Here is a 42,818-nt window from a genome sequence, read left to right as displayed (position 1 = left end):
GGCGGGCTTGGCGGGCTTGGCGGGCTTGGCGGGCTTGGCGGGCTTGGCGGGCTTGGCGGGCTTGGCGGGCTTGGCGGGCTTGGCGGGCCTTGGCGGGCTTGGCGGGCTTGGCGGGCTTGGCGGGCTTGGCGGGCTTGGCGGGCTTGGCGGGCTTGATTTTCTTACTGTGCAGTTTCTGCACAGTAAGAAAATCAAGCCTAGGATTATGTATCAAATAAAATTAGACCAAGGTCGATGTTCAGCAATGGATATAACAAATAATTGTGAGATTCAGCTTAATACATGTTATAAATGCTTGAATAGAGCTTAAATAGCAGGTAAAATTACTCGTGTGCAGTTCCTGCACAGTCCTCAAATCATATCGTACATATGTTCGTGTTGTATGTTAGACAGGAGCGCAAATGGCCAGTAGGGCAAAAGTGCGCGGCGGGGAAAAGCAGCAGCAATCCTTGTCGTTGGGAAGGGAAACCGTAGAAGAATTAGAGAAGGAAGCGGAGCGCCGCGGACTGAACAAGTCGCAACTCGCTGACCTTTTGCTTAATGGCCAGCTAACTCAATCCGCCGACAAGCCTACTATCATCTCCATCATGAGCTATAAAGGCGGCGTCGCGAAGACAACCACGAGCACATGCCTTGCGGTTTGCCTCTCGGAGCTCGGCTACAAGGTTCTGGTCATCGACATGGACGGCCAGGGCAATGTCAGCCAGAGCCTAGGCGTATACGACCCCCGCTCCGAAGAAGCCTGCATCGCTGACGTCCTGTATCAGGCAACACCAAGCTCTCCGCGTATGTCGCTAAGTGAGGTTATGCGCACCACCGACTACGAAAACGTATTTTGCGTGCCTTCGAACTTTCGATTCGCAGATGCGGATACGCGCCTAAAAGCTGAGATCGCCGGTGGCGTGGACACGCGCCTGTTATACGCTATTGAGGACCTCATCGACGAAACCGCCAGGAGCGGGGAGCGTAAATTCGATTACATCATCATCGACTGCGGCCCGCGCTTGGATATGACGACCACAAACGCCATCGTCGCTCTTGAAGCCGGAAACAACGCATCGCACATCATCATCCCGATTAAGGTTGATGGCTATGCAATCGCAGGCCTTTCGCAGACGATCGACACGATCAACCGTACGGCAAGGGAGCGTCGTCGCCTACCGCAGCACTGGAAGATTCTGCAGACGATGATCGAGCGGAATACCTCTGCATACAAATATGGCTGCCAGATGATGAAGGAAGCCATTCCGAACGCAGAGTATTTCAACACGAAGATCGAGAAAAGCACCGTGGTTCCGGAAGCAAGCTTGGCAATGGAACCCCTGATCAAATACGACCCCAACAGCAAGCCTGCGATCTCGTATCGACTGTTGGCCCAGGAAATCGAGGAAATGAATGCCTAGGAATAAGCTTCAGGCCGCACTCAAGAACAACGGAGGAGCAATCGCCAACGTGACGCCGCGTTACGAGAAGCTCACCGATGAGCAAATGCGCCTCGCGGCGTTCGAGGCCAGGGACAACCAGGAAGGCGCCATCACCGACAAGATGGCAAACAGCAATCGTCGAAATACGCTGCTGGCTGAAATGGGTTTTGACTGGTTCGACATCGACAACCTCAAGCCGAACCCCAACAACAGCTACACCATCACGGACGAGGATGTGAACAACCTTGCTGGCCTCATCTGGAACAGCAAGGAAGTCGAGCCGCTGATCCTGCGCGAGACCGAAGACGGCATCCAGATTATCGACGGCGAGCGTCGTTGGCGCGCATGCAAGCTGCTCGCAGAGAAATACGGCGATGCATGGCGCATGGTTCCTGGCAGGTGCCATAAGCTTGGCGCTGTTTCCGACGAACAGGCCAATTTCATCATGCACTCGAGCAATATCGGTCAGCGAAACATCAAACCATCGGAACGCGCACAGGGCTTCAGGGTGCTAGCGGACAAGCTGGTGGAATGGCGCAAAGACGATCCATCGCTGAAGGGCGTGAACACGAAAACGTACCTCGCGGAGCACTTTGGAGTGTCTGAACGAACTGCACAGGTGTTGCTGAACATAGCAAGAAACCTGTCAAAAGAGGGCAATGATCTTCTTGATGCAGGAAGCATCACGCAATCCCAAGCAGAGGCTTTGTCGAAACTTTCAAGTGCGCAGCAAGAAAGCGTCATCAATGCGGTGCACAAGGAGGAATTGACTGCTGATGAGATTTCAACACTCATTGAAGCAGCGAAAGCTTCCAAGCACGAACAAGCAATCGAAGCTCTGGTTGAAGCAACGCAAACCAAAGCACATGAGAAGGTCGTACGAGATCCTAAAGCACCAAAAGACGTGAACGGCTATCTGAAAACTGCAAGGAATGCGCTCAGGCATGCTGAGAACGCAGAAGGTGAAGCAGATTTCAAGCTGCTAGGAGAAATCAAAGCCCTGGTACGCTCGATTGAGAAATCACTGGACTAGCCGCTGAGTATAGATAAATCGCCGCATAGCGAGAATAAAACCCTCACCTGCCAAAGTGACAAAAACACTCGCAGGGAGGGTTTTCGTCAAAGAGGAGCAGCAGCTAGAAGTAACAAAGAACCTAGGAGATTGGGATAACAAACACTCCTTAAACTCGTATGACAAAAATTTGCATGCATCGAGTACTTTCTTGTTATAACGAGTTAGGTTCACCAGAACTCGTTGGCGCTGGTTTCGTTTATAGGAGCTGATAACCGTAGCTACAGTTCTAACCGAGCACATGGCTTGTTTCGCTATTGAGGCATACGTGTGTGAACCTTGGCGATACAAGGTGATGATACGGGCGTTCCTTTGCTCCCTTTTCTCCTTGGTGATGCGTTTAGCTTCTTTACGCATCACCAAGCGTTTCGATTCGAAGAAGTTGATTGCCACCTCTTCCTTTAATGTCATGGCGAGAAGCTCTCGAAGGCGGTTAGCGCCGATGAGGTAATAGCCTTGTTCCCCACGCATGTTGGTCACGGTGTCGACTGACTTGGTGATTCCGTTGAGCTCGCTTACGTTAAGTGGATTGATGAAGTTGTTGTTAAAGGAGCTCAGTTTTTGCTGTGCTATCTCGTGCGGATACACCTGAACAGCCGTGTTGTAGAACACGAACGACATGAGCTCGCGATTTCCTTCGCAATTGAAGTTGCGAAGCTTTTGGAGCTCGATGATCTTGGCAAGCCGGCTTTTCAGAAGAGGCTGATAGTTGATGACGGAAGAGGTCTTCTTGAAAGCGCGTTTGAGATTGGTTTTGTAGCTGGGTTGTTCGGTGCGTGCCGGAATGAGCTCGGAAAGTTTCGACAGGCTATATAGCGCATCAAAGGAATAATCGCAAAGCGAGGCGTAACGTCCTGCTTTGGCGTTAAAAGTTCCAGGGATGCGTGATACACGCGAAACATCGAACGTTGCACGATCGACCGAAATGCCCTTAATGGAGGAGACAACGGAATCGAGCAACGAAGCCATGCTCTTCTGCACGTTTTCGAAGAGCTTCACCGATTTGATATTGACCTGGCCGTTTGCACTTACTCGATACGGAATGGATCGGGTAAGAACATAGAAGAGCTGCACGCCTCGACCGGTGTCGATGGTCATAGTGGGTTGGGGAAGTGTTCCGCCCCCAACGGCTTGCTTGAGCGTGTCGAGCGTTTGGCTCACGATAGCGCGGGTTTCCTGAAGGTCCCGATCGTGACAATCGAGGTCGAAGAACAGCGTGTTCAGTTGCCTGACCTGCTCTGATTTTCGGCATGCCGAAGTGAACCCGTTGTGGGTCATGTAGTAGGCCGACTTCGTGTTGAAGCCGATTGCCGACAGAGATTCGCTTTTCACCGCGGTGTCCTCCCAGGAACCGCTGGCGTCCGATGAGACCACGTAGTAGCTGTTGCGGTCGTCGTGCGTGATAAGCGTGCGGAAGATTTCCCACTCGCTTTCCTGCACATGGGAGACCGTCGCATCTACTGGTGGTTGAGGCATACTGCACCCTTCGCGACCTGCGGAAACGCGGTCGCTTTCTAGTCGAATGTATTCCGTTTTCGACAATGAAAAAAAGAGTGCAAAAACAAGAACGCCTTGTGAGCGCATGTTCTAAGTGGTAAAATATCACCTGTGAGTGAGTGGTCGATACTTGATCACTTAGGCAACCCCCTAGTTGGCGCTAGGGGGTTCTTTTTTCTGTTGTCGATGCAAGCGGGAACTATGTTGGCGCATAGGTATCCACGCTTGTTACTTGCACAGTCTATAACAAGAAACACTTGGCTGTCCACATTGTTTTGTTATGAAAACGGGCAAAAGGACTTGATTCGGTTACGCGTTGGTGGTTGTTACGTAATCGAAGTTGACGCAAAGCTTCGATAAAACTAGCTTCTCGCCTGGTATTTTCTGATTGATAGATATAGCTAACCGCGAAATTGTTGCAACTTGTTTCCGAATGGGAAAAATTTGTTATAGTTTGATGGCCGAACGCCGGTTGACGGTGCTCGGGGGTCGGGCTTTGGCGTATGATATGCAGTCAAAGATCGCTGGAGTTCGAGAGGAGCCTTGGGATGGAAGAGATGCGATTAGCCGATGAGCGCCTGAATGTGCTCGAACATCCCCTTATCGCGCATAAGATATCGATCATGCGCGATGCGTCAACGGCTCCCTCCCAGTTTCGCCAGCTGGTGCACGAAGTGGCCATGCTGGAAGTGTACGAGGCCTCGCGTGATTTGCCGACGGAGCCCGTTGAGGTGGATACTCCATTGCAGCGCACGGTGGGAAAGCGGATTGCGGGCGAGAAGCTTGCCGTGGTGCCCATCCTTCGCGCGGGCATGGGAATGCTTGACGGGGTTCTTTCCGCCATACCTTCCGCTGCGGTGGGGGTGCTTGGCATGGAGCGCGATGAGCAGACGCATCAACCGCGCGAGTATTACGCGAAGATGCCGAAGGGCATCGCCGACAGGACGGTGTTTTTGATCGACCCCATGTTGGCCACTGGCGGCAGCGCGCTTTCGGCTATCCATTATTTGCGAGAGCAGGGCGTTCGCGACATCCGGTTCCTGGTGCTGGTGGCTGCCCCCGAAGGGGTTCGCGCCGTTTTGCGGGAAGACCCCGATGTTCGCATTTGGACGTGCGCGCTGGATGACGGGCTGAACGAGCAGGCGTACATCCTTCCCGGCTTGGGCGATGCGGGAGACCGCATTTTCGGCACTTTGTAGGGGGCTCCATGGAAAGCATGCAGCGTCCCGTCAGCATCGAGGAAATTGCCACGAAGGCGATGGGTGCATCGCGGCCGGTCATCGGCATCGTGCCGACGTACGACCCGAACGAGGGCATCCTTCGTATGAACAACCATTATGCGCAGGCCGTCGTCGCTGCGGGAGGGGCACCGCTGATCGTCCCGTTTACGAGTGATGTCAGCGTGTACGAGTCGCTGCTGCCGCACATCGATGGGTTCGTGCTGTCGGGTGGCCAGGATATCAGTCCTGTGCGCTACGGCGGCGATATCACCTATGGCAAGCTATCCGAGCTGACGCCCGAGCGCGAGGAAGTGGAGTATCTGCTGCTCAGCTACGCGTATCAATTCGACTATCCGCTGCTTGGCATCTGCCGCGGCATGCAGATGATCAACGTGTTCTTCGGGGGCACGTTGTATCTGGACCTGGAAGAGCAGTTTGACGGCATGTGCGCCGCCGACGATATCCCTGTGTCGGCAGAGGGCGTGCAAACGCAATCGGGTGCACGTGTGAACCATTGGCAAACCAAGGAATACGGGCATCCTACCCATACGGTCTCGATCATGCGCTCAAGCAAGCTCGGCGAGATTCTGGGCTGCGATTCCGCTGCGGTGAACTCCATGCATCATCAGGGCGTTCGTGCGCTGCCCCCCAATTTGGCGGCGGCTGCCTACGGGCCCGACGGTCTAGTGGAAGGCGTGGAGGCGAAGGATTGCCGCTTCCTTATGGGTGTGCAGTGGCATCCCGAGTACTTTGCGGAGGATGGCGGTCATATGGCGCCGCTGTTTCGTGCCTTGATCGACGAGGCGCGGCAGATGCGCTGTCGCGAAGGGCGTTGCCACGATTGCCTGCGCATCGATCGCGAAGAGTGCGACCCGAATGCCGTGTGGCCCGCGGTTAGGTTCGCTGACTATATCTAGCTTGATGGTCGGAGCTGGGGCGTTCGAGGTGTTCCGGATCGTGGGCATGCCGGCGGTTTTCGCGGAAGGATTTCGATAAGCTTGCGAGTTGGGTTTTGTTCAGGTGCCCGCATGCGGCGTAGGAGTGCGCGATAGCGCTTTTTATCGGGACTTAGTGGGTCCAGGGCTGCCTTTTGACAGTGAAGTGGAATTTGCGAAGCGTAAGAGCGCGCTTGTCGGCTAGGTGCTTGGACGAGCGCAGTTCGAGGCCTTATTGGGTGGAAGCTGGGTGTGCTTGTGAACAGCATCGCTGATGAGAGCGATGAATGCTTCGATCATGGTGCGGCACGGGGCTTCGCGATGGTAGGTTGTTTGAAGGAGTAATCCCAGGTGGATGGCGAAAAGCAAGAGCGTGTGCTGGTTGCGATGAGCGGCGGGGTGGACAGCTCGGTGGCGGCGCTGCTGCTTCGTGATGCTGGCTATGATGCCACGGGCGTCACCATGAAGCTGTTCGACAACGAGGTTGCCGGCGCCGGCGGCGCGTGCATGGTGGGCGAGAGCACTTGCTGCAGCCAAAGCGATGTGGAGGATGCCCGACAGGTGGCGTTCGGGCTGGGGCTTGAGCACTTCACGTTCAACTTCACGGGGACGTTCGGCAGCGAGGTGATCGATCGATTCTGCGATGCGTACCTGCACGGTCGTACGCCGAACCCGTGCATCGACTGCAACAGGTACCTGAAGTTCGCCGCCTTGCAGCGCCGCCGTGCGCAGCTGGGCTTCGATTATGTGGCGACCGGCCATTATGCGCGTCGGGCGTTCAACGAGAGCACGGGCAGGTTCGAGCTTCGCCGTGGATTGGATGAGGCGAAAGATCAAAGCTATGTGCTGTATCACCTTACGCAAGATGACCTGGCGCATATGCTGTTCCCGCTGGGAGAGCTGACAAAACCGCAGGTGAGGGAGCTGGCGGAGAAGCATTCGTTCGGAAACGCCCATAAGGCGGAAAGTCAGGACATCTGCTTTGTGCCCGATGGCGATTATGCGTCGTTCATTGCGCGGTACATGGGGTTTGGGGAAGATGCCGCGCCCGATGGCGGGGATGGTCCGGCGATCCCCGCGGCATTCGAGCCTGGGGATATCGTCGATATCGACGGCAAGGTGCTCGGGCGGCACAACGGGCTGGTTCATTACACGATCGGGCAGCGCAAGGGCATCGGCATCGCCGCGTCCGAGCCGTTGTACGTGGTGGGCAAAGATGCCGCCGAGAACGTGCTGGTGGTGGGCCCGCGAAGCGAGCTGGGCGTGCGCGAGGTGCGCGCAGGGGATGTTAACCTGATCTCGGTGGCCGAGCTTGACAAGCCAATGCGCGTTACGGCGAAAACCCATTACCGCCAACGAGAGCAGGCCGCCGAGGCGGTTATGGAGGGAGACCAGCTGGTGGTTCGCTTCGATGAGGCGGTTGCTCGTCCGGCGGCGGGGCAGTCGCTGGTGATTTACGATGGCGACGCCGTTGTGGGCGGCGGCACGATAGAGGTCAGCGAATAAGCTGCCTAGACGGTGGCTGACCCGGGACTTTAGATAGAAAGGCTGCCGCGAGGGCCTATGGGTAACGCAGCCTGCCGCGAAAAAAGGGATCGACTCCGCATCGTGCGGGTCGGTCCCTTTTGCGAGATGCTGGGGTGTTGCGTTCGCTACTTCACGATGCGGACGCGGTGAACGCCTTCGATGGCCGTGAGCTTGGCGACAAGCTCGTCGGTTGCGGGGGCGTTGAGGTCGAGCATGGTGTAGGCGGCGTTGCCGCGGGCCTTGTTCGTGAGGTTGTCGATGTTTGCGCCCACTTCGCCGAACACGCCGGTGATCTGGCTGAGCATGTCGGGCACGTTGGCATGCAGCACGGCGACGCGACCGCCCTGCGCGGGGGCGGGACCCATGTCGCAGGCGGGGTAGTTCACCGAGTTCTTGATGTTGCCGTTCTCCAGGTAATCCTTCATCTGCAGCGTTGCCATGATGGCGCAGTTGTCCTCGGCCTCGGCGGTGCTGGCACCGAGGTGCGGCAGCACGATGGTGTTTTGCATGGCCATGACCTCGGGCGTTGCGAAGTCGGTGACATAGGTGGTCACGCGGCCGGCCTCGAGGGCCTCTGCCATGGCGGCGTTGTCGACCAGGGTGTCGCGGCTGAAGTTCATGACGGCGCAGCCGGGTTTGGCGACTTCGAGCTCATGCGCGCCGATCATGCCACGCGTGGAATCCATGGCAGGCACGTGGATGGTGACGTAGTCGCTGCGATGCAGGACATCGTCGAGGTTGGTGACGTGCTCGACGGAGGGGGACAGGCGCCAGGCGGCCTCGGCGGAAACGTAAGGGTCGTAGCCAAGCACGTTCATGCCCAGGTTGATGGCGGCGTTGGCCACCAGTGCGCCGATGGCGCCCAGGCCGATGACGCCGAGCGTCTTGCCGAAGATCTCCTGGCCGGCGAAGGCCTTCTTCGCCTTCTCGGCGTCCTTGCCGATGGTGGGGGAGTCGGCGTGCTCGCGGCACCAGGCGGCGCCGGGCAGGATGCCGCGGCTTGCCAGCAACATGCCGCACAGAACGAGCTCCTTCACGGCGTTCGCGTTGGCGCCGGGGGTGTTGAACACGACGACGCCGGCTTCGGCGCACTTGTCAAGCGGGATGTTGTTCACACCCGCGCCGGCGCGGGCGACGGCCAGCAGGCTTTCGGGAAGGTCCATGTCGTGCATGGCGGCGCTGCGCACGAGCACGCCGGAAGCTTGCGCGATGTCGTCGGTGAGCTGATAGTCGGATCCGAGCAGGTCGGTTCCTTTGGCGGAGATGTTGTTCAGGCAGTTGATGTAGCGCATGAAGCCCCCTTCGGCGTGTGCGGTTGCGGTTTGCGAACTAAATCTAGCTATATAGTGGGTTTGCATTTGGGCGAAGTCAACGATGAGGCGGCAGCCGGGCGTTTTAGGGCGGGTTTGGCGGCAGATTGCAGGACCGCTTGCGGCTCGGTGAGCGGCGGCTCTTTCGAAGATGACGGGTTGTTTACCGGTGGTTTGCACCTTGGGCGGGCCTGCCGAGGTGTGCCATAATGACCAGTTGGGGAAAAGAAAGGGGAAGAGGGTGACATGCTTCGCCATGATTCATCGCGGTCGGCCGATCGCAATCGCGTGCTGATGCGGGGGACGGCCGCTGCGGTCAACGCTCCCGATGGCGCCGGCGCTTCGTTTAGAGCGGCCGACAATGCGGCTTTACGCGACGCCGCGAAATCCGAGGCGATCAAGCTGGACCTGTATCATCTGGTGTGGATTTTCGCGGTGTGCAGTGTGCTGGGACTGGTCGGTGAGACGGTGGTCAGCTATTTCGTTGATGGCCGATGGGAGAACCGTGCCGGGTTTTTATGGGGGCCGTTCAGCCCGATTTACGGCGTAGGCGGCGTTGTGATGACGTTGGCGCTCGCTCGCTTGTCGGATGCGCGCGGCGGCGTGCTGTTCGGCGTGGCGGCTGTTGTCGGGGCTGCGTTCGAGTGGTTCGCCGGATGGTTCTGGGAGAACGCGTTCGGCATTGTGGCCTGGGATTATTCTTCGCAACCGCTCAATCTGGGCGGGCATACGTGTTTGGGCATCGCGCTTGTGTGGGGAGCTGCCGGTGTGGCGTGGGTGAAGCTGGCGTTGCCGGTGATGCAGCGCGCAGCCGATACGGTCCCCAATGCATGGCGTGCGCCGCTAGCCTGGGGATTGCTGGCGTTTTTCCTGGTGGATACGGTTGTGACGTTCGCGGCATTCGATTGCTGGATGAACCGTTTGGCCGGCGCCGAGCCCGTCGGCGCCGTGCAGCACCTCTTCGCTGCGCATTACGGCGATGAAGTGATGGCGAACCGTTTTCAGACGATGTCGATGTACCCGTGTCTGGCGGGTTTCCGCGGGTGACGATGTGCCCGTGACCGGGTGCGAAGCGCTCGGGGAAATCTCCTTGCCCTCGTCGCATAGGATCGCCTTCCAAGCGCCGAACATGAGGCGCTTGACCTTAATGGAGAATGGGTCCATGCCGCCTTGTTTGATGAGCAGGGCGATCCTTTCCATGTCGTGCTTGATGAACGCCTCGAAGCCGTTGGCTGTCGACGATCCCGCAACGAGGCTGAGCATGTTCTGCAAAACGGACCCATTGCCGAGGACCTTGTCCTCGATGGCGCGGTCGATGAGGTCGTCCATGCTTTTGAAATGGCAGTAGAACCTGCCGCGGTTGAGCTCGGCCTGCTCGGTGACCATGCCGACGGTGATGTTGGCGAGCCGATGATGCTCGAGCAGGGCCCAGAATGCGTTTGCTAAGCGTATATCGGCGGTGCCGTGCTCGCTTTTCCTCGGTCATGCCATGGCTACTCCTGGTCTTTGGTGCCGGTGCTTTCGGCGTTTTGCGTGGGCTGGTGTTGCGCCTTCGCGTTCATGATGAGCATTTGCAAGCGGTTCTCGATATTGGCGAAGCTGACATCGGGGTCGTAGTCGAGCGGCAGGATGTTCGCGTCGGGGTAGCGCGTCTTGAGCTGCTTGACGATGCCCCGCCCGACCACGTGGTTCGGCAGGCAGCCGAACGGCTGCAGGATGACGAACGCGCGGCAGCCGCGTGCGGCGTGGTGCAGGATCTCGGCGGGGATGAGCACGCCTTCGCCGGCGTCGAACGTGTGGTGGATGATAGGGTCGGATGCGCGAACAAGCTCGGGCATGCGGCATGCGGGCTCGTAGAGCGGGTGAGCCTTCGCGATGCCGTCGCAGGTGTCGTGCGCGATTTCGAACAGTCGGTTTGCCACGCGGTTGAACGCTTTGGTGGCGAGGGGCTGCGAGACGCGGAATTCGCGCGCCTGGGCATCTTGGTAGAAGTAGGTTTTGCGGATGACGTCGGTCATACGCGCCTCGATGATCTCCAGGCCGTTCGACTCGAGATAGTCCTCGATGTCGTGGTTGGCCCCGGGATGGAAGTTCAACAGGTATTCTCCCACGATGAGCACCTGCGGGCGCGGGTTCGAGCGGTCGTAGCGAACGGTTCCCATGATGGCCACGGCCTGCTTGAAGCCGTTGATGGCGCCGCGCACGCCGTGTTCCCGAATGCCTGCCACGACGCACTCGATGGCCTGGTCGAACGCCTTGTTGGCGCTGCCGGGCTCAAGCTCGTAAGGGCGCATTTTGCGCAGCAGGTCTTCGAGCGCGTCGATCATGGGCAGGCCGAACGCGACGCGGATGGCGCTGCCGAGCGACATCTTGAAGCCCGGATGCATGTTGTGGGCGTCTGTGCCGTCATTGGTGATGATGGGGACGTAGCCGTAGCCGGCGTCGTCGAGCGCCTTGCGCAAAAGCGCCGCGTAATGCGTCAGACGGCAGTCGCCGATGTACTTTCCGGTGCCGATGGCAACGGTGCGCGGGTCCCATTCGCCGCTGTCGAGCGCGGCGAGGGCTTCGCCGATGGTCATTTGCGCGGGGAAGCAGATATCGTTATGGACATAGCGTTTCCCCAGCTCGATGGCTCGTTCTCGGCCGATGTCAAGAGAGACGGCCTGTGCGCCCTGGCGGGCGAACGACGCCGACATGAGCAGGGAGAACGCGTGCGAGGTGTTGGGCACGAGGATGGTCTTGATGCGCCGATCGGCTTTGACGTACTTGACGGGGTAGGGGTCGGGCAGCGGGTGGGCGTCGGTGGGCGCCGAGGGGCGGACGAATGCGCTTCCCTTGGGGGCGCCGATCGCGCTTTCGCTGGCGGCGCACTCGATGGCGGCTTGGCGCGCGCGGCGCTCGTCGACGGTCTCGATGAACGAGCGCACGCGGATGCGCAGCGGTCCGGCGACGTCGGATTCGTCGAGCTTGAGGATAAGCGGCTGCTTGCCCGAGCGTTCCTTCATGAGGCGGCAGATCTCATCGGAAAGGTAGGCGTCGTGGCCGCAGCCGAAGCTGACGAGCTGCACGTACTCGAGCGCGGAGGAGTCGGCAGCGATGACGGCGCTGGCGAGCATGCGCTGGTGGAAGTTGTTCACGATGTCGATGCGACTTGCCGACAGGTCGACGTCGGCGATGCCGGGAACGGCGTCGGGAGGGAGCACGGAATGCCCCATGTCGGAGAGCATTTTGGGCAGGTCGTGGTTGACGAGCGGGTCGTTGTGATAGGGGCGGCTGGCAAGTACGATGGCGTAGGTTCCAGCGCTGCGAGCGGATTCGATGGCGTGCGCGCCGGCCTTGGTCAGCAGCGCTTTGAACGCGCGTTGGGCTTTGTCCGCCTGCCTGATGGCACGTAGGGCCTGATCGGCGGGGATGCCGAACGTGCCCTCCAGGTAATCAATGAGCTGGCGATCGCGGTCCTCGGTGGAGTACCAGTGGAACAACGGGCTGTCGAAGGGGATGCCCCAGTGCTTTGCGGGATCGTCGGAGCTTTTCACCACCATGGGATAGCCCTTCACCACGGCGCACATGGATATGCTGGTTGATGCGGTGTTCTCGCTGGGCACGGTGGTGATGATGGGCATGAAGATGCGGTCGACGCCGGCGCGTGCGAGTTCGTGGATGTGGCCGTGCACCAGCTTCGCGGGGAAGCAGATAGTGTCGGATGCGACCTGGGGCAGCCCTTCTTCGAACATGGCGCGCGTGGACGGACGGGAGAGGCGGATGGCGAACCCGAGCGAGCGCAGCAGCGCGTTCCAGAACGGCATGGTGTCCCAGAACGCCAGAACGCGCGGGATGCCGATGGTGACGCCGCGGTCGGGCGCGACTTGCTCGATGGGCCAGTCTTGGAAGAGGAGCTTCTGGCGCGCTTCGAAGAGGTTTTCGCCTGCTTTCGCCTGCTCGTCGGCGGTTTTGAGCGCCGAACGCGTGGCGGGGTCTTTCGGGTCGCCGACGATCTCGCCACGCGGGCAACGGTTGCCCGTGACGAAGGAGGAGCCGTCCGCGAAGGTGATGACGGTGCGGTTGCAGCGGTTGGCGCAGAACGGGCAGGTGACGTTCGTACGCTGCTGGTAGGAGAACGCGTCGAGCGCATCAAGGCCGATGAAAGTGCTGGGCGTGGGGGCCGGGCTTGGCTCGCCGGCGGGAGCGGGTGTGCGGGACCCGGCTTCGCCTTCTGCGCATTTTGCCTGTTCGCATGCTTGTTTTGCCATATGGTCGCGCGTAAGCAGCGCGACGCCGATGGCTCCCATGAGCCCGGGGTAGGGCGCTCTCGTGACGGGGCGGCCGATGTGCTGCTCGAGGGCGCAGAGCACCGCGTCGTTGCGGAACGTGCCGCCTTGCACCACGATATGCTCGCCGAGGCTGTCGAGGTTGGGAACGCGCACGACCTTCGTGAACACGTTCGCGATGATCGAACGGCATAGGCCCGCCATAATATCCGCAGGCGTGCGGCCGTTTTTCTGCTCGCTGACGATGCTCGAGTTCATGAACACGGTGCAACGGCTGCCGAGCACGGCGGGTTGTTCGCTGGTAAACGCCGCGTCGGCGATTTCGGGCGTGGGGACGCCGAGCGTTTGCGCGAAGTTCTCGAGGAACGAGCCGCAGCCGCTCGAGCAGGCCTCGTTTACCACGATGTTGCCGATGATGCCGTCGGAAAGCCAGATGGCTTTCATGTCCTGGCCGCCGATGTCGAGGATGAAGCTGGCGTGGGGCTCGTAGCGGGTGGCGGCATGGGCGTGCGCCACCGTTTCGACGGTGTGGTAGTCGGCGTGCAGCGCGCGGTTGAACAGCAGCTCGCCGTAGCCGGTGGTGCCGACGCCGGCGATGTCGAGCGTGATGCCGGCGGCAGCGTATCGGTCGCGCAGCCTGACGAGCGCGCGGCGCGCCACCTCGAGCGGGTCGCCTTCGTTGTTGGCGTAGAAGCTGTCGATGAGCTGGCCGTCGTCGGCGACGAGCGCCAGCTTGGTGGTGGTGCTGCCTGAATCGATGCCGAGCCATACGCGAAGACGCCCATTGCGCATGTGGGCTTTCGCGGCGGCGCTTTCGGGGCCGTGCGGCTCCTCGGGCAGCTGGTTGCGCCGCGCGAAAGCCTTGCGCTCGGCGGCGGTTTCGAAGAAGGGCTTGCCGGGAGCGTGGTCGTCGTCGGCGCTGGTGAAGCCGACGAGCGTTTGCGCGGCTGCGGCGGGGTCGATGGTTGCGGGCGCGTCGGCGAACATGCCGGAAAGCGACAGCGCGGCACCGCGGGCAACCATGGTTTCAGGGTGATCGGGGACGATGGCCTGGTCGTCGGCGAGGTTGAGGCGCTCCTTGAAAACGCTTATCAGCGTGGGGTTGAACGTGAGCGGGCCGCCTTCGAAGATGATGGGCGGGCACACGTCGATGCCTTGTGCCAGGCCGCCGAGCGTTTGCTTGGCGATGGCGTGGAAGGCCGACAAGGCCAGGTCGTCGCGGGATGCCCCCTGATTGAGCAGGGGCTGGATGTCGGTTTTGGCGTATACGCCGCAGCGACCGGAGATGTCGTAGACCGTGCGTCCGCGGCAGGCGGCAGCATCGAACTGCTCGATGGGCAGGTTGAGCACCGAGGCGATTTCGTCGATGAACGCGCCCGTGCCGCCCGCGCAGCTGCCGTTCATGCGCATATCGGCGACGTCGAGCGCGCCGGTGGTCTCGTTGGCGCGGAAGAAGATCATCTTGGCGTCCTGGCCGCCAAGCTCGATAGCGCAGCGCGTACGCGGGTAGAGCGTCTGGACGGCGCAGGCGTTGGCGACGACCTCCTGCACGAACGGCACGCCGAGCTTGTCGGCGATGGGCGCCGCGCCGGAGCCGGTGAGCGCAAGCCTGATGCTGGCCCGCGGGAATAGCCGCGCGAGCGAGTTGAGCGCCGCGCGGACGCTTTCGGCCTGGCGCGCGCCGTGTCGTTCGTACGACGTGTGCAGCAGGTTATGCGACTGCGCGTCGAGCGCGCAGATCTTCGTTGTTGTCGAGCCGACGTCGATCCCGACGTCGACGGCGGATACGTTTCCCATCGATGTTCCTCAGATAGTGCAAGGTGGCGCGAGGAGCGCGTCGCGAATGCGTGTCGTTCGATTTCCATGGTAGTTTATCCAACAAGATGTTGGAAAAAAGCGACAAGATATCGACTTTGTCACGATTTTCGGGTTTGTTTTCGGGTGTCGAGCCTGCTGGACGTGACAGTTTCGCCTGGTCTTCTCGCATTCGCCGTCTGCAATACCTATGAAAGGTTGGGCGGGTGAAGCGGGATAGTTGACAAGGGTGCTAGAATTATCAGCTGGTATTTGCTGTAATTCGAAGGGACGTGCTATGTCAGGGCATTCTAAGTGGGCAACCACGAAACATCGCAAGGCTGCGCAGGACGCTAAGCGCTCCGCGTTGTTCTCCAAGCTGTCGCGCAACATCACCGTTGCTGCCAAGGAGGGTGGCGACCCGAACCCCGACAACAACGCATCGCTGGCCGCCGCAATCGAGAAGGCCAAGGGCTACTCCCTGCCCAAGGACAAGATCAAGACCGCCATCGACAAGGCCTTCGGTTCCGGCAAGGACGCCGCGAACTACGAGACCGTCGTGTACGAGGGCTACGGCCCCTGCGGCGTTGCCATCCTCTGCGAGGCGCTGACCGACAACCGCAACCGCACCGCTGCCGACGTGCGCGCCGCATTCACCCATGCGGGCGGCAACCTGGGCACCTCCGGTTCCGTTTCCTACATGTTCGAGCGCAAGGGCCAGATCATGGTCCCCAAGGAGATCGAGACGGGCGACAAGAAGCATCCCATGGGCCCCAACGGCGCCGCTGCCGATGAGGAAGAGTTCGAGATGGCCGTCATCGAGGCCGGCGGCGACGACTACGAGGATGCCGACGAGGAGTGGATCGTCTACACCCAGCCGTCCGACCTTATGGCCGTGAAGAAGGCCCTGGAAGAGCAGGGCGTGCAGGTCAAGGGCGCCGAGATGACCATGGAGGCCACCACGCCCGCAACCGTCACCGCCAACGACGCTAAGAAGGTTATGCGCCTGGTTGACAAGCTGGAAGAGCTTGAGGACCTGCAGAACGTGTACCACACCATGGATATCACCGAGGAAATCGCCGCTGCTCTGGACGAGTAAACGTGCAGGATATCCTTTGCGAACGGAAGGCCTCCCGATAGGGAGGCCTTTTTTCGCGCTGGACCCCTGTGTTGGCCGGGCGGTTTTGGAAAGAAGCGCCCATGGGAAAATCGTTGGTGGAGTACGAACATCCGTGTGGTAGTATGTCCACGAACAAATGTTTGAACGGATAAGGCGGGCGGATGACGGAACCTCGAACGATCTTGGGGATAGACCCAGGCTTGGCGAACACGGGATGGGGCGTGGTGCGGCAGTATGGCCCGCGTATGGAATGCGTGGCGTACGGGTGCGTATCCACGCCTGCAGGCGTTGAGCTGTCGCAGCGTTTGGCGAAGATCCACGAGCAGATTTCGGCGGTGATCAGCCGGTTCGATCCCGTGTGCCTGGGAATCGAGACCGTGTGGTTCGGTCAGAATATCACGGCCGCCTTCGCCACGGGGCAGGCGCGAGGCGCTGTTTTGGTGGCATGCGCCCAGCATGGGCTTTCGGTCGGCGAGTTCACGCCGCGGCAGATAAAGATGGCCGTGGTGGGCACTGGCTCGGCCGATAAGGCGCAGGTGCAATATATGGTGAAGAAGCTGCTGAATCTGCAGGTGGAACCGAAGCCGGACCATGCTTCGGACGCGCTTGCGGCTGCAATCTGCTATACCACTCACGAAGGGTACGGGGGAGTCGGCGGCGCCAGCGCGCTGGCGAAGCTTGAGTCGCGCGGCCGCGTGATGGCGGGCGCGGGAACAGGTGGCGCCTCCGGTGCGTCGGCGCGCAAGATCTTGGAGGAGGGTGCGCGATGATCGCGTTTCTGAAGGGTGTGCTGGCGGGCAAGACCGCCGCATGCGCGTATATCGACGTTCAAGGCGTCGGCTATGCCGTCGGCATGTCGCAAGGTGCGCTTTCGAAACTGCCGGCAGTGGGCGAACCTGTTCAGGTGCACACGCATCTGCAGGTGTCCGATAACGGTATCGCATTGTACGGCTTTTTAACGCTTGAGGAGAAAGCGCTTTTCGAGCGTCTGATCGGAGTCAGCGGCGTGGGACCGAAGGTTGCGCTGGCGGCGCTGTCCTCGTTCACGCCCGAAGCTTTGGTGGCGGCAGTGCAAGCTCAGGACGTGGCTGCGGTGCAGAAGATACCGGGAGTGGGTAAGAAGACGGCGTCGCGCATCATCTTGGAGCTGAAAGGCTCGTTCGATCAGGGGCTGGCAAGCTTGTTCGATGTCTCGGGTGCGCCCTCTTCGGCGGCTGCAGCTGCGGCCGAACGGCTTAAGGGCGCCCGTGAGGCATTGCTGGCGTTGGGTTTCGCGTCTGCAGAGGCAGAAGTTGCGTTAAAGGGCGCTCCCGAAGACGCGGATGAAAACGCGTTGATAAAATACGCCTTGAAACGTTTAGGTAAATAACGGGTTGCATCGTTGCCTTTGCTGGGGTTTGGCTCGTACGAGCGAAGCGATATTTTGCTGGAAGGACGCAGGGGCTAGCGTGACGATGCTGGACGCAGGGGCACTGCTTTGCGTTCGGCGAAGGTAAGGCGACTCGAATAATATGGATGACGGAGCTTGAGCTTTGGCTGATGGAGTGAAAATAGAGGGAATGGTGTTCGAAGCGGGTTCCGGCTTCGATGGCAGGTCTGCGTCGGCGGCTCCTGTCGGTGCGACCGACCCCTCGCAGCGTGCGGTCACGCCGGACTTGACCGAGGACGACCTTGCGCTCGATCGCAGCTTGCGGCCGAAGCGTCTGGGCGACTATCTCGGCCAAACGAAGATCAAGGAGTCGCTTGCCATCTTGATTCAAGCTGCGCAGGGGCGCGGTGACGTTGCGGACCATATCCTATTCTCGGGACCTCCGGGCCTGGGCAAGACCACTCTTGCCACCGTGGTGGCCAATGAGCTGGGTGCGAACATCAAAACTACCAGCGGTCCAGCCATCGAGCGTACGGGAGACCTTGCTGCGATCCTTACGAACCTCGAAGAGGGCGATGTCCTGTTCATCGATGAAATCCATCGTCTGAATCGCATGGTGGAAGAGGTTTTGTATCCCGCGCTTGAGGACTTTGCGCTGGATATCGTTGTGGGCAAGGGACCGGCGGCTCGTTCCATCCGCTTGGACCTGCCGCGGTTCACGCTCATCGGCGCCACCACCCGCACGGGTCTGCTTACCGGGCCTTTGCGCGATCGCTTCGGCATTGCGTTCCGCCTGCAGTATTACACGCCTGAGGAACTGGCCTCCATCGTACAACGTTCCGCTTCCATTTTGGATGTGCCCATCTCGTATGATGGCGCGCTGGAAATCGCGCGTCGAAGCCGTGGCACTCCTCGTTTGGCTAACCGCATGCTCAAACGCGTGCGCGATTGGGCGCAGGTGCGGGGCAACGGCGTCATCGACGAAGATGTGTCCGCGCAGGCGTTGAGCTTTTTCGAGGTGGACCCGCTGGGGTTGGATGCGGTGGATAATCGTATTCTGGAGCTGTTGTGCGTGCAGTTCGGTGGACGTCCGGTGGGATTGACCACCTTGGCATCGGCGTTGGCCGAGGACCCGGATACGCTTGAGGACGTGTACGAGCCGTACTTGATGCAGCAGGGTCTGCTCATCCGTACGCCGAAGGGTCGTCAGGCAACCGAGCGGGCGTACGAGCACCTGGGCATCTTCCACGAACCCACGAATAGCTAGGAGCGGCCGATGTTCGAGCAAGACTATCTGATGAAGTTGCTGCTGGCGTTTTACCAGGCGATGTTTAAAAGCCTGCGACGCGTTACCGACGAGGACGAAGACCCCAAAGAGGCGGCCGATACGCTGGATGAGGTTGTCGGGAATGCCGTCGGGATGGACGGCGCTAGCTTGCTGTCGCTGACCCCGGAATCCGTCGTCGGCGTGCTGCAGGTGTCCGGTACCGATCCGCGTGTAACGGAATTCATCGCGCGAAGCCTGCTGTTGTCGTCCGAGTATCTGACGCAGGTGAAGCAAGGTGCGTTGGCGTCGTTGCGCGTGGAACAGGCGCGGGCGATTGCGGATGCATATGGAATCGATTTGCCTGACGACCCCACCGACCTGTCGGACTTGAAGGAAATGGCCGAGCAAGCTAACGTCTGATAAGGGCGATGACGGGAGTGGATATGCCGAAGATCGTAGCGGTCGACACCGATTTCGAGGATAACAATCTGGAAGAGGCCATGGCCAGGGATGCGGGCATCGAGTTCGAGGTCACGCATGGCCGCACCGCCCAGGCGGTTATCTACGGATTGCTGGAAACCGGTGCAGATGCAGCGGTGACGTCGTATGCGATGTTCCCGCGCGAGGTGTTCGAGGCCTGCCCGAACCTAAAGGCGGTCAGCCGTACGGGCGTCGGGTACGACGAGATCGATGTGGAGGCCGCAACCGAGCATGGCGTTGCCGTGTGCAACGTGCCCGGTTACGGTACGGAAGTGGTGTCCGATCACGCCATTACGCTGGCGCTTTCGGTTTTGCGCCGGATCAACGAGCTTGATGCCGATATGCGCCGCGGCGTGTGGGATTATGCGCGCACGCGCCCGCTCGGGCAGTGCCGCGGTCGCGTGTTCGGCGTCGTCGGCATGGGGGAAATCGGCAGAGCGGCGGCCAAGAAAGCTGCTGGTATGGGCTTTGAGGTGGTGTGCTGGTCGCGTAGCTTGAAACCCGGGCGGCGTACTCCCGAAGGTTACCCCGTGCTGCGCCTGAAAGAGCTGTTGCAGACGGCGGACGTGGTGAGCCTGCATACCGCGCTTACTCCCGAGACACATCATCTGATCAACGCCGAACGTCTCGCCCTCATGAAGCCGGATGCTGTGCTGGTGAACACCGCTCGCGGCGCCGTGGTGGATACCGTGGCATTGGCCCAGGCGCTTTGCGAGGATAAGTTGTGGGGCGCGGGCTTGGACGTGTTCGAGCAGGAGCAGCCTTTCGACTTCGACCATCCCATCATGAAGGCACCGCACACTGTGCTTTCGGCGCACGCGGCGTATTGGTCGGAGGAATCCGGCCGCGAACTGCGCGAGCGCGCGATGCAAGCGGCTATCGACGCTGTGCAGGGCCGGGTTCCGGTTGATTGCTTGAACCCTTGCGTGTTCGATTCATCTGCAAGGTAGTGCTTGACGATGACGTAGCGTCATCCGCTACAGTGAATTTTTTTCGGCAGAGTAGATGTCGGTTCGTGGGGTGAAGCAGGACATGGGAGAGCAAAGCAGCCAAGACTTAATGACGGTTGGGGAATTGGCTTCACGCGTCGGCGTGACGGTTCGAACCATCCAGTATTACGATCAACGCGGGCTGCTGCATCCCACATGCAAAGGGGAGCAAAATCTTCGCTTGTATTCCTCGTCTGACGTCGACCGTCTCAATCGCATAATTACGCTGAAATACCTGGGGCTTTCGCTTTCCCAGATTCAGGAGGGCGAAGGGAGCGACCCCGACGGTGAGCTGACTAGCGCTTTGGCGGAACGCGAAGCGGAGCTCGAGCGTGAAAGCGCGCGGATTCTTCGGGATATGAATGCGTTGCAGAGTTTGCGCGCGCATCTTGCTGTGGCCGATCATGTGGATTGGAGCGAATCGGCATCCGCTGTTGGTAGCGTGCGGGATCGTGAGGACATGCTGTGGTCTGCCATCACCGGCGAATCGCTTGAGGGTTGCCCGATTCCCGAGTTATCCCGTGAAGAGGTTATCTGTTGGCATCAGCTGATGGGCGATACGATCGAGGCAATGCATGACGGCGTATTGGCAACCGATGAGCGCGCACGAGCGCTTGCGATTCGTTTTTCCAGCTTAGGGGGCATGCCCCATGCCCTTGCTGGTTTGAAGCGCTTGGCAAACCAACGCAGCTCGGGGCCAAAGCAGTACGGTCGTGACTTTTATGCCGGCATTCAACGGCGCACACTGAGTTTTTTGCAAGATGCGCTCGATTGTTCTCGTTCTGATTCGCGGGAATAGCTGCACAGGTACGCTTATCGTTGTATTGACGGCGACGTAACGTCGCTCGGTACCGTTTTCCCCTGTAGTGATAACTTGATCAGAGGGGGAGACGATGATCGTATCGTGGATGACCACGAATCGATGCAACTTGAAGTGCGCTCATTGTTATCAAGACGCAGACGAGTGCGATAACCGAGAGCTGTCGACCGAAGAAGCGCGCGCGATGATTTCCGACATTGCGCGCGCAGGTTTCAAGATCATGATTTTCAGTGGCGGTGAGCCGCTTATGCGTGATGACATTTTCGACTTAGTGGCTCATGCGGCATCATGCGGACTCCGCCCGGTATTCGGCAGCAATGGAACCTTGATCACGCAAGACGTTGCGCGAAAGCTGAAAGCGGCGGGTGCGTGCGCTATGGGCATCAGCATTGACAGCCTTGACGCGGAAAAGCATGACAAGTTTCGCGGAATCAACGGTGCGCATGCGGCAACGCTGGCGGGAATCGAAGCCTGCAAAAGCGTCGGCCTGCCATTCCAGGTTCACACCACTGTGGTTGATTGGAACCGTGACGAGGTGTGCGACATCACTCGGTTTGCCAAAGAATCGGGCGCGATGAACCATTCGGTGTTCTTCTTGGTGCCGGTCGGGCGTGGTAAGGACATTTCAGACGAAAGCATCGATGTTGAGCAAAACGAGCAGCTGCTTGCTGACATTTTGCGTGCCGGTTGCGATGCCGGCATCGAAGTTAAGCCTACGTGCGCGCCGCAGTTTATGCGTATTGCCGAGCAGATCGGTGTTCAAACGCGCTATACGCGAGGTTGCTTGGCGGGGCTGACGTACTGCGTAGTCGGAAGCGAAGGCATCGTGCGCGCGTGCGCATATATGACCGAAGATGCAGGCGACGTGCGCAAACAGCCGTTTGACGAGATTTGGCGTACCAGCCCGGTGTTTCAAGAGCTGCGCACGCAGGCGTATAAGGGCGCGTGTGGGGCGTGCGATTACAAGGGCATTTGCGGCGGATGTCGCGCTCGCGCTGCGTATTACCATGATGGGGACATTTTGGGGCAGGACGATTATTGTGCATGGGGCATGAAGAGCGCAGCACGGGATGCGTCCGGCGTATCGGTTGCTTAGCGGCACGTATCAATCCAAAAGGAGCAAGCAATGAACAAAGTTGCAAAAGGCGCCGTTGCGCTTTCGTGCGTGTTGGCTATGGGCGCAGGATCGTTCTCTTTAGCGGGGTGCTCGTCGCAAGGAAGCCTCGCTGCATCCAATGCGGGCGAAACGGAGACGTCGGCAACGCAGGGCGCGTATACCTTTACCGATGATTTGGGCCGCGAAGTGACGGTCTCGTCGCATAATCGCGTGGTTGCCGGCATGGGCAGCTTCGCAAACGTGTGGGAGCTGGCCGGCGGTACGCTGGTTGGAGCGTCCGATGACGCTTTCTCCGATTACCACATTGCGTCGGATGCGCAGAAGATCGGCGATTTTTCGTCGCTCAACGCTGAATCGATTATCGCGCTCAACCCCGATTTCGTGATTTTGACAGGGTCGAGCAGCGGCCGCGGTGGCGGCGTTGCGCAAACCGAGCTGGCTGATACGCTTACGGCGGCGAACATTCCCGTGGCGTATTTCAAGGTAACCACGTTCGACGACTATCTGCGCATGCTGCGCACGTGCTGCGATATCACAGGCGACGAGCAGGCGTATGCGGAAAACGGCCAGGGTCCGGCAGATAGGATCGCCGAGATTTGCGCGAAGGCGGAAGGAAAGCAAGCTGGCAGCGCCGCGGTGCTGACCACGTATTCGGGCGGTACGCGCGTGCAGTCGTCCTCGACGCAGACGGGAACCATGCTTGCCGATTTGGGAGCGCAGAACATTGCCGATTCCGATAAGGGCCTGTTGTCCGATTACAGCATAGAGGCGCTGATCCAGGATAACCCCCAAACCATTTTCCTTCTGCCTATGGGTAATTCCGATGGGTCGGCGCAGCAAGCGCTTGCCGAGCAGACGACGCAGAACCCTGCATGGGCGCAGCTTGATGCGGTGAAGAACGATCGTGTGGTGACGCTTGATCCGCAGTTGTTCCAGTACAAGCCAAATGCTCAGTGGGATCAAGCGTATCAAGTCCTGTTCGACGCGCTGTACGGCGAATAGGTTGATTCGTGCGTAGGGATCGACTCAAAACGGTTGCGATGACGGATTGTGCGCGACATCGTTTTGGCACCATGCTGCTTGTCTTGCTTTTGGCTCTTGCCGGCGTGGTGTTCGCTGGTCTGGCGCTGGGGTCGTCATCTATTGGCGCGAGCGATGTGGTGGCGTACGCTACGGGCAACGCGTCCGACATGGCAGTGAACGTGCTGGCGAACGTGCGCGTGCCGCGTGTCCTTGGGGGCGTGCTTGCCGGTGCGGCGCTTGCCGAGGCGGGTGCGCTCATCCAAGCAACGTTGAATAATCCGCTGGCCAGCTCAAACATCATCGGCGTCAACGCTGGATCCGGCTTGTTCGTTTTGCTGTTCGCATGCGTGGCTCCGCATGCGCTGGGCGTGTCGGCAGCTGGTGCGTTTTTGGGCGCGCTCGCTTCGGCGTTGCTGGTGTTCTTCGTGTCGTTGTACGCGGGGGCTTCGCGCCTGACCATCGTGCTTGCCGGCATGGCGCTCACGTCCATATTCACGGCGGGAATGAACGCGATTCTCATTTTCAATCCGGATGCCTACGTGAACTCATCTGGTTTTTTGGTTGGAAGCCTTTCGGGCGTGACGGCGTCTGAGCTGGTGATTCCCGGGTGTGCGATCTGCGTCGGGCTGCTTGTGGCCGCAGGCCAGGGAACTCGTCTCAACATCTTGTCGTTGGGGGATGAGGGTGCGCACGCGCTGGGGCTGAACGTGCAGCGAACTCGGCTGATATTGCTTTCGCTTGCGGCGCTGCTGGCGGGTGCCGCGGTTTCCTTTGCCGGGCTTATCGGATTCGTCGGGCTGGTCGTCCCCCATATCGTCCGCTTCTTCGCCGGCCATGATAACCGTCGCGTATTGCTGCTTTCGCCTGTTGTCGGGGCTATCGTGGTGTGCGTGTGCGACACCGTTGCGCGCACGCTGTTCGCGCCGTTCGAGATCCCTGTGGGAATTTGCATGGCGCTGATAGGCGGCCCATTCTTCATTTATCTGATTCTTCGTTCGCGGAAAGGAGAAGTCGATGGGCGCTCTTGAGTTTGATAACGTCGTATTCGGGTACGGCGGAAGCCGTTTATTCGACGGCTTTTCCGCGTTGTTTCCGACAGGGAGCATCAGCTGCATCGTCGGCCCGAACGGCTGTGGGAAATCAACGCTTGCGAAACTTGCCATGGGGCTGGTGAAGCCGACATCGGGGCGCGTGCGCATTGCCGGGCGCGACGTGTCATCGCTGGCTGCTCGCGAGCGAGCGCGTCTTTTAGGCGTGTTGGTGCAGCAGCAAGAGGCGCCGATGATGACGGTGCGCGAGCTGGTGGTGTGCGGGAGGTTTCCATGCTGTGGATCGTTTTCGCGCTTGAGCAGGGAAGACGAAGAACGCATCGACGAGGCGCTCTTGCTTGCCGGCGTGTCTGAGCTACGCGATCGTTCGCTGCAGAGCCTGTCGGGTGGGCAGCGGCAGCGCGTGCGCATGGCTATGGTGTTGGCGCAAGATACGCCGATCGTGCTGTTTGACGAACCAACGTCGTTCATGGATGTGGCGGCGTGTTTCGATATGGTGCGGCTGATTCGCCAGGTTCGGCAGCGCGGCAAGACGGTTATCGCGGTGATTCATGATTTGAACCTGGCGCTTTCGGTTGCCGACCAGGTATTTGTGATGGAGCGAGGGCGCTTAGCTGCGCAGGGCGAACCGACGGATGGCTGCGTTCGTGCTGCTATCGAGCAGTCCTTCGGCGTACGTTTGGAGCACGTGCAGACAGGTTGTGGCACGGCTTGGGTTCCTTTTGAGCCGCGTGAATGAATCTGCCTCCGTGGCGTTCTAGCTCGTAATCTTTTAACAGGTGGCGAGCTAGAACGCTACGGAGACATTGGCTCATATGGTTGTGAATTGTCGTGCGACGGTGATATTCTTGCCGTGTTCAAGAAAGGCGGGCGCATGACATTTAGCGGGCTGATAGCGGTATATCTGTTCCTGGGCGGAACATCGGCAGGCGCATATGCCGTGTTGGCTGTGCTGGATGTTGCGAGCAACATGTCGACATGGAATAGGCATGATGAGCGTAATAGGGCTTCTCATGCGCCGAAAAGTTTGTGTGAATCAACATATCAACGCATAAGGAGAATCGTGTATGGTGCGACGCTCTGCATTTTGATGCTGGGAGTGTTGTGTCTGATCGCTGATTTAGGTCGACCGGATGCGTTTTATTACTTGTTGCTATATCCAACAAGCAGTTTGATTTCGATTGGTGCGCTCGCGCTGTCGCTGTTGATGGGAAGTTCGTTGGCGGCTTTCTGCGATGCGGCGTTTTCGCTGGGAGCGCACGTGCGGCGTGCGCTGTGGGTCTTAAAAGCCGTGGGCATCCCCGTCGCGTTCGTGGTTATGGCATACACGGGAATGCTGCTGAAAAGCGTTGTCGCTGTGAAATTCTGGCAGACGATGTGGCTTCCGGTGCTATTCGTTCTGTCTGCGCTTTCGTGCGGCTGTGCGGTGATAATGCTTGCTCTATGCTCATGTGAGGATCGGCGGGCCGTGCGGCAATGGGATGTCAAATTACTGCGCTTTGATTTCGTGTTCGTGGTGCTCGAGCTCCTTGTGACGATACTGCTGTTTGCAAGCCTTGCCCCGGTAGCGAGCGCCGATGTGCTGACAGGTAGACATTCGCAGCTATTTTGGGGCGGCTTTGTCTTATGTGCGTTACTATTACCGATAGTGATTGAAATGTTTTCCCTGATGAGCGGGCGACATTTGAGTGCTCCGGCAACGGCGTTCGCGTCGGTGCTCGTGCTTGTCGGAGGGCTATGCTTGCGATTGGTAATGGTGGCTGCGGGTGTGCAGCCCTTGGTGTGAGACGGAAAGATTACGCGTGAAAGCGATAAAGGAAACGCCTTCGTTCGCATTTGACGAAAACAGCGACTTACCGCTGTGGGTTCAGCTTCGAAACCGAATGGCATACCTCATTACATCGGGTTTTTATAAACCGGGCGACAAATTGCCCACGGTGCGTAAGTACGCTGCCGATTTGCGCATTGCATACAACACGGTAAGCAAAGCGTACATGGGGTTGGAGCGCGATGGGTATGTGAAGACGGTTCGGGGTAGTGGCGTGTTCGTGAATGAACCGGGCGACAATCAAAAAGGGGATGCGCGGGTCAATGCGCTCGCCGAAGATTTCATCAAAAGCTGCCTGGAGCAAGGAATGGCGTATGAAGACATCCCGAAACTGGTGTCTGCGTGTGTGAGGAGGATGAAAAGGGGCCATGAAAACCAAAAATAACGGCGAGAGGCTCGTTCCGGGGCAAAAAGATACGTATCGACGTTCTGAGATGGAATTCGGTGTTGCAGCCGACGCGTATCGCTCCGACCCTACGAAAAGAGCGACGCGAAATGGCGCTGTGATGATAACGATAGCCTTGGCTATCGTTGCATTTGCGTTGATGTTGGGAGCATCCGTGGCCTTGGCGTCTGGTTTGACGCTTACAGGTATTCTGCTTTCCGCAGTAGTTGGCCTTGCTGTGCTTTCGTCGGTGCACGTCTGCATGGATTGGGAGCGTGCCGTGATCATGCGCCTGGGTCGATTTAATCGGCTTGCGGGCCCGGGTTTGTTTTTCACCGTCCCATTGTTTGAATTTTGCACGTTGCGCGTTGATCAGCGCATGAATGCAACTCCGTTTGGCGCCGAAGAGGCGCTGACTAGTGATTTGGTGCCGCTTGACGTCGATGCCGTGCTGTTTTGGGTGGTTTGGGATCCCGAAAAGGCTTGTACTGAGGTCGAGGATTATCACTTTGCCGTAGCTCTTTCCGCGCAAACGGCATTGCGCGATGCCATCGGTCGCGCATCGTTGTCGAATGTGGTTATGCGTCGTCATCAGCTTGATCAGGAACTGCGTGAGGCTGTTGAGGAAAAGGTATCTGATTGGGGCATCTCTATCGTTTCGGTTGAAGTGCGCGACCTGATCATCCCTAAAGAGCTGCAGGGGGTTATGTCGTTGGAGGCTCAGGCGGAATGTCGCAAAAGCGCACGTATCACGCTTATGGAAGCGGAGCGCGACGTTTCCGAAATCCTTGATGAGGTTGCACAAACGTATAACCATGACGAAGTGGCGCTTGCGCTGCGCAAGCTGCATTTGACGTACGAGGGCATGCAGGATAACGACAGTACGCTTGTAGTGCCAAGCGCATATAGCGAGGGCTTTAACGTAAAAGCCGATGAAAGCAAATCGCTATAACTCCTTACTTACTTGGCCTGCTTGGTTGGGGCTGGCTGTGTGACGGCGTGTGCGACAGTTATGTAAGAAAAGATCGGGGGTCTGTTGTCCGACGGGCGGTATCTAAAGTATAAATTACCAGGTCGATTACGCTTTTAGCTGACCGGTTGAGATAATTACTGTTCTCAAAATAGAATAAATACACTACAAAATTGTCGTGCGACACTATTGATTGTCGCACGACAATTTTGCTATAACGGCTCATGAAGGGTGTCAGCTGATTTCCGACAATCATATTCAGCCTCCTGCTTTCTTCGTACGTATTCGCATATCTCGAGGAAAAAGCAGGAGGACGCAGAACGCGCGGGCGAGGCGTGTTTTGCGAGAGGCGCGTCCTACTGCGGGCGCAAGGAAATAGAGGAGGGAAACATGGGTCTCGAATCCCTGTTTGCATTCACGCTGCTGGGAGGTATGGCTGCGGGTGCGTACGTGTTTGAAACGTGCTTTGCCCGTAAGCGCTCGGGCAATCGCCCGTGGCTTTTGCCCCTGGTCGTAGTTGCTTTGTTCGCCATCGGCATGATTGCCGCTTCTACGCATGTGCAAAGCATCCCGCGTGCAATGGGCTCGTTGACAAGCGGAACCGTTAACTTTGCGTCTGGCATGGTGCGCGAGGTTGCCGTTTCCGGCGTGTTCTTCGTGCTGGCTCTTATCGACATGATCATCGCGTTCGTGAAAAAGGACAGCCCCTTTGCGCTGCGCGTGGTGACGGCCGTGGTTGCCGTAGCATGTATGGTGTTGATGGGCACCGCGTACACCGACGTGTTCGGTAATCCCGTTTGGACGAACGCTCCGGCAACGGTGCTGAGCTTCGTGGCGGGCGATCTTGCCATGGGTCTTGGTCTGTGCGCTGCGCTTGGCGTCGCGAAGTTGTCCGAAAAGCCCGTTGCATACACGATGGTTGCTGTTGATGTGGTGCTTGCCATTGGTCTGGCGCTTGAGGTTGCGGCCTTTTCGGCTGTTGGCATAAGCCCGGTTATGCAGGTGGTCGGCTTGGTGGTTGCGCCTGTCGCTTCTGCTGTGTTGACGCTGCTGGCTTCCAAATTCGCAAATAAGCAGACGCTTGCGATCGTCGTGTGCGCTGCTCTGGTTATCGGTGTTGCCGTCGCTCGTTACGCGTTCTACGCGACGTGCGCGCTGTAGGGAACGAAGGGGGATAAACCGTGAATTCCAATAACATTTCCCGTCGTGGTTTCCTGGGTGCTTCCGCTGTTGTTATGGCAGGTGTTGCCGGCCTGACCGCAACTGGTTGCTCTGCGGAATCAAGTCTCGAGGCCGTCGACAAGCACGAGCTGCCTGTCGATCCGGCAAAGGGCGGCGAATGGATTTCCGCAGCCTGCTGGCATAACTGCGGTGGTCGCTGCATGAACAAGGTCATGGTCAAGGACGGCGCCGTTGTTCGTCAGAAGACCGATGACACGCACGAGGATTCCATCGAGTATCCGCAGCAGCGCGGTTGCGTGCGCGGTAAAACCCAGCAGCAGCAGTGCTTCGGCGCTGACCGTATTCTTCATCCGCTCAAGCGCAAGGGCTGGCAGCCTGGCGGTGGCGAGAAGTCCAACGGCCAGATGCGTGGCAAGGACGAGTGGGAAGTCATCAGCTGGGACGAAGCTATTAAGCTTGCATCCGAGGAAATCAAGCGCATTTCCGACGAGTACGGCCCCACGGGCTTTTATTGCAAGGCGAACAACACCACGCTCAATGTCCTTTCCGGTTACGTGCGCGGATGGGATACCACGTCGCATGGCACGTATACGCTTGACGTGACGAAGATGGGTCTTCCGACTACGGACTGCGGTACGGGTGATGCGGATACGGCAAACGATCGCTTTGACCTTGAAAACGCCGAGTACATTATCATGTGGTCGTCCAATCCTGCTTGGTCTGCCGCCGGTACGCCTATCAACTATTGGATGGCTGCGCGCGACAAGGGCACCAAGTTCGTATCCATCGACCCGCTGTACAACGCGTCCGCCCAGATGCTTGATGCTGAGTGGGTTCCCGTTCGTACCGGCACGGACATGGCGCTTATGTTCGCTATTGCCTATGAAATGCTTCGCCTTGACGAGGAAAAGGGAGGCATCATCGATTGGGACTTCATCCATAAGTACACGGTTGGTTTCGACTCCGAGAGCATGCCCGAGGATAAGACCATCGATGAGAACCTTAAGGACTACATCCTTGGCAAGTACGACGGCACGCCTAAGACGCCGGAATGGGCAGAGCCGATCTGCGGCGTGAAGCCTGAGCAGGTCACCGAGCTGGCTCAGATTATGGCAAAGAGCAACAAGGTCATGATTCTGCACAACTATGGTATGGCTCGCTGCAACGGTGCCGAAATGCTGCCGCAGCTGTTGATCGCCTTGGGCGCCATGGGCGGTCATATGGGCAAGTCCGGTCATGCAACGGCTAGCGCATATCACGCAAACGCCGGCAATGGCGGTGCTCGACTGATTTCCGCCGGTGCCGCAAAGATGCCGAAGACGACCAATCCGGTTACCACGGGCGTTCGCCAGCCTCAGATGTATGAGATCATCAAGAATGGCGGCGGCCACACGCAGGACGTTTCCAATGCGTACGGCTCCTTCCACGAGCCCAATCCTACGGAGCTTGGTCCCATCAAGTGCATCTATCATATGACCGATGCCGTCCTGCAGACGTCTTTGAACCAGAAAGAGGGCATCGAGGCCCACCGCGCGGTTGACTTCGTGTTGACGTTGGCGCAGTTCATGACCACGAACGCTCGCTATTCCGACATCATTTTGCCGGTTACGACCGAGTGGGAGCGTTGCGGCGGTTTCGGCGACTACAACAACCGTGAATACCTGCCGTTCTACACTCGCGTGACGCAGCCGCTTGGCGAGGCGAAGACCGACCAGGAAATCGGCGAGCTGCTGATTGCGGGCGTCGGCAAGGATCCCAAGCTTGCTTATGGCAAGACCGAGGATCAGCAGCTGTACGAGAAGATTGCCGGCTGCAAGGTCATGGGCGATGACGGCAAAATGAAGACGTTGGTCACGCTGACGGCTGATGATATCAAAGGCCTCAACGCCGAAGGCGCGCCGCAGGAAGGCATCATCACGCTGAAGGAGCTGAAGGAAAACGGCGGCTATCAGTTCCCGCGCAAGCGCAATGACAAGCACGGCCACATCGGCTACCAGAAGTTCGTCGACGATCCTGAGGCAAACCCGTTGAAGAGCAAGTCGGGCAAGCTGGAGATTTACTGCCAGGCTCGCTACGACCTGATGGCGTCGTTCGGCTTCCCTGGAATCGAACAGTACAAGCCGTACCCGACCTATATCGTTCCGTGCACGGGCTACGAGTCCACGTTCAAGGACGGTAAAATCGGCGGCGAAAAGGGCGAGTATCCGTTCCTGATGTTCAACCCGCACTACCTGCGTCGTTCGCATACCGTGTTCGACAACTGCCCGTGGCTGCGCGAGGCGTGGGCAAACCCGGTGTTCCTGGCTCGTAGCGATGCGGAGAGCCTGGGCATCAAAGACGGCGACACGGTGCTGCTGAGCTCGCCGTATGGCAAGGGCCTGCGCAACGCTGCCGTTATGGACGTGTTGATGCCCGGCATGGTCGGCGTGCCCCATGGCGCATGGGTTGACGTCGATGAAGAGACCGGCATCGATATGGCTGGCTCCGACAACTATCTGATTGGTAGCGAGTACAGTGGCATGGGCGTGTCTGGTTACAACAACCAGATCTGCAATGTCGAGAAGTACACCGGCGCTCCGCTTGGCCGCGACTGCGACAAGCCGGCTCGCTGGAGTGCAAACTAGAGCTGCGGAAGAGGAGAGTGAATCATGAGCGTTGGATTCTATTTGGACCAAAGCCGCTGCACTGGTTGCCGCGCTTGTCAGGTTGTGTGCAAGGATAAGAACCGTCTTGAGGTTGGCACGCTGTATCGCGAGGCGCATTCCTACACGGTTGGCGAGTTCCCGAAGGTGCAGGGTTTTAGCTACACGTTTAGCTGCAATCACTGCGAGGACCCTGTTTGCCTGAAGAATTGCCCGACGGGCGCCATTTACAAGGCTGCCGACGGCACGGTGATTCAGGATCAGAGCAAGTGCATCGGCTGTCGCATGTGTGTGATGAGCTGCCCGTATGGCCAGCCGAAGTATTTCCCGGAAAAGGGTGTTTCCGGTAAGTGCGACGGCTGCTATGGCCTGCGTCAAGAGGGCTCCCAACCTGCTTGCGTGGCTGGCTGCCCGAACCGTGCGCTTGATTTTGGCGACATGGATGAGCTGCGCGCGAAGTATGGTAGCAACTTGGATAACGGTAGCATCGTGGTGCTGCCCTCGCCCGAGGAAACGCATCCGAATGTCTTGATTAAGGCGAAGGACTGCGCGTTTAGCCAGGAAGCGCGTGAGCTGACCTGGTAATAGGTTGATTGCCGCCGCATCGCGCTGTTTGCTCGATGCGGCGGTTTTGTTTCAGGTTCGTTGTGCCGCGCCCTGGATGGCGACGGCGCAGAAGGAGCGGGGATGGACAGCAAAGACGAGGAAAATCGCATTGCCATGACGCTGGCACGCCGTGCGTATTTATATGGCGCCTTTCATGTGGTGTTCGGCGGCGGAGTGCATGAGGCGTCAGCTGCGCAGCTTTTCGGCGAGAACACGGCAGGCGCGTTGGCGTGGCTTGCCGGTAAGGTGGCCGCTGATGAGGGGCTTTCGGAGAAGAGCGTGGGCCTTTCCCTCCGCACGATGACCGAGTGCGTTGTCGAAGCGGTTGCGTGCGTGGGTGAACATAGCGAAGGGGATGCGGTTTCCAAGGCGACAGTGGCCATGGAAGAAGATTTCCCCAAGTTGTTTCAGGTTCCTGGCGATAGCTACGTTCGTCCCTGGGAGTCTCCGCATACCAGTACCGACGGCATGCTGTTCAGGGGAAGCACGCTTGATGTTCGGTCGTTCTATCATCAGGCGGGATTCAGGCTACAGGCCGAGCAGCATTTTCCCGACGATCACATTTCCGCGATGATGGATTATATGGCGCGCATGAGCCAGTGCGTTTATGAGGCGTATGCTGACGGACGCGATGAGAATGCGGCGAAGACGCTTCGTACCCAGAGCGACTTTCTGCGGAAACATGTGCTGACGTGGGTCGATGCGTTCGCTGATGAGGTGATTCGCAAAGATATCCGTGCGTATTACGCTGCGTTTGCGGGTGCTATGGCGGCGTTTGCGCATGTTGACGCTGCGCATGTTGAGAAGTTGGCGGCGGAACTTTCGGCTGAATAGCGTTTTGCTTCAAGGGGGATTTGTGGATATTCGCGAGTATGCACAGGCGTTTGATCAGGTTGAGCACGACTATGAGGATGCGGTTGCTGCGTTTGGAATCCCCTTTGAGGTGACGGAATCGTGCCCGCGCAAGCGGCGTTTGCAAACGGCGGCGATGTGCGGTTGCCATTGCGAAAACGGCGGTGGGTCGCTATGGCGCGGGTGGATTTCGCCGGCGTGTCTGGCGTGCCGCACGGGCGAGCGCACGGCTACGTTTTTCGTTGATTTGCGCTGCACGCGACATTGCTATTTCTGCTTCAACCCGAATCAGGATCGCTACGAGTACTTCTTGTCGCACCGTCGGGATATCGTGGGCGAGCTTGAGCAGGCTGCTGCAGTTGGCGCCCAGTTCGATTGCCTGGCGATAACGGGTGGCGAGCCGCTCTTGCATAAGGAGTCGGTTGTCGCGTTCGTGAGGCGTGCAAAGGAACTGTATTCCGACGTGCATATCCGCCTATACACGTGCGGTGACTTGCTGGATGATCCGTGCTTGGATGCGTTGGCTGATGCGGGACTTGATGAGGTGCGATTCAGCATCAAGCCTGAGGATGTCGCGCGCCCCGATGCGCCCGTGTTTGGGCGAATCGAGGCCGCCATTTCGTCGCTGCCCGATGTGATGGTTGAGATGCCGGTGATCCCCGGCACGCTTTCCGAGATGCAGGAGCTGCTTGTGCGCTTGGACGACATGGGCGTGCGTGGCGTGAACCTGTTGGAGTTCTGTTTTCCGCTGTGCAATGCGGAAGCGTTTCGCGATCGTGGGTTTGAACTGCGCAAGCACCCTTTCAACTACTTGTATGACTACTGGTACGGCGGCGGTGTTCCCGTTGCGGGCAGCGAGGCCGAGGCGTTGGCGTTGATGGAATATGCTGTGCGTGAGAGTTTGCTGCTTGGTGTGCATTATTGCAGTTCCGACAACAAGAATACGGGGCAGGTGTATCAGCAGAATAAGGTGTTCACCTGCGACGATGGGGTGTGGGCGTATTGTCCGTGGCTTGAGGCCGACGAAGGCGACCGCTTGCTGAAATGTGCGAAGGCTTTCGGGGATGACGCGGCGCACGTGCGCGATTGGGCCTGCGCGGCCGGTGTGCCGTGCTCGTTTGACGAAGGCGTCCCGAGCGCCGCGATTCCGTTGGGCAGCGTTGCGGCATTGCGGGAAATGTGTCCCGGTGTCGCGCTTGCGGAAAGTGCGAATGTATTCGAGCGGCGCGAAACCGGCGAGCTGTATCTGCGAGAAGTGGGCGTTCGCGAGATGTGAGCCGCGACATGCGGAAGTTAGCGGGCCTCCGCATGCGATCAAGGACGGCGGTCTTGCAGGACGAAAGCGTCGATGCTCGCCTTGCGTCTTATAGGCTGCGTTGCTGGTATAGCCCGTTGTCGGTGAAGCCTTGCTTGCGGTAGTAGCCGCGTGTGCCGATGGCGCTGATCACATTTATGGCGGTGTAGCCGTTTTCGCGGGCGATATCGCAGGCTCGCTCGATGAGCATGCGGCCGAGGCCTCGGTGCTGGGCGTTCTCGCCGCCTTGGTGCAGGCCGGCAACGCGTCCGTATACGTGCACCTCGCGGATCATGGCCTCGCCGGCATTGATGGGCAGGTCGGTAGCGTGCGCGTTGGCATAGTCGGCGTTCGGCATGGATAGACGCAGGAAGCCTGCGATGCGGTTGTCGGGCGTTACCCACTGCAGGAACACTTCGTGGGTGTTCGTCGTCTCGTAGGCGACTTCCGAAAGTGAGAGCTCGTCGTTTGCGGCAGCTCCGAAGGCGATTTCGCGGGAACGGATCTCCTGCACTGGTTGGGCTCGTTTCGCGAGCTCCAGATCGACCAGCTGGCGCAGGTTCACCTTCTTGTTGCCGGTCATGATGTCGTGTGCCGAGATATCGCGGATCATACGCGATATGCGCGTGAACGGCGGCGTAACCAGCACGTCTTCGGCTAGCAGGTTGACAAGCTCCTGCTCGGTGTAGGGGCGCCAGCTGCCGTCGCGCCAATGAGCTACCAAGCCCGTGCCGTCCACAAGGGCGCAGGGGTACAGCTTGATCTCGTCGGGCTTGAAGGCGGGATGCTCGACCATGCGCCGATAATCGGCGGCGTCGCTTTCTGGTGTTGCGCCGAGCAGGTTCGTCATGAAGTGCGCGTGCGTTTTGAAGCCGAAGATGCGGGCGAGCTCGAAGGCCCGCTGCATGCGATCGACGCCGATGCCTCGATGGTTCGCGGCAAGGATGCGCTCGTCGAGGCTTTGGATGCCCATCTGCAGCTTCGTGCAGCCTAGGCGGCGCAACGTGGCAAGCCGATTGGGCGTGACGGCGTCGGGACGGGTTTCCACCACAAGGCCCACGCAACGGTGCTCTGCGGACTCGTTTTCGCGTTGCAGGGCTTCCAGCTGGGAAAACGTTGCGGTCTGCCATTGCGCGGCAGCGGCCCAGCCGTTGCCGTCCGCGTGGGTTCCGCAGGCGTATAGGTTTCGAACCGTTTCGTTGTAGGAGGCATCGCCGGCGGTGACGCGCGCTTGTGCTTCGGCAGCCCAGTTGGCAAGGTCGTCGCGCTCGCAGGCTATGCCGGCGTCACGGTATTGCTTGCGGCGCGTTTCGGATTCGCGCTCCACCGCGGTTTCGCAGCCCATGTCGTTCAGGGCGCGGAACAGCTCGTGCATGTACCAGATTTGGTATGCCTCCGGGTAGTCGCTCCAGGTGCCGCCCAACACGATGAGCTCCACCTTATCGGTGACGTGCCCCATTTGATGCAGCGTGCGTAAACGGGCAGTGACCTGCAGATATGGGTCGAACCAGTTGCGCTCTGCGCGTTGGCAGGCCGGCTCGTCGTGCAGGTAGCTTTTGGGCATGCGCACATCGTTGGGGCAGTACAGGCATGCGCTTGAGCAGGGCCAGGGCTTCGTAAGCACGGTGACGGTGGCCACGCCGGATGCGGTGCGGCGCGGTTTGACCTGCAGCGTTCGCACGAGCAGGGCTTCCTCGGCGGGCGAAACGCCCCAGGTGCGCCAGTGTTCGGGGCGATGCTCCTTCTCCTCTTGATAAAACGGCAGCAGCTTCTTCTTCGCCACATAGCGGACGGGGCCGGCCACCTCGCGGTTTCGGGCGCGGATGATACGGTCGAGCGCATCGGGGGCAAGCGGGGCGTTGGTGCGGCGAATCTCACCGAGGATGTTATGCAGTGTCTTTTCCATAGGCGGTATTGTACGGCATAGCGCAAAAGGGGAAAGGCGCGGCATCGACGCTTGCGTCGAAATGCCTACACGTGCGTGACAACTTTGGGGAGCGCTCGACATCGCTGGCCGCTGCACAATGTCTACACATACGTGAAGGCCTTGCGGAACGTACGCGGCGGTTCCATGCAAATGCTCGACAGGTTGGGGCCTAGATGATGCAGAGCGCTTATCGATGGCGTGTCAAAAAGGCTACTGACCAGGCATTATCCGCTTATCGAGAAATCAGTTCCCAAGTGATGTTGGCTTAGTGCCATTTAAACGGCCACGTTAGAATTAAGGAAAAGAACGAAACGAAGCAACGATGGGAATGCCCGTGGACAAGCCGCTTACATATCTGGACAACGCCGCAACAACGCCTCCCTATCCCGAGGTGCTTGCGCGCATGCACGAGGTCATGATGGACGGCTGGGGCAACCCTTCGTCGCCGCATGTGGTAGGGCGCCGCGCCAAGGAAATGCTCGAGGACAGCCGTGCAGCCATCGCCGATGTGCTTGGCGTTGATGCTGATGAGATTTACTTCACGTCCGGCTCGACGGAGTCGAACAACCTGGCCATACGCGGGGCGTGCTTGGCTCAGCGTGAGAACCCGGGCAAGATCATCACCTCCACGTTGGAGCATTCGTCGGTGACCCGAACCGTTCGCGGTATGCGACGCGACCTTGATTGGGATTGCCGCTACGTCGATGCGCCGGATGGCTGCTTCGACATGGAGCAGCTGGCCGAGCAGTTGCAGGACGGTCCCACATCGCTTATCTCGGTGATGCGCGTGCAAAACGAGACGGGCTGGATCTTCCCCATTCCCGAAATCGCGCAGTTGCGTGATGAGCTGGCGCCGGGCGTGCCGCTACATTGCGATGCCACGCAGGCGTTTTGCAAGATGCCTGTCAACCCTCGCGAATGGGGCGTGCAACTGCTCACGGCGGGCGCGCACAAGATCGGCGGGCCGCGCGGCATCGGCATCCTGTATGTGCAGCGCGGCCTCCCCATGCACACCACCGCGTTCGGCGGTAACCAGGAGCGCGGTTTGCGTTCGGGCACTGAGCCGGTGTTCCTTGCGGTGGGCATGGCAGAAGCCGTGCGTATCACTGCGGCGCATATGGAAACGGACATGGAATACGCCGCAAGCCTTCGCGAGCGCGCCATCGAGGGTTTGAAGCGCGAGATCCCCGATGCGGTTGTGCATGCGCCCGAAGGCGGAAGCCCCTACATTCTGAGCGTTAGCGTGCCTGGCCTGCCGAATGCCGTATCGGTGAAATACCTGTCCGGCCGCCGCGTGTGCGTGTCGCGCGCGTCGGCGTGCGAAGAGAATCACACCACCGTCGCGCCGGGCACGTGGCGTCCGAAGCATCCGCTGGCGCTGCAGGCGGCAGGTATCCCGCTTCGCGAGGGCAAGGAAACGCTGCGCGCAAGCTTCTTCCATCGCAATATTCCTGAAGATGTGGATCGCTTCGTTGCCGTGCTGGCGCAGTGCGCCCGAGAGATGCGCGAGTCGTAGGAATATGGAACTGCGTGGGGGCGCCAACCGCGAGCAAGCGTTTGCAGTCGCAAGCAGCGGCGCAGCTTGCGTGGCCGATGCGGCTGAAGATCTTGTGGCGAGCGGTGGTGCGGCAAGGGGCGCCGAAGAGGTGCTGGCGCTGCGCTTGTGCGCGCTGACCGGGGAGTTCTATCGCGCGAACGCGGAATCGTTCTCGCAGACGCGGCAGTCGCCGTGGCAGGGTTGGGTACGCTTGCTCGAGGTTGTGGGCTTGGCGGCTAAGCAAAAGCCGCTGCGTGTGCTCGACCTGGCTTGCGGCAATCTGCGTTTCGAGCGATATTTGGCGGACGCCTTGCCTGGCAGGATGCTGTCGGGTTGGGCGGTGGACAATTGCGATCCGTTGGTGGAAGCCGGGGAACGAAACGAATCCGACGCGTTGTCCCGAATGAGCTTCCAGAATCTTGACGCGATCGAGCGGCTTTTTGCTGGCTGCCTTCGGGAAGCGCTTGAGGCGCCGGATGCGTCGTGCGATTTGGCGGTGTCGTTCGGGTTCATGCATCATGTGCCGCTGGAGCGTTGGCGGGTGGGGCTTTTGCGCGCGCTTGTCGCGAAGGTGCGCCCGGGCGGGTTCGTGTCAGTGAGCTTCTGGCGATTCCTGAATAGCGACAAGCTGGCGAGGAAGGCGAAGGAAACCACGAGCCGTGCGCGTGCTGAGCTGGGGATTCCCGAGCTGCCGCCGAACGATTATCTGCTGGGTTGGCAGGACACGCGGGGGCTGTATCGCTATTGCCACCATTTCAACGAGCCGGAAATCGAGCGGCTGTTGGCGATGGTGGCGGATTCTGCGGACCTTATAAGCCGTTTCGAGGCGGATGGCAAGACGGGCAATTTGAACGAATACGTGGTTTTGCGCGTGAAGTAGGGGCGGCCGCCGTGCGAATCGTTCGCAGGCAACCGCCCCTTTCTCGTTTCGGTGCTCGGCTACGCAAGCAACTTCTTGCCCGCGCCGGAGGTCACTGCCGATCGTGCAACCAGGTACGTCGACGCCAAGTAGATCGCGTACACCGCAACTACTAGTGCGATGCCGATGGTAAGCGTGCCGGTAACTGCCGAAGCGCCCCAAAGCGATAGCAGGTTCTCGTACAGAACGCTGATCGTGCAGGCCGAATGGCATCCTGCAACCAAAAGCGGAGCCACGAAGTAGATGCCGATCTGCGTGCGCAAGCTTCGCAAAACCATGGCCCTGTCGCACCCTAGCTGGGCAAGCAGGCGATAGCGCGGAATGCTGTCCGCTACCTCGGAGAGCTGCTGAACGGAAAGAACCGCTGCGGTGGTCATGAGGAAGACGAACCCGATGTAGAGAGCCAGGTAAACCAAGAGCAGCTTAAGCCCCATGCTGTCGGCGATAACGCTTTCGCTCGTGTCGTAATAGGACACCGGCCATGCGCCGGAATCGTAAGTCCAGCCCATTTCGGCAAGCTCATCACTCGGGGGGACGGCTTTGCCGTATTCAGCCATCAGGTCTTTCATGGCCTGCTCTTGCGAATCGCTTGCCAGGTTGACGTTCAGCTCGCTCAAGTACGGCAGATCGCCTGCGGCGAACCTGTCGGCCGCCAATTCATCGGGAACAACCAACACGGCGACCAAGCAACTCATGCTGCTTACCTGGAGCGATTGCGAAACAACCTGCCCGGATGCGGTCAGCTCATGGCCGTCGACGGTGATGGTGCGCCCTTTCTGGCCAAGCGCCTTCGCGTAGTCGGTAGATTTATCGATCGTGTTGTCGACCAGGTATTCGTCTGTAGCAAGCTCGATCGGCTTTTCGCCTGCAAGTTGCCGTGCAGCGTTGAACTGGGACAACGAAACGTACTGCACGCCCTCGTCGGCCATGCTGGAGTTATCGTCGGAGCCGATCTGCGCAAGCGTGAAGCCGCACGCATCGGCAAGCTGCTTGTTCGTCAAATCGTTCGCGAGCCACGTGTCCACCTGGGCGGAACCGGTCACGCGCTCGTCCCAATCAGGGATGAGCGATTTGAGATACGCAGCGGTAGAACCGCCGTTCTCTTGCCATAGCCTGTGAATCTCGTTGCGCTGGGCTTCAACTTCCTGAATTGCAGCCGCTTTGGCCTCTTCCCCGCCATACTGCTCGGCTGGCACCGCCTCCATGTCGGAGATGTCAAGCGCCATCAGGCTCGCGCGGATAGACGTATCGAACTGAGTGTTCTCCTCTAGCTGATCGGAGAAGACCGTCGCCAGGCTAAAGCCCGTTGAGAATACGACGATGCTGAAGAACAGAAGAACGGTAACCGCCCACAGCGACACGAACGCGGTGTTCACCTTCGCCGAGATTTGGCGCATGGTGAACATGGCCAATCCCTTGAAATACACGCCGCGCAGACGTTGGATCACCAGGATGAAAAATCCCGATGCCGACCAGAATAGGCTCAGCGTGCCGACGAGCATAAGCGCCGTTGCGGTGCGGAAGTGTTCGCCGAAGTACACAAGGCCGTCGAGGTTGAGCTCCGCATACGCCTTCGCCAGAATCAGGCACGAAAGCACGAACACGATGAGGCAGACGATGGGGTTGCGCACGGGCATACGCTCGTTGCGGGAGTTGGCCGAAAGCAGCGTGGCAAGCTTGCAGCGCGAAATCTGCACGGCGTTGAACAGGGCGACCACAACGAAGATGAGCGCGAAGCATCCTAGGGTCAGCTCGGCGGAGCGGGTGCTGAACAGCAGATGGTAGTCGCTGATGGCCACGCCGATGAGGCCCGCCGTGGCGAAGGCGATGGCCTGCGAGATCAAAAAGCCCAGCCCAAGGCCCGCTAGCAGCGCGATCACGCCGACGATCAGCGTTTCCATCAGCACCACCGAGGAAACCTGGCGCGGGCTCATGCCCAGCAGCAGGTACGTGCCGAATTCCTTTTTGCGCGCACGAACAACGAATCGGTTGGCGTACAGGACCAAAAATCCCAAAACAACGGCGACGACGACGCTGAAATAGGTCATGACCTGCGCGAGGATGTCGAAAATGCTTGCGCCCGACGCCAGGAACACGTTCGCGGCGCCTTCCTGGGCCTCGAACAGCACGCGGGAGTCCTCGATGGCGTTGAAGGCGTAGAACACCGCCACGCCCAAAGTCAGGGTTACGAAGTACACAGCATAGTCGCGCATGCTGCGGCGCACGTTGCGCAAGGCAAGTTTCATCAACATGATGGCCACCGCCTAGTTGCGCGGCGCGCCAGCGTGCGAGGGCGCGAAGCCGACCGCGGGGGAGTCGCCCTGCTTGCCGGAAAGGAACGCCTGGACCTCAAGGATGCGCTGGTAGAAATCGGTTCGGGCGTCATCGCCGCGGCGCAGCTCGTTGAACAGCTTGCCGTCCTTGATGAACAGGATGCGATCGGCGTAGGAGGCGGCCACCGCATCGTGCGTGACCATCATGATGGTGGCGTGCAGCTTCGCGTTCAGCACCTCGAGGGTTTCAAGGAGAACGGCGGCGTTGCGCGAATCGAGCGCGCCGGTGGGCTCGTCGGCAAGGACCAGCTTCGGGTCGGCGACGATGGCGCGCGCCGCGGCCACGCGCTGGCGCTGGCCGCCCGACATCTGGCGCGGATATTTCTGCAGGACGTCTGTTACGCCCAGCATGTTCGCGGTGCTATCGACCTTCGCGCGCACGGCGTCGGCCTTCTCGCCCTTGATGGTAAGGGCCAGGGCGATGTTCTCGAAACCGGTCAGGGTGTCCAGCAGGTTCGCGTCCTGGAAGATGAAACCCAGGTCGTCGCGGCGGAACTTGGAGAGCTGACGGCTGCGCAGCTGCGTGATGTCGAGCCCGCTCAAGATGATGTTCCCGCTGGTCACGGTGTCGATGGTGGAGATGCAGTTCAAAAGCGTGCTCTTGCCCGAGCCCGATGGGCCCATCACGCCGACGAACTCGCCTTCGCAGATGTCGAACGATACGTCGTCGAGCGCGCGCGTGATGGCTTCGCGCGAGCCGTAGACCTTCCGAACGTCGCGCACGGAAAGTAGGACGTTGCGGTTGTCGGACGTGCCCGCGTTCGCGATGCCTGCCGGAGGGGTTGCGGTAACCATGGTCATGGGGATTCCTTTCTCTTCGGTTCGGTATATCCCCATGATGCGGCGCTCGCGAAAACGGAGCCATCGAAGGGCCTTACCGCAAACTTACGATTCTGTAAGGTTCGTCGCCGTAGGCGCCGGCGGGCAGTGCGCGGGCGGATCGCGGTTTGCAATGGGCGTCGGCTAGGATCCCGCCAGATCCATGCGCGTGCGGTCGAGGGGGAAGGTCAGCGCGACGGTGGTGCCCGTTCCCTCTTCTGAGGAAATGCGCAGGCCAAGGCCCATTCTTTCGCAGGCCACGGCGGCTAGGTGCAGCCCCATGCCCGTTGCCTTGTGATGCGTGCGGCCCCGGCTTCCGGTGAAGCCGCGGTCGAACACGCGCGGCACGTCGGCGGCGGGGATGCCGTCGCCGTCGTCTGCGATTAGCAGCTCGATGCAGCCGTCTTTCGTGCCCGCATCCTTCGTCGTGCCTTCGAACCGGATGGTCTTCGCGCCGTACTTCGCCGAGTTTTCCAGGACCTGGCCGATGATGAAGTCGGTCCATTTCGCGTCGGCGAGCACTTCGAGCGCCTCGTCGATGGCGAACTCGAGCGAGACCCCTGCGCCGATGAGCGTGCGGGACCGTTGGCGGCACGCTTTGCGCGCGAGGGCCGCAAGGTTGAGCTCCTCGATGGAGAAGTCCTCGCTTAAGGTTGCCGAGCGTGCGTAGTAAAGAGCCTGCTCAACGCGCGATTCGATGCGATCGAGGTCGCCGCGGACCTTGCCGATCTCGGGCCCATGAAGGCTTGCCAACGCTAGCTGCGCCGACGCAATGGGCGTTTTGGTTTCATGCACCCACAGCTCGATGTAGTTGCGGTACTCCTTCATGTCGCGTGATCGTGCGGTTAGCTCGTCGGAGGCGGCTTTACCTTGCACGGCAAGCGCGCGGTAGGCGATGGAGCCTTCCAAGGTGCGCGGCTCGTCCAGGATCGATGAGAGGCAGCGCGCGTTTTCGGGCGAGTCGCAGAACAGGTCCAGCTGCTGGTAGAACTCGCGATCGCGCAAAAACCCCGCGGCAAGCGCGACGCAGGCGAACAGGGCTTCGCAGAGGGAGACGAGTGCGATTGCGGAAGCGTTCGAGCCGGTGACGGCCATGATGCCTGCGGTAACGGCAACCAGGGCGACCGCGCCGATCGCGAATCCGGCGCGCGAGCGGAGGTAGGCGCTGAAGGAGTAGGCGCGCTCCAGGCGGTCGGCGCGGCAGCCGGCGGCAGGCGGCGTGGGCCCGGGCGAAGCGGGCACG

36 protein-coding genes are annotated in these 42,818 nt (G+C 59.6%); 29 read left to right on the top strand and 7 right to left on the bottom strand.

Going from position 1 to position 42,818, the window contains the following annotated elements; genetic code table 11:
• The 3 genes from SFHG_RS11160 to SFHG_RS09370 all read left to right on the top strand — a co-directional run.
• Positions 1–310, top strand: a 310-nt coding sequence (locus tag SFHG_RS11160) for a hypothetical protein (RefSeq protein WP_222859230.1), incomplete at its 5' end; no start/stop codon positions are given.
• 91 nt (positions 311–401) lie between these two features.
• Positions 402–1,403 (top strand): ParA family protein, encoded by a 1,002-nt coding sequence (locus tag SFHG_RS09375; RefSeq protein WP_042436629.1) that lies wholly within the window; start codon positions 402–404, stop codon positions 1,401–1,403.
• Entirely contained in the window at positions 1,396–2,457 is a 1,062-nt protein-coding gene (locus SFHG_RS09370) for a ParB/RepB/Spo0J family partition protein (RefSeq protein WP_042436627.1), read from the top strand. The genes SFHG_RS09375 and SFHG_RS09370 overlap by 8 nt, the downstream gene beginning before the upstream one ends.
• Here the strand turns inward: SFHG_RS09370 and SFHG_RS09365 are convergent.
• Complete coding sequence (locus SFHG_RS09365) at positions 2,446–3,972, bottom strand: hypothetical protein (protein ID WP_042436625.1); 1,527 nt, start codon at positions 3,970–3,972, stop codon at positions 2,446–2,448. The two genes, SFHG_RS09370 and SFHG_RS09365, sit on opposite strands and share 12 nt — an antisense overlap.
• Positions 3,973–4,550: 578 nt before the next feature.
• Between SFHG_RS09365 and upp the strand changes: the two genes are divergently transcribed.
• The 3 genes from upp to mnmA all read left to right on the top strand — a co-directional run bounded on the left by upp (position 4,551) and on the right by mnmA (position 7,654).
• Positions 4,551–5,192: a uracil phosphoribosyltransferase gene (gene upp / locus SFHG_RS09360; RefSeq protein WP_042436803.1), complete on the top strand. Its 642-nt coding sequence runs from the start codon at positions 4,551–4,553 to the stop codon at positions 5,190–5,192.
• A gap of 8 nt (positions 5,193–5,200) precedes the next feature.
• On the top strand, positions 5,201–6,130 hold the full coding sequence (locus SFHG_RS09355) for a gamma-glutamyl-gamma-aminobutyrate hydrolase family protein (RefSeq protein WP_052297932.1): 930 nt from the start codon (positions 5,201–5,203) through the stop codon (positions 6,128–6,130).
• 369 nt (positions 6,131–6,499) lie between these two features.
• On the top strand, positions 6,500–7,654 hold the full coding sequence (gene mnmA / locus SFHG_RS09350) for a tRNA 2-thiouridine(34) synthase MnmA (RefSeq protein ID WP_238318323.1): 1,155 nt from the start codon (positions 6,500–6,502) through the stop codon (positions 7,652–7,654).
• 146 nt (positions 7,655–7,800) lie between these two features.
• Here mnmA and SFHG_RS09345 read toward each other — a convergent pair whose 3' ends face one another.
• Complete coding sequence (locus SFHG_RS09345; RefSeq protein WP_042436622.1) at positions 7,801–8,967, bottom strand: phosphoglycerate dehydrogenase; 1,167 nt, start codon at positions 8,965–8,967, stop codon at positions 7,801–7,803.
• Between the two features lie 264 nt (positions 8,968–9,231).
• Between SFHG_RS09345 and SFHG_RS09340 the strand changes: the two genes are divergently transcribed.
• Both SFHG_RS09340 and SFHG_RS09335 read left to right on the top strand, forming a co-directional pair.
• Positions 9,232–10,032 (top strand): putative ABC transporter permease, encoded by an 801-nt coding sequence (locus SFHG_RS09340; RefSeq protein ID WP_052297931.1) that lies wholly within the window; start codon positions 9,232–9,234, stop codon positions 10,030–10,032.
• A 123-nt stretch (positions 10,033–10,155) separates the two neighbouring features.
• Positions 10,156–10,431, top strand: a complete 276-nt coding sequence (locus SFHG_RS09335; RefSeq protein WP_042436619.1) for a hypothetical protein — start codon at positions 10,156–10,158, stop codon at positions 10,429–10,431.
• A gap of 47 nt (positions 10,432–10,478) precedes the next feature.
• Here the strand turns inward: SFHG_RS09335 and SFHG_RS09330 are convergent, their stop codons facing one another.
• A complete protein-coding gene (locus SFHG_RS09330) occupies positions 10,479–15,050 on the bottom strand; it encodes an acyl-CoA dehydratase activase (RefSeq protein WP_042436618.1) in 4,572 nt (1,523 codons plus the stop codon).
• A 295-nt stretch (positions 15,051–15,345) separates the two neighbouring features.
• Here SFHG_RS09330 and SFHG_RS09325 point away from each other — a divergent pair, with 295 nt between their 5' ends.
• The 19 genes from SFHG_RS09325 to SFHG_RS09235 all read left to right on the top strand — a co-directional run bounded on the left by SFHG_RS09325 (position 15,346) and on the right by SFHG_RS09235 (position 34,022).
• Positions 15,346–16,146 carry a YebC/PmpR family DNA-binding transcriptional regulator gene (locus tag SFHG_RS09325; protein ID WP_042436615.1) on the top strand — a complete coding sequence of 267 codons (801 nt, stop codon included), beginning with the start codon at positions 15,346–15,348 and terminating at the stop codon, positions 16,144–16,146.
• 182 nt (positions 16,147–16,328) lie between these two features.
• Entirely contained in the window at positions 16,329–16,937 is a 609-nt protein-coding gene (gene ruvC, locus SFHG_RS09320) for a crossover junction endodeoxyribonuclease RuvC (RefSeq protein WP_081469063.1), read from the top strand.
• Positions 16,934–17,536 carry a Holliday junction branch migration protein RuvA gene (gene ruvA, locus SFHG_RS09315; protein WP_042436613.1) on the top strand — a complete coding sequence of 201 codons (603 nt, stop codon included), beginning with the start codon at positions 16,934–16,936 and terminating at the stop codon, positions 17,534–17,536. The genes ruvC and ruvA overlap by 4 nt, the downstream gene beginning before the upstream one ends.
• 190 nt (positions 17,537–17,726) lie before the next feature.
• On the top strand, positions 17,727–18,803 hold the full coding sequence (gene ruvB, locus SFHG_RS09310; protein WP_042436609.1) for a Holliday junction branch migration DNA helicase RuvB: 1,077 nt from the start codon (positions 17,727–17,729) through the stop codon (positions 18,801–18,803).
• Positions 18,804–18,812: 9 nt separating this feature from the next.
• Positions 18,813–19,223 carry a hypothetical protein gene (locus tag SFHG_RS09305; RefSeq protein ID WP_052297930.1) on the top strand — a complete coding sequence of 137 codons (411 nt, stop codon included), beginning with the start codon at positions 18,813–18,815 and terminating at the stop codon, positions 19,221–19,223.
• A 23-nt stretch (positions 19,224–19,246) separates the two neighbouring features.
• On the top strand, positions 19,247–20,233 hold the full coding sequence (locus SFHG_RS09300; protein WP_042436791.1) for a C-terminal binding protein: 987 nt from the start codon (positions 19,247–19,249) through the stop codon (positions 20,231–20,233).
• 82 nt (positions 20,234–20,315) lie between these two features.
• The gene (locus tag SFHG_RS10270) at positions 20,316–21,071 is read left to right on the top strand and encodes a MerR family transcriptional regulator (RefSeq protein WP_052297928.1); all 756 of its coding nucleotides are present in this window, start codon (positions 20,316–20,318) and stop codon (positions 21,069–21,071) included.
• 94 nt (positions 21,072–21,165) lie between these two features.
• Positions 21,166–22,188, top strand: a complete 1,023-nt coding sequence (gene nirJ2, locus SFHG_RS09290; RefSeq protein WP_042436606.1) for a putative heme d1 biosynthesis radical SAM protein NirJ2 — start codon at positions 21,166–21,168, stop codon at positions 22,186–22,188.
• Positions 22,189–22,218: 30 nt separating this feature from the next.
• Complete coding sequence (locus SFHG_RS09285; protein ID WP_042436604.1) at positions 22,219–23,211, top strand: ABC transporter substrate-binding protein; 993 nt, start codon at positions 22,219–22,221, stop codon at positions 23,209–23,211.
• 71 nt (positions 23,212–23,282) lie between these two features.
• A complete protein-coding gene (locus SFHG_RS09280; protein ID WP_202898170.1) occupies positions 23,283–24,260 on the top strand; it encodes a FecCD family ABC transporter permease in 978 nt (325 codons plus the stop codon).
• Positions 24,247–25,020: an ABC transporter ATP-binding protein gene (locus SFHG_RS09275; RefSeq protein ID WP_042436599.1), complete on the top strand. Its 774-nt coding sequence runs from the start codon at positions 24,247–24,249 to the stop codon at positions 25,018–25,020. Before SFHG_RS09280 ends, SFHG_RS09275 begins: the two co-directional genes overlap by 14 nt.
• A gap of 135 nt (positions 25,021–25,155) precedes the next feature.
• On the top strand, positions 25,156–26,067 hold the full coding sequence (gene nrfD, locus SFHG_RS09270; RefSeq protein WP_081469061.1) for an NrfD/PsrC family molybdoenzyme membrane anchor subunit: 912 nt from the start codon (positions 25,156–25,158) through the stop codon (positions 26,065–26,067).
• Between the two features lie 16 nt (positions 26,068–26,083).
• Positions 26,084–26,494: a GntR family transcriptional regulator gene (locus SFHG_RS09265; protein WP_238318321.1), complete on the top strand. Its 411-nt coding sequence runs from the start codon at positions 26,084–26,086 to the stop codon at positions 26,492–26,494.
• A complete protein-coding gene (locus tag SFHG_RS09260; RefSeq protein ID WP_052297927.1) occupies positions 26,478–27,446 on the top strand; it encodes a slipin family protein in 969 nt (322 codons plus the stop codon). Before SFHG_RS09265 ends, SFHG_RS09260 begins: the two co-directional genes overlap by 17 nt.
• Before the next feature lie 408 nt (positions 27,447–27,854).
• Positions 27,855–28,625 (top strand): DmsC/YnfH family molybdoenzyme membrane anchor subunit, encoded by a 771-nt coding sequence (locus tag SFHG_RS09255; protein ID WP_042436592.1) that lies wholly within the window; start codon positions 27,855–27,857, stop codon positions 28,623–28,625.
• Positions 28,626–28,645: 20 nt separating this feature from the next.
• Entirely contained in the window at positions 28,646–31,270 is a 2,625-nt protein-coding gene (locus SFHG_RS09250; RefSeq protein WP_042436590.1) for a molybdopterin-dependent oxidoreductase, read from the top strand.
• A gap of 24 nt (positions 31,271–31,294) precedes the next feature.
• Positions 31,295–31,873 (top strand): 4Fe-4S dicluster domain-containing protein, encoded by a 579-nt coding sequence (locus SFHG_RS09245; protein ID WP_042436587.1) that lies wholly within the window; start codon positions 31,295–31,297, stop codon positions 31,871–31,873.
• A 102-nt stretch (positions 31,874–31,975) separates the two neighbouring features.
• Entirely contained in the window at positions 31,976–32,728 is a 753-nt protein-coding gene (locus SFHG_RS10265; RefSeq protein WP_052297926.1) for a TorD/DmsD family molecular chaperone, read from the top strand.
• Positions 32,729–32,750: 22 nt separating this feature from the next.
• Positions 32,751–34,022 carry a radical SAM protein gene (locus SFHG_RS09235; protein ID WP_042436584.1) on the top strand — a complete coding sequence of 424 codons (1,272 nt, stop codon included), beginning with the start codon at positions 32,751–32,753 and terminating at the stop codon, positions 34,020–34,022.
• Between the two features lie 88 nt (positions 34,023–34,110).
• On the opposite strand, the gene SFHG_RS09230 is transcribed toward SFHG_RS09235, so the two are convergent.
• On the bottom strand, positions 34,111–35,946 hold the full coding sequence (locus SFHG_RS09230; protein ID WP_042436582.1) for an elongator complex protein 3: 1,836 nt from the start codon (positions 35,944–35,946) through the stop codon (positions 34,111–34,113).
• A 343-nt stretch (positions 35,947–36,289) separates the two neighbouring features.
• On the opposite strand from SFHG_RS09230, the gene SFHG_RS09225 reads away from it, so the two are divergent.
• Both SFHG_RS09225 and SFHG_RS09220 read left to right on the top strand, forming a co-directional pair.
• Positions 36,290–37,483, top strand: a complete 1,194-nt coding sequence (locus tag SFHG_RS09225; protein ID WP_042436579.1) for a cysteine desulfurase family protein — start codon at positions 36,290–36,292, stop codon at positions 37,481–37,483.
• A 4-nt stretch (positions 37,484–37,487) separates the two neighbouring features.
• A complete protein-coding gene (locus SFHG_RS09220; RefSeq protein ID WP_081469060.1) occupies positions 37,488–38,384 on the top strand; it encodes a class I SAM-dependent methyltransferase in 897 nt (298 codons plus the stop codon).
• A gap of 59 nt (positions 38,385–38,443) precedes the next feature.
• On the opposite strand, the gene SFHG_RS09215 is transcribed toward SFHG_RS09220, so the two are convergent.
• The 3 genes from SFHG_RS09215 to SFHG_RS09205 form a co-directional block, all read right to left on the bottom strand.
• Positions 38,444–40,675, bottom strand: a complete 2,232-nt coding sequence (locus SFHG_RS09215) for an FtsX-like permease family protein (RefSeq protein WP_042436779.1) — start codon at positions 40,673–40,675, stop codon at positions 38,444–38,446.
• Positions 40,676–40,687: 12 nt separating this feature from the next.
• Positions 40,688–41,557 (bottom strand): ABC transporter ATP-binding protein, encoded by an 870-nt coding sequence (locus SFHG_RS09210; protein WP_081469059.1) that lies wholly within the window; start codon positions 41,555–41,557, stop codon positions 40,688–40,690.
• Between the two features lie 162 nt (positions 41,558–41,719).
• On the bottom strand, positions 41,720–42,818 hold a 1,099-nt coding region (locus SFHG_RS09205), incomplete at its 5' end, for a sensor histidine kinase (protein ID WP_202898169.1).

Origin of the sequence: Senegalimassilia anaerobia JC110 (genome assembly GCF_000236865.1) — a bacterium.
GTDB classification, from domain to species: Bacteria; Actinomycetota; Coriobacteriia; order Coriobacteriales; family Eggerthellaceae; genus Senegalimassilia; species Senegalimassilia anaerobia.
The sequence above is the reverse complement of the archived record's forward strand: the minus strand, read 5'-3'. Positions and strand labels throughout refer to the sequence as shown.

What these genes read in the sequence shown, in the direction of transcription:
- SFHG_RS09220 (WP_081469060.1), top strand. Translation starts at nt 37,488, where the DNA reads ATGGAACTGCGTGGGGGCGCCAACCGCGAGCAAGCGTTTGCAGTCGCA.
- ruvC (WP_081469063.1), top strand. Translation starts at nt 16,329, where the DNA reads ATGACGGAACCTCGAACGATCTTGGGGATAGACCCAGGCTTGGCGAAC.
- ruvB (WP_042436609.1), top strand. Translation starts at nt 17,727, where the DNA reads ATGGTGTTCGAAGCGGGTTCCGGCTTCGATGGCAGGTCTGCGTCGGCG.
- SFHG_RS09300 (WP_042436791.1), top strand. Translation starts at nt 19,247, where the DNA reads ATGCCGAAGATCGTAGCGGTCGACACCGATTTCGAGGATAACAATCTG.
- SFHG_RS09210 (WP_081469059.1), bottom strand. Translation starts at nt 41,557, where the DNA reads ATGACCATGGTTACCGCAACCCCTCCGGCAGGCATCGCGAACGCGGGC.
- upp (WP_042436803.1), top strand. Translation starts at nt 4,551, where the DNA reads ATGCGATTAGCCGATGAGCGCCTGAATGTGCTCGAACATCCCCTTATC.
- SFHG_RS09275 (WP_042436599.1), top strand. Translation starts at nt 24,247, where the DNA reads ATGGGCGCTCTTGAGTTTGATAACGTCGTATTCGGGTACGGCGGAAGC.
- SFHG_RS09260 (WP_052297927.1), top strand. Translation starts at nt 26,478, where the DNA reads ATGAAAACCAAAAATAACGGCGAGAGGCTCGTTCCGGGGCAAAAAGAT.
- SFHG_RS09215 (WP_042436779.1), bottom strand. Translation starts at nt 40,675, where the DNA reads ATGTTGATGAAACTTGCCTTGCGCAACGTGCGCCGCAGCATGCGCGAC.
- SFHG_RS09370 (WP_042436627.1), top strand. Translation starts at nt 1,396, where the DNA reads ATGCCTAGGAATAAGCTTCAGGCCGCACTCAAGAACAACGGAGGAGCA.
- SFHG_RS09255 (WP_042436592.1), top strand. Translation starts at nt 27,855, where the DNA reads ATGGGTCTCGAATCCCTGTTTGCATTCACGCTGCTGGGAGGTATGGCT.
- SFHG_RS09355 (WP_052297932.1), top strand. Translation starts at nt 5,201, where the DNA reads ATGGAAAGCATGCAGCGTCCCGTCAGCATCGAGGAAATTGCCACGAAG.
- ruvA (WP_042436613.1), top strand. Translation starts at nt 16,934, where the DNA reads ATGATCGCGTTTCTGAAGGGTGTGCTGGCGGGCAAGACCGCCGCATGC.
- SFHG_RS09325 (WP_042436615.1), top strand. Translation starts at nt 15,346, where the DNA reads ATGTCAGGGCATTCTAAGTGGGCAACCACGAAACATCGCAAGGCTGCG.
- SFHG_RS09340 (WP_052297931.1), top strand. Translation starts at nt 9,232, where the DNA reads ATGCTTCGCCATGATTCATCGCGGTCGGCCGATCGCAATCGCGTGCTG.
- SFHG_RS09375 (WP_042436629.1), top strand. Translation starts at nt 402, where the DNA reads ATGGCCAGTAGGGCAAAAGTGCGCGGCGGGGAAAAGCAGCAGCAATCC.
- nrfD (WP_081469061.1), top strand. Translation starts at nt 25,156, where the DNA reads ATGACATTTAGCGGGCTGATAGCGGTATATCTGTTCCTGGGCGGAACA.
- SFHG_RS09345 (WP_042436622.1), bottom strand. Translation starts at nt 8,967, where the DNA reads ATGCGCTACATCAACTGCCTGAACAACATCTCCGCCAAAGGAACCGAC.
- SFHG_RS09285 (WP_042436604.1), top strand. Translation starts at nt 22,219, where the DNA reads ATGAACAAAGTTGCAAAAGGCGCCGTTGCGCTTTCGTGCGTGTTGGCT.
- SFHG_RS09230 (WP_042436582.1), bottom strand. Translation starts at nt 35,946, where the DNA reads ATGGAAAAGACACTGCATAACATCCTCGGTGAGATTCGCCGCACCAAC.
- SFHG_RS09365 (WP_042436625.1), bottom strand. Translation starts at nt 3,972, where the DNA reads ATGCCTCAACCACCAGTAGATGCGACGGTCTCCCATGTGCAGGAAAGC.
- nirJ2 (WP_042436606.1), top strand. Translation starts at nt 21,166, where the DNA reads ATGATCGTATCGTGGATGACCACGAATCGATGCAACTTGAAGTGCGCT.
- SFHG_RS09330 (WP_042436618.1), bottom strand. Translation starts at nt 15,050, where the DNA reads ATGGGAAACGTATCCGCCGTCGACGTCGGGATCGACGTCGGCTCGACA.
- SFHG_RS10265 (WP_052297926.1), top strand. Translation starts at nt 31,976, where the DNA reads ATGGACAGCAAAGACGAGGAAAATCGCATTGCCATGACGCTGGCACGC.
- SFHG_RS09225 (WP_042436579.1), top strand. Translation starts at nt 36,290, where the DNA reads ATGGGAATGCCCGTGGACAAGCCGCTTACATATCTGGACAACGCCGCA.
- SFHG_RS09280 (WP_202898170.1), top strand. Translation starts at nt 23,283, where the DNA reads ATGCTGCTTGTCTTGCTTTTGGCTCTTGCCGGCGTGGTGTTCGCTGGT.
- SFHG_RS10270 (WP_052297928.1), top strand. Translation starts at nt 20,316, where the DNA reads ATGGGAGAGCAAAGCAGCCAAGACTTAATGACGGTTGGGGAATTGGCT.
- SFHG_RS09305 (WP_052297930.1), top strand. Translation starts at nt 18,813, where the DNA reads ATGTTCGAGCAAGACTATCTGATGAAGTTGCTGCTGGCGTTTTACCAG.
- SFHG_RS09245 (WP_042436587.1), top strand. Translation starts at nt 31,295, where the DNA reads ATGAGCGTTGGATTCTATTTGGACCAAAGCCGCTGCACTGGTTGCCGC.